The sequence below is a fragment of the Novosphingobium guangzhouense genome, from assembly GCF_002896965.1.
Classification (GTDB): Bacteria; Pseudomonadota; Alphaproteobacteria; order Sphingomonadales; family Sphingomonadaceae; genus Novosphingobium; species Novosphingobium guangzhouense.
On the sequence record NZ_LYMM01000024.1, the window covers coordinates 1 to 56,496 of the forward strand.

The window sequence follows — 56,496 nt, forward strand, 5'->3', positions numbered from 1 at the left end:
GCTTCGCCGGCTCTCGCCCCACATGTCCTTGAACTGGCTTGCAGAATACAAATCTGCTAAGGGAACATTCCGCTGAGGCAACCGAACCATCGGTCGGGAACATCTCTCAGTGAGGCAATACGAATCCTCATCCTGTTTGTCGCGCTACAGCTTTCCCGCAGCGGTCTCGAGCTACAGCGGATATGATATGCATGGTAACGCGATTTGTTTGCGAGCGCGGCCCAATGGCGGAATGGAGCTTATATGACGGAAATCGCAAATGATGTTGTCGATCTGATCGTCGAGCATCTGGGAATATATGCGGATCAAGTCACCTTAAATGCCAGATTTTTTGAAGATCTGGGCGCTGACAGTCTTGATGTAGTAGAAATAGTGATGGCACTTGAAGACACATTCAAAATCACGATCCCTGATAGTCATGTCGAAAGAATCCGTACGGTCAAGGACGCCATCGACTATGTCGAAAACGCGAAAAAGGATCCGAAAGCACGAGGGGCGAAATGGTAAAATCGGAACTGGTTGACGCACTGCACAAAAACCATCCAGAGATAACCCTGGAGGAATGCGGGAAAATTGTAGACCTTTTCTTTGGAGAGATTGTCGGTCGGCTGGCCGACGGCGGACGCGTAGAGTTAAGAGGGTTCGGGGCCTTTTCTACTCGACGTCGCGAGGCCAAAAATGGCCGCAACCCCCGTACCGGCGCGTCGGTTGCTGTTCCCGCAAAGCGTGCCATTCATTTCAAGCCAGGGCGGAGCATGCACGGCAGGCTAAATAAAGCTAATGCTACCTTGGCAGAAGTTTGATAGACGCGATATTTAGTGAACATATAGTGGTGGCACTGCGCTGGCGGAGTCCTTCCGCGCACGGGGACAATCTCTCTTTTCACGATTGTGTCATTCGAAGAGTGCATCAACAAACCGCGAAATGGCTCGTTGTCACTTTCGATCTGATGCCGGTAGCTGGAATTTGATAGCATTACGCCTGCAAGGAACGCGCCCATAGCCATGGACATGCCCGCAGCGTCCATGAGCAGCGCGGCGCCGAGACTACCAGAAGAGCGCCGGCGGTGAGCACTTCACGCGTTCTTGCCCGGGCCAGAAGAGCGAAGAACGGATCGAGCGCCCACCGTGAGACAGCTACGAGCACCACCAGCGAGGTAAGCGCGGTTAAAAGGTCGGCCCATTGGAACAGCTTGTGTGAAGCCGGGGAGAGAAACGCGACCGAAGCTGATTATTTCGGGGCTGCTTCATTTGACGGGCAGGCGGTCTCGCCTGGCCTCAATGCACGCATCACGATCAGTTTTTTAGCAGGAATATCAAGAATGATTTCAGCCCTTTCGAGCAAGCCTTGACCCAAAAGACCATCTTGCGTGCCTGGCAAAGGGTCAGAGTTGTCCACTGGTGCTCCTTCAACAGTCGATCCTGCGAAGGTAATTCTATTACCCAGCGTGCGCCTAGTCATAAGATTCGCACCTTCAATTCGGTGAGAGCTGCCTTCTGCTTGTTGGTTATCATTTGGGAAAACGAGATTCCATGCTGCGTCAGACAATGTGACCACGCCATTTAACCCTAAGTCAATTTGCAGACGTACCGGATGACCGTTGATCTCCGCTTCGATTTGATCTCCCGAAACAACAGGAATTTCGCGACTGTGAGCCTTAGTTCGAATAACCACATGATTATGAGTGTTGGATTCTTAGACGCTTGCGCCTGAGCGAACGTTTTGATAAATCATCAGGGCTTCATGACATCTGCGAAGGTTTCCCGTTGGGAGATCTATCGCGTGCCCAAGGTTAATTTTCGCCTCGACGGGTCGCTGCACTCAACATTGATGCGACGCGCGCGTGGCGCGAACCTCTCTCTGTCAGGATTTATCCGACAGACGCTGGAACAGGCGGTCGACGAGCGCAAGCGCTACGTCTTCTCCTCGCAAGACGAAATCCTCGCCACCGCCATCCAGATCCTCTCGATCCTGGCGACCTCCGTGGGCCAGCAGTCGCCAAAGGCCCTCGAGCAAGGCATGGCCCAGGCTCGGTCCATACTCCTGGAGCGCGGCCTCCTCGGGGAGGTGGATCGCTCATGAGCATTTTCCGGAACGATACGCTGGGATCGTGGACGCGGGGCGGGCAAGCGATCGTCCACAATGTCCGCATGACCACCCAGGTCTTCTACCAGACCATGCTGGCCGGGTTGATCATCTGGACCATCGGCACGCTCTGGTATGCCTTCGAAAAATCGACGGAATATGAGCGCTTCGTGCTGGTCAAGCTTGCGGAGGCGATGATCAAGGTCGACGCAGCGGGCGGCACCAATGATCCGGTCCAGTTTCGCACGCCGGCAGGTCAATCCTACTGGACGTCCGCGGACTGGCTGGTCGCTTCGCCCCTGGCAAAGAAGACGCTGCACCAGTTCGAGATCTATCTTCTGCACGGCGCTCTTCTATCGGGGCTGTTTACCCTCGTCATGCTCGGATGGGCCTGGTTCTACTTCACGCGGACGGGCAGAGGCCTTGGCTCCAACGAATATCTGCGCGGCGCCCGCTTCGGTACCATCAGGCAAGTGAAGCGCGCACTGTGGCGGCAACGCAAGGGACCGTTGATCGTAGGCAATGTCCCGGTCCCGGAAGCCTTCGAGCCCGAACATATCCTTCTGTGCGGCGCGCCGGGTACAGGCAAAACCAACCTCATCAACGGCATGCTTGACGGCATTCGCAAGTCGGGAAGGCGTGCGATCGTCTATGACACGGCGGGCACTTTCGTTGAGAAATTCTATCGCCAGGGCACGGACATGCTGCTCAATCCGCTCGACCAGCGCACGGCCCGCTGGTCGCCCTGGGTCGATGTGCCGCGCGACTATCATTATGACCAGATCGCCGAGTCGACGATCCCCGACAAGCATGGCGATCCTTTCTGGGCCAAGGCCGCGCGGGGCACTCTTGTCGCGGTCATGCGCAAGCTCGCGCGGCAGAAACACACCTATGTCTCGCTGCTGCTCGACCGGCTGCTGCGCTCCAAACTCAAGGATCTTGCCGCCTTCGTATCTGGGACGGATGCAGCAGCCTTCATCAGCACGGAAGGCGAAAGGACGTCGGCGGGCATCCAAGCGGAACTCGCTTCAGTCATGCGCAGCTTCGGCTATCTCGACGACACCGAGGACGGCTTTTCGATCCGCGACTGGGTGGAGAAGGGGCAGCACGGGAGCTGGCTCTTCATAACCGTCAAGGCAGATCAGTTGCCCTCGTTGCGGCCGCTGATCACCGTCTGGCTCGATATCGCGATCAGCGCGATCATGAGCCTCACCCCCGATCGCGATCGACGCCTCTATTGCGTGATCGACGAATTGCCGACGCTTCAGAAGCTACCGTCACTCTCCGACTTCCTTGCCCGGGCCCGCAAATATGGCGGCTGCGGCATATTGGGGTTCCAGTCCTATCCCCAGCTTGAAGCCACTTACGGCATTCAGGATGCGGCCGCGATCACCGGCTATTGTTCCACATGGGGAGCGCTACGGGCCAACGATACCGCGACGGCCAAACATGTGTCGGAGAATCTGGGTCAGGTCGAGCAGGTCGAGGCCAATGAGGGCATGTCCTATGGCGTCAACGACATGCGTGATGGCGTCAACCTCTCGCGGATGCAGGTGACGCGGCCGCTGGTCATGCCGACCGAGGTCACCAACCTGCCCAATCTTGTCGGATTTCTGCGCTTCGGCCGCAATTTGCCGGTTGTCCGCTTCGACAGCCGTTTCAACGAAATCCCTTCACTCGGCCCCGCCTTTCTCGAGCGGACGGCCCCCCCCATCCAGATCGACAATGCGAAGAAACTGGTCCGGATCGCTCACGCCGAAGCGCGCGTGCGGGAGGCGATCGAGCGGGAAGCGGCGCAAACACCGCCGCCCCACGCGAAACCGCCGAACACTTCCCCAGGCGAGCCGCCGAGCGGTGAGCAACCGCCCCAATCACCGCCGAGGCAACCGGACCTCTTCCAGCCGCCTGAGCCGCACGTCGATGCGCAGCGCGTTGAAGACATTCTGTTGAATGAGGAGGACGCTGACCTGCCGGTTCCGCCCCGGCTCGCCTGGACGATCCTCGCCGGCAAGCAGGGCGAAATCCGCTCCGACCTGGTGCAACATGAGCGGGACGATGGTCCGCGCGAACCGTCGCGGCCAGCATGATCCAGCCGCAACGTCTCCACGGCAAGCCCGCCAATATCGCCCGATATTATACGGTTGGCGACTATTACACCAAGGGCGGCAACGAACCGTCCGAATGGGGTGGCAAACTTGCTGCCGACCTCGGCCTTTCCGGTCCCGTCGACGCCAGACAGTTTCGTGACCTGCTTGCCGGCAACGTCGGCGATCAGCAACTGGGGCGACACCGCGCGGACGGGCAAATCCAGCATCATCCTGGCTGGGACTTTGCCGTCAATGCCCCGAAATCCGTGTCCATCATGGCGCTGGTGGCAGCGGATGAGCGAGTGCTCGCCGCGCATGAACATGCTGTCACAGCTGCCATCACCTATCTGGAGGAACAGGCACAACTTCGCCGCCGCGAGGAAGGCAAGATCGTTCATGAGACCACGGGGCGCATTCTCGTCGCGCGCTTCACCGAGCATGGCAGCCGGGAACTCGACCCGCATCTCCATACCCATCTGGTCGTCCTCAACATGACCAATCGCCAGGATGGCGACCCGATGGCAAGCCTGGAAAGCCGCGTCATGTATGGTGAGCAGCGCGTGGCCGGGCAGATTTATCGCAATGCGCTCGCCTTCCGCCTTCGCGAGGCTGGTTATGAGGTCGAGTTTGATCCTCGCACCGGCTTGTTCGAGATACAGGGCGTGCCCAAGGAACTCATCGAGCGCTTCTCGCAGCGCGCAGAGGCGATTGAGGAGCATGCCCGGGAACATGGCCTGGTCGGCCAAAAGGCCCAGCGTGCCTCCTTCTATGCAACCCGCAAGGCCAAGGCGAAGATCGGCGCGCAAGAACTTACTGTGCAATGGCATGAGCGGACTGGCGACCAACTCGAAACGCTTGGAAAAATTGCTGCCGTTGCACGCGAACGGGAGGGACAACAATTTACTCCTACCGAACGTACGGCTTCACGCGCTGCCCTTTTCGGCCTGCGGCAATTGGAAACCGCCGAAGCCGTCAACAATCTTGGCGATATCCTGCGCACGGGACTCGCAGCCCATGTCGGAGAAATGCGACTGGAGGATCTGCGCCCCCGGATCGAGACGCATGAACTCGTGCAAAAACTGTTGCCGACCCACGAGCAAACGGGCGACAGAGTACTCACGCATGGACGCACCACCCGCAAGTCGTGGCGGCTGGAACTGGCACTTACCCAACATATTGCACTTGGCCTCGACGACGCCCGGCCGATCGCGTCGGGCGACCGGCTCCTGGCCGTACTGGAAAAGACGACGCTCAATGCTGAGCAGCAGCGGGCCCTGGTCGAGACCGCTATGTCGCGGGATCGCGTCACCGGGATCCATGGCGTTGCCGGATCGGGCAAGTCGACACTGGTGCGGGTATTGGGCGAAGCGGCGGAACCAGGAACGACGCTGATAGCATTGGCGCCCACATCATCGGCGGCTGCGGAACTGGGGCAAAAGGCCAATATCGAGGCGCACACGGTCGCCAGCTTCGTAGCGCGTGGCAGCCATGGCATAACGGACCGCCATGTGCTCGTGCTCGACGAGGCCGGTCAGCTTGGCAACCGCCAGGCCAGAAGGCTGCTCGAGATCAGCCGGATAACCGGAGCAAGGCTCCTGTTCCTTGGCGACGAGAATCAGACCGGCGCCATCGAACAGGGCAAGCCCTTCTGGCTGATGCGCCGGCTGGGATTGCCGGTGGTCGAGCTGACCGAGGCGGTTCGCCAGGAAACCCGTACGATCAAGGAAGCGGTCGCTCAGGCGAGGGCCGGCAATTTCGAGCAGTCGCTAAAGAATCTCGACAGCGTAACGACCGTCACCGACAATGAGGCCATGGCCGCGATGGTGGTCAACGCCTGGGTGAGGCTCAAGCCCGATTCCCGTGCGGGCACCAACATCCTCGTGCTCGACAATGCCACGCGCCTCATCGTCAACAGCAAGATCCGCGAAGCGCTCAGGAACGAGAATGAGTTGGCAGCCGAAGACAGCAGGCTCTCGATCCTTGCTCCGGCAGGCTTCACCGATATCGAAAAACATATGGGCCGCTTCTACGGAGCAGGGCAAGTGGTGCGCTTCGACCGCGACATCGCCGGTCTCGGCGTTGCCCGGCACACGGACTATCGCGTCGTAGGACTCGGACGGGAGCCCAACGGCCGGCAGGTCGTGCGCCTTGTCGATGAACAGGGGCGCATCATCCGCTGGGATCCGCAGACGACACGGGCCCGGCACATCAATGTCTTCAACCCCGAAGAGCGTGATCTGGCCGAGGGGGATCGTATCCAATGGCGTCTGGTCAATCGGGATCTCGATCTGCGCAACGCCGAGCGCGGCACGGTCGAAAAGCTGGACGGTGACCTTGCTACGATCCGTTGGGATCGGGACGGCCGTGTACAGCAGGTCGACCTGTCAGAGCACAAGACCTGGGACCATGGCTATGCCGAGACAGTATATTCCTCACAGTCGAAGACTTATCCGCGAGTCTTCCTGCTGGCGCCCGTGGAATCGCCGCTGGTCAATGCCCAGAACTTCTACACTGCCATTACGCGCGCCATGTACGGCGTCAGGCTCTGGACAAACAACGTCAAGGAACTTGTCGCCAAGCTGGAGCGCCAGTCGGGTGAGAAGACCTCCTCCACCGAGGGCCTTGGACGCATGGACCAGGACCGCGTCGGCCCGTTCACGAACCGGCAGGGCGCGCGCCTGGCGACGCTGAAGGCCGAACAGGAAAAGGACCGAACGTCGCGTCGGGATCGCGCCCTTGAAAGGCAATTGTCTCGCCGGGATCGCGGGCCGCGAGGGACAGCAGAGCATATCGCGGAAGGCGCCCGAAGCGTCGCTCAGGTCCTCGACCGGTTTCTCGAGGGCATTCTCGATCGTGCTCGCACCCGGATCGAGCCCTCGACAACGCATGCTGAACGGCAGTCGCCATCCCCCGCACCTCAATCCGAACCCTCCCACGGTCCCGAACGATAGAGGCTCATCCCATGCTCCTCATCCTGCTCGCTGTCGCGTTGGTGCTCCTGGCCCTTGTCCTGCGCCGCTTTCACGTGCCCTTGCGGCATCGATGGCGTCGCAGGCAGGCAAGGGTCATGGCGCAGCAACTGCGCGGCCGTGGTCGCCTGCAACCGCCCCAACTCCTCTATGCGAGGCTAAGAAGCATGGATCCGCTCGCCTTTGAGGAGTTGCTGCTCGAAAGTTTCGAGCGTCGTGGTTTCAGGGTCATCAGAAACCATCGCTACACCGGCGATGGCGGCATCGATGGAAAGGTGATGATCGACGGCTCTCTCTGGCTCATCCAGGCGAAGCGCTATGCGACGGCCATCCGGCCCGAACATGTCAGCGCCTTCGATGCGCTGTGCCGGGCCAAAAACTGTCGCGGCCTTTTCATCCATACCGGCCGAACAGGGCCGCAGAGCCGGGAGTTCATCGGCAACAGCAGCCACGTCGAAATCATATCCGGGCGAAGGCTGCTTGCCCTGTTGACAGGCGGCCCGATAGCAGTGCCTGAAGCCCCAGCCCGTGCCATGCTTCCCGTGAAATCTCATCGAGCAGAGCCGGGGCGGGCAGGGTGATGTGGCGCCTTCTCTCGAGCACGACATGGGCAGTCACTGCCTTGCTGGCAGCATCGCCGGAACGGGCCATGGCAGCGCCCGAAAAAGTTCAGGAGGAACAGCGTATAGCTTCCTGCATCCGTCAGGCGTCGATGGGGCATGCGTGGCTGGAGAAGACGCTTTGGGGCTTGCGAGATCAGGAAGCAGGCTGGATCGGTGCTGAAGTCCGTAACAGCAATGGCTCGCATGATCTTGGCCCCTTGCAGATCAACAGCTGGTGGGTGCCACGCATAGCCGCGCAAGTCGGGCACTCCGAACTCCAGGTGCGACACTGGCTGCGCTTCGATCCCTGCTTCAATGCCGAGGCTGCGCGATGGATCTTTCTCTCCGGCCTACGTGCAGCGAAAGATTACTGGGCGGCAATTGGCCTTTATCACAGTCCGACAACATGGAGGCAGCGCAGATATTCAGGTTCGGTGGCACGTCGGATGAAGGTGCGCTTTGGCGAGAGCGTCTTTCACAAGCCGATGCGGACACGAAATTGACCCTGGAAACATTGGCCAGCTACATCGCTTCGAACGCGAGCGTGACACAATAGCTATAGTAGCGGGCTGCGGCGCCCGAGGGTGCCATATCGCGGTAGCGTGCGAGCAGAAGATAGCGGCCGGCATCAGGCGGGGTAACGGTGAACTTGCCCGACGCATCGGTGTGGAGTTCGGCCGCCACTTTCTTTCCATCATAGAACCCGGCTTCGCGGAACAACGTCACGTCGGTTTTGGCCAGCCCCTTGCCGCCGTACAGGACCTTAACCGTGAAGGGCTGAGCTGTCGTGATCGATGTCGCATTGCCAAGCAGATCGAATTTCGAACGCTGTGCCCCGCGTATAAGAGGCAGCAGCGCCGGCATCCTCCAGCCTTTCACTCTAGCACCACGGCCCGCTCCGGTTGCGAGGCACAAACGATGACGGTTCTGCAGTTTATTCAGATTGCTACTTCTAGAAGATGGCGATGTCGGCAGTTGTAGGCCCCTGCAAACATCGCTGCCGACATTGGAGATGAACTCGAGTGTCGGTCCCGGTTTAATCCCTCCCCCGCAACCAACACCAATACAACTCTCTCAAAATCACCACCCAACGGCACACAATGCCCCTGGATACACCCCACAACACAATCTGACGTGCGCGCGGGGGGCAAAGTGCTCGCCAAAGAAACGCCGCGCCACTTCGCCTTTGTCGCCACAAAACGATCGCGGGGCGCAAGGCACTGCTCAAACGAGAAACTGTTCGGCGGCTTGGTCGATGTGACGTGACCCCTGGAGAGATCGACGTGTCCGGCACCGCGCGCAGGCACTCGCGGGTTACACCGTCGACGATGTTGAGCACCCGGAAACGACGCCTCGTTGCCAGCTGATCATGGACGAAGTCCAGGCTCCACCGTTGATTGGGTAGCGCCAGCACGGGAGCCGGTGCCCGTGCGCCGATGGCACGCCGACGGTTTCTCCTGCGTCGGACCGCCAGCTTCTCCTCACTATAGAGCCGCTGCGTGTTCTTGCGGTTGATCACCACGCCCTCACGTCGCAGCAGAATGTGCAGCCAAAGATAGCCAAACCGGCGGCGCTGCTGCGCAAGCTCACGTAGCTTCGCCCGAAGGTCGGCATCATCTTCCCGCTGTGACCGGTAACGCATGCTCTTCCGGTCAGCGCTGATAACACGGCACGCCCGCCGCTCGCTCATCCCCAGAACCGCCTGGAGACGAGAGACCGCCTCTCGCTTGGCAGCGGGCGTTACCAATTTTTTGCGAGAAGATCCTTCAGGCCAGCGTTATCCAGCATCGCCTCGGCCAGCAGTCGCTTCAGCTTGGCGTTCTCGTCCTCAAGCGACCGTAACCGCTTGGCCTTCGAGACCTCCAGACCGCCATACTTGGCCTTCCAGTTGTAGATCGTCGCTTCCGATACCCCGTGGCGACGAGCCAGGTCGGCCGTCTTCGCGCCAGCCTCCTGCTCCTTCAGCACGCCGATGATCTGCTCTTCTGTGAACCTTGCTCGCTTCATTCGTCCGTCCTTCCATCAGGCCAGACTCTAATCAACCTTGGAGGAAAATCTGGAGGTCACGTCACCATCTATTTCCACGAGACGAATTGATGCAAATTTTCAGGCCTAACTTACCAAAGCCAGCTTACCGTACCTGCCAATTTCAGCCTCAACTTCCGCAATGAGGCTTTCTAGCGCAGGATTTCTCGGCACGGCAACGCCGGTCTTCTCGAAATCGCAGGCCACCCGCGTATCCGGCCCCGGCGCAAGGCCGACCGAGGGCAGGAAGGCCCAGTGCGACTGGTGAACGTAATCGCGGAATGTATCGGCATCCTCGGCATAGCCGATCAGGCGCACGGTTAGGCCCCCGGTCAGCGAGACGTTTGCGTCCGACTCGCCGCGTACCCTGCCCCAACTCCCTTACTGGATCGCAGCGGTGCGGAAGCTACGGCCCAGTTCCGCCTGCTTGCTCGGGAGGTTGATCGTGCCGCTAGGCTCACCGCGCGCAACCAATGCTGCGGCAGGGCCCTTGAGCACTTCAACCAGCGTGATCTGCCGCACTACCGAGGTATCGAGATCGAACGCGTCGGTGAGGCGCTGGATGCCGTTCTGCTGCAACGTCTTGGCGTCAATCTCGGCGATTGGCTAAGGAATTTCCGAAACCGCGAAGTTACCGCGATAGGCTTGGCGCACGCCGGTCACGGTGATCGATTAAGAACGTTCCTCGTCCTCTGCGGCAACTTCTTCGGCAGAGGCACCGCCAGACGGAGCAAGTGCCATGGCGAACGGCAGAGTGCCAGCGAGTAGCCAGCGGTTCTCGGTAAAACGACGCATGCGATCCCCACGTTGAATGTGTCCCGAGACAGTGCGGGGCCCCGTTTCGGGCGGCCTTCTGTCAGTACGAATGACGGTGAACAATGATATGTTGCATCATCTCCTGCAATAAGGCATGAGGCCGCGAAATTCGCAAAAATCCTTGCTTTCCCAGCAATATTCGAGAAACACAATGACTGAAACGGCGCTGCCGATCCTGATCGAGAACCTCGCTGTCACTTATTGTGACCACCGGGTTCTGGATGGCCTTTCGCTTTCCGTCGCAGCAGGTAGCGTCATCGCCCTGCTCGGCGGCAACGGGGCGGGCAAGTCGACCACGCTGTCGACCTTGCTCGGCTTTGTGAAGGCGCAAAGCGGCATCGTCTCGGTCTGCGGTATCGATCCGGGGTCAGCGTCTGACGAGGCTCGACGCCAGATCGCCTACCTGCCCGAGAACGTCGCGCTTTACGAACACCTGACCGCCGTGGAGAACGCGCAGTACCTGCTGGCGCTCTCCGGCGGGAAGCAGGGCCGCGCGGCTATCGTCGAGGCCTTCGCCGCCGCCGGTCTGCAGGAGCGCGCCTGGGACCAGCGGCTCGGCGCCTTCTCCAAGGGCATGCGCCAGAAGGTGGCCATCGCGGTCGCGCTGCTGCGCGAAGTGCCGGTGCTGCTGCTCGATGAGCCGACTTCCGGCCTTGATCCGCGCGCGACGGCGGACTTCAACGCGCTGGTCCTTGCGGTGCGCGCACGCGGCACCGCCGTGCTGATGGTGACGCATGATCTGCTGAGCGCCGCCGACATCGCCGATCGCATCTGCTTCCTCGAAGCCGGGCGCATCGTCGAGGACGTGGCCGCGCAAGGCGAGGACCGCTTCGATGTGCGCGCGCTGCACGCCCGGTTTGCCGTCTCCACGCAAAGGCATGCGGCATGAGCGCCGCCACCCTGATAGCGCGCGACGAACTGCGGCTGATGCGCCGCAACCGCGTTGCCGTGATCGCCTGCGTGCTGCTGGTACTGCTCACCCTCGTCGCCGTGGCCAGCTCCTGGTCACACCAGCGCGGGATCGAGGACTTGCGCGCCCGCCACCAGCACGAAGCCGAACAGGCCTTCGACGCGCAGCCCGATCGCCATCCGCACCGCATGGTCCACTACGGCACCTTCATCTTCCGCCCGCTGAGCGCGCTCGCCGCTTTCGATCCGGGCGTCGATGCCTTCACCGGCAATTCGATGTTCCTTGAAGGGCACCGTCAGAACACCGCCAACTTCGGCGACGTCAACCAGAGCTCGCTGCTGGTCCGCTTCGGCCAGTTGACGCCCGCTTTCGTGCTGCAGACGGTAGCCCCGCTGCTGCTGATCTTTCTTGGCTACGGCGCAATCGCCCGCGAAACCGAGCGCGGCACCTTGCGCGTGCTGATGATGCAGGGCGCGACGCGTGGGGCGATCGTTCGTGGCAAGCTGCGCGCGCTGTGTACGGTCGCGCTGCTGGTGGCGCTGCCGGCGATCCTGGGCCTTGTCGTGCTGGCAGGCACATCCGGCGCGGCGATCCTGCCGATGGCCGCGATCGTGCTGGGCTATGCGGCATGGCTGCTCCTGTGGGTCACGGTCATCGTGCTCGTGTCCGCGCTGGTCGGCCGCAGCCGCGACGCGCTGCTGGCGCTGGTGGCGATCTGGGCGGTGAGCGTCATCCTGCTCCCGCGCGTGGCGCCCGATGTTGCCAGCGCGGCGGTGCCACTGCAGAACCGCCTGCAGACCGAAGTAGCGATCGCGCGCGACTTGCGCCGCCTTGGCGATGCCCACAATCCGGATGACCCGCATTTCGCCGCGTTCAAGCGATCGGTGCTCCAGCGCTATGGCGTAGCCCGGGTGGAAGACCTGCCGGTCAACTACAAGGGCCTGCTCGGCATGGAGGGCGAGCGTATCACCTCGGCCCTGTTCGACCGCTACAGCGGCGACAGCTACGCGGCACAAGGCTCGCAGAACGCCATTGTCGGGGCGGTGGGCGTCATCAGCCCGGCGATCGCCTTGCGTTCGCTGTCGATGGCCGCGGCGGGCACCGACTTCGCAGCGCATCGCGGCTTTCTCGAACAGGCGGAAGCCTATCGCTACGATCTGGTCCAGCGGCTGAACCGGCTGCAGGCCGATGCCGTCAGCTACGCCAACGATACAGCGAGCGACGCGGACGCCGACCGCCGCAAACGTATTGCCGCCGGAAACTGGGAAACAATGCCCGACTTCACCTATCGCGCGCCTGACGGCGCGACACTCGCGGCCCGCGCCCTGCCGGGGCTGATCGTGGTCGCCGGATGGCTCGTGCTTGCCAGAACCTTGCTAGCCTTCGTCACTAGCCGTTTGGGGCGCCGTTTGGGAGGGGGCCGATGACCTTGTGGATGCATGAAGCCCGCCTGCTACTGCGCCAGCGCCTCGCCATGATCGCGCTCGGCCTGCTGGCGGTGCTGACGGTGGCCGCGCTGGTCGCGGGGATGGCCGAAGTCGCCCGCCAGCGCGCCGCCATCGCCGCCATTCCCGCCGCGCAGGCCGAGGACATCGGCGCAATCGCCGCCTGGGTAGACAAGGAGAAGGACGCAGGCAGCGCCGCCTACTACAGCTTCCACCCAACCTGGGACGCGCCTTCGCCGCTCGCCTTCGCGGCGCTGGGGATGCGCGACGTCTCCCCCTACATCCTCCGCGTGCGGGCACTGGGCCTGGAAGCACAGATCTACGATGGCGATACCTTCAACCCGGAACTGGCGCTGCCCGGCCGTTTCGATTTCGCTTTCGTGTTGGTGTTCCTAGCTCCGCTGTTCGTCATCGCCTTGTGTCACGACCTGACATCGGGCGAGCACGAGGCCGGGCGCTGGCGCACACTGGCGGCACTGCCGCACGGCGGGGCTGCGCTATGGCGACGTCGCACCCTGTTACGCCTGGCGCTGCTGTGGGCTGCGATCAGCGTGCCTTTCGCGGTAGCCGCCGCCATCTCGGGAGTCGCGGCTGGCGCCATCCTGGTAATTCTGGGCTTGGTCCTTGGCTACCTGCTGTTCTGGTCGGGCCTGAGCGCCCTGATCAGCCGACTGGGCTGGAGCAGCGTTGCCAATGCAGCAAGCCTTGCGGCGCTATGGCTCGTGCTCGTGCTGATACTGCCAACGCTCGGCCATGTTGTTATCAACCGCGCGATCCCGGTGAATCAGGGTGCCGAGATCGCCCTTGCCCAGCGCGAGGCGGTCAATCACGCCTGGGATATCCCTCGCGAGGACACGATGCGGGCCTTCTATGCCCACCACCCGCAATGGGCGGATTCCGCGCCTCTGGGCACCGCGTTCCATTACAAGTGGTACTTCGCCTTCCATCAGGTCGGCGATGAGAGCGTGGCGGATAGGGTGCGCGCCTATCGGCAGGGCCTCGAAGCCCGCGACCATGCCGCCCGCAGCCTCGGCTGGGTGCTGCCCTCGGTCGGCGTGCAGGCGTTGCTGACCAGGATGGCGCGGACCGACCTTACAGCGCAACTCGCCTATCGCGACCACATCCGCGACTATCATCGCCTTCTGCGCGAGTTCTACTATGGCTACATGTTCCGCGACCGCCCTTTCGGCAAGGCTGACTTCAATCGGGCCCCACGCTTCGACGCGGCGACCTAATCGGCAGCGCGGCGGCAGCCATGTCGCCGCGCCATCCAAGCCGAGTAATGGTTGCCCCTCGGACCATTATCGGCACGCAAATCTCGTCATACGAAATGTGCGCGCCCCAGTGGCCCCGGAATGGCGACTTCCCAAGATATCAGGCTGAAAGCCGCCATTCTCCTTACGGCCAGTCTTGGGCATCCAGAATGGGAAAGCTGCCGGTCCGCACTTGGGAGCGTCAAATTGGGTGCTGAACGGCCGGGAAGGGCCGGTTTTATCGGTGGCGAGGACCGGGTCGTAGGACAGAACTAGCTTCTTCGAGGTGCTTCGCGAACGGCGGTTATTGAGAGAACCGTCATCCCAGCAGCCGCTCAATCCGCTTGTCGGGGCGCAGCCACACGCCAAGGATCACGACGTAAATCACCAACGAGAGCGGTCGTGCGAGGAATGCCGCCGGGATCGCGATCGCATAAAGCATCAGGCTGATCTTGCCTTTGACATCCCGCCCAAGTGCGCGGGCCAGCGTGGATTGCCTGCCGTTGCACACCACGATCGCATGCTCGGTTAACATGTAGCCCACCGCTGCCATGCCCAGCACTACGCCATAAGCCGCCGTCGCCATCGCAGAGAACGCGCTTTCGTCCAGCCAGCGGATCACGAAGGGCACCAGCGACAGCCAGAACAACAGGAACAGGTTCGCCCAAAGCACGCGCCCGTCAATCCGACCCGCCGCATGCATCAGATGATGGTGGTTGTTCCAATACAACCCGACATTGATGAATGACAGAACGTAAGCGACCAAGATTGGCGCGGATTGTGCCAGCGCCGACAGCGTGCCGTTCGCGGGCACCTTCAGTTCCAGGACCATGATGGTGATGATGATCGCCACGACGCCGTCAGTGAAAGCTTCCAAGCGGCTGGAGGTCATGCCGGGCTTGCCATCCTGCACGTCAGACATCGCCCAGTCCTTCCAGTTCCACGTCCTCGCATCCCAGTGTCACGAAGCGGTCCAGCAGCCACGTCGCAGCAGGGCCCGGAGGCGTATCCCGCCGCCATATTCCCGAGAAGCGATACGTCCCGCCCACATGATCCGGCATCGCGAGCCGCACGAGCGTTCCGGCGAAGAGATCGGCCTCGATCATTGGCAAGGGCATGTTGCCCCAGCCGATACCCTGCCGCAGCAGCGCGTGCTTCGCGCCAAGATCGGCTAGCCGCCAGGTCTTGGGACTGAACACCGAATAGTCGCTGCCCTCGGTAAAGCGGGAGCGGTCGGTCAGCACCAGCTGCGTATAGTCCCGCCCGGCGCCGGGTTCGATCTTCATCATCCGGCCGAGCGGATGGTCGGGCGCCGCCACCGGCACCATCGCCACCGACCCTGCCGAGCGGCTGTCGATCCCCTCCACCCCGGCGGACAGCGGACCGGAAAGGCCGACTACCGCCTCCCGGTCCAGCACCAGCGCCGTGATCGCGCCCAGAGCCTCGACATGGAGGCGAAGCTGTACCGTCGGGAAGGTCGCGGCGAACTCGCGCAGCACCTGCCCGACCCGGTCAGCGGGCAGCATGACGTCGAGCGCAAGGTTCACTTCCGCCTCCAGCCCGTCGAGCATGCCTTTCACCTTGGCGCGCAGCTCATCGACGCCCTGCGAGATCGCCTTGGCCTCTGCCAGCACTGCGCGTCCCTGCACCGTCAGCTGAGGGCGGCGCGTGCCCTCGCGCTCGAACAGCATGACGCCCAGTTGCGCCTCCAGATTGGCGATACCGTAACTGATGACCGAGACCGCGCGGTTCAGCTTGCGTCCCGCGCCCGCGAAACTGCCGACCTCGACAACGGTCAGAAAGATTGTCAGCTGATCGAGCGTAGGGGTTCCGGGATTACTCACTTTTCTATTTCCTCGAAATGATCGATGGATTTTATCTATCTGAACGGAAAAGATCGCAACCCATACAAAGGGCTCAACGAAGCGGCACTCTCAACCCGCCGCTTCCACCGGAGACCCAAGATGATCGAACTTCGTCCTTTCGACAGCCTCGGCGGCGCCAACCACGGCTGGCTCGACGCCAAGCACCATTTCTCCTTCGCCGACTATCACGATCCGGCCCGCATGCACTGGGGCAACCTGCGCGTGTGGAACGACGACACGATCGCGCCGAAGACCGGCTTCCCGCCGCACCCGCACCGCGACATGGAGATCATCACTTATGTCCGTGAAGGCGCCATCACGCACGAGGACAGCCTGGGCAACAAGGGCCGCACCGAAGCGGGTGACGTCCAGGTCATGAGCGCGGGCACCGGCGTGCGCCATTCCGAATACAACCTTGAAGACGTAACCACGAAGATCTTCCAGATCTGGATCCTGCCCACCCGCAACGGTGAACAGCCCAGCTGGGGCGCTCGTCCCTTCCCCAAGGGCGATCGCGCCGGACATTTCGAGACGCTCGCTTCCGGGTACGAAGGTGACGGCGACGCGCTGCCGATCCGCACTGACGCGCGCATCGTCGCCGCGACGCTGAAGGCAGGCGAGACGGCGGAATACCCGATCGGCGCCGACCGCAAGGCTTACCTTGTCCCGGCGACCGGCGCGGTCAAGATCGATGACGTGCAGGTCAACGCCCGCGACGGTGCGGCGATCCGCGACCTTGATGTGATCCGGGTGACCGCGATCGAGGACAGCGAAATCGTCCTCGTCGACGCCGCCTGAAGATACCCCTCGCGACAGGCCTTCGAAGGGCCTGCCCGCCAGCCTGAGCCGGACCGCCCCCCCAAACGGGTGTAATACCTACGGTTGATTCCGCCCGTCGGCGGTCCGGCTCATAAGCCTCTCACAAGCTCTCAACACACCGATCACCGGCCGCATCTTTTCGATTTTGTCGAAAGTTCGGAACGATTTTATGCGCCTATCTGGAACGACCGTCTCGCTCCAGAATGCATCTCGACGGGCAAGGACGCCCAGCAACAGGAGGACCTACCAATGACGCTCACCGCAACCGCCACGGCCACTGCGACTCCGGGAAAGTCGCTGATTTCGCCCGACAATCACGCCCTTGTCCTGATCGACTTCCAGTCGCAGATGAGCTTTGCAACCAAGTCGATCGCGCCCGAACTGCTGCGCAACAACGCTGCGCTGATCTCGCGCGGTGCCAAGTCGTTCAACGTTCCCACCATCCTCACCACCGTCGCCGAGAAGAGCTTCTCCGGCCCGATGTTCGACGAGATCACTGATGCCTTTCCGGGGCAGGAACTGCTCGACCGCACCAGCATGAACACCTGGGAAGACGAAGCCGTGATCTGCGAGATCAACCGCATCGGCAAGCAGCGCATCGTCTTCGCCGGACTGTGGACTTCGGTGTGCATCGTCGGGCCGGTGGCATCGGCGATCGACCAGGGCTTTGAAGCCTACGTCATCACCGACGCTTGCGGCGACATCTCGGAAGAGGCGCATGAGCGCGCCGTGCAGCGCATGATCCAGCTGGGCGCAGTGCCGATGACCTCGTTGCAGTACCTGCTCGAATTGCAGCGCGACTGGGCGCGCACCGAAACTTATGACAGCACCACTGGCATCGCGAAGGTCTGGGGCGGCGCTTACGGCCTCGGCATCAAGTACGCCAAGACCATGTTCGGCGCCTCCGAAGGCGGTCACTGATCTCAGCTCGGAACCGGCGGCTCATCTCACCCTCAGACCCTCATCGGGCCTGCCGGTTCCACCTTTATGCGCACCTTGTGGTACCTTTGAGTGCCGTTGTGCACCTTTCATGGAGTTATTCGACATGGCCTATGTAACTACTTCTGATGGCGTGGAAATCTTCTACAAGGACTGGGGTCCGAAGGATGCGCAGCCGATCGTCTTCCACCACGGCTGGCCGCTCTCGTCGGACGACTGGGATGCGCAGATGCTTTACTTTCTGTCGAAGGGCTTCCGCGTTGTCGCCCATGACCGCCGGGGCCACGGCCGCTCCGCGCAGGTCAGCGAGGGGCATGACATGGACCACTACGCTGCCGACGCCGCTGCGGTGATGGAGCATCTTGACCTTCGCAACGCCGTCCACATCGGTCATTCGACAGGCGGGGGTGAAGTGGCCGCATACGTCGCCCGCTACGGCATCCCGCAGGGCCGCGTCGCCAAGGCCGTGCTGGTCAGCGCCGTGCCGCCGATCATGCTCAAGACCGAAGCCTATCCGGGCGGCCTGCCGATCGAGGTCTTCGACGGTCTGCGCGCCGGCCTTGCCGCCAACCGCGCGCAGTTCTTCCGCGATGTCGCTGCCGGCCCCTTCTACGGCTTCAACCGCGAAGGCGCCGACGTGAAAAGCGCCGTCATCGACAACTGGTGGCGTCAAGGCATGATGGGCAGCGCCAAGGCCCATTACGAAGGCATCAAGGCTTTCTCCGAAACCGACCAGACCGAAGACCTGAAAGCGATCACCGTCCCCACCCTCGTCCTGCATGGCGATGACGATCAGGTCGTGCCTTACAAGAACGCCGGTGTGCTGCAGGCCGAAATTCTGCCGAACGCGACGCTCAAGATCTACGAGGGCTTCTCGCACGGGATGCTGACGGTGAACGCCGAAACCCTCAATCCCGATCTGCTCGCCTTCGTGCAGGGCTGATCGAACACCGCCGAGGAGACTCCCGATGAAAGCCTACCTTCTCTCCATCGCCGCCGGGTTGCTGGTGGGTGTGGTCTACAGTCTCCTCGGCGTCCGTTCGCCCGCGCCGCCGATGATCGCGCTGGCTGGCCTGCTGGGCATCCTGCTCGGCGAACAGATCATCCCGCTGGCGAGCCGGTTCGTGACGAAAGAAAACGTCGCGCAGTTCGTCATGACCGAGTGCCGCGATCATGTCCTGGGCCGTCTGCCGGGCGACGATACCGGCAAGCACGACGCATGATCTCGCGCCGCCATACACTTATCGGAGCGGCCGCCGCGTCGCTCCTGCCCACCACTCTCGCGGCCCGAGCGGGTCGAACCAAGGACAAGACAATGACCGACACGATCATCATCAACGCCAAGGTGACCACCCTCGACCGTGAGAACCCGGAAGGACAGGCCGTGGCGATCCGTGACGGCAAGTTCCTTGCCGTGGGCAGCGAGGCCGAAGTGCGCGCCGCCGCGCCCGAAGCCACGGTGATCGACGCAAAGGGCCACCGCCTGATCCCCGGCCTGATCGACAGCCACATGCACATCATCCGCGGCGGCCTCAACTTCAACATGGAACTGCGCTGGGACGGCGTGACCAGCCTGTCCGAAGCGATGGCGATGCTCAAGAAGCAGGTCGACAACACCCCCGCCCCGCAGTGGGTGCGCGTGGTCGGCGGCTTTACCGAGCACCAGTTTGCCGAAAAGCGCCTGCCGACCATCGAGGAACTGAACGCAGTTGCGCCCGATACGCCGGTGTTCATCCTGCACCTCTACGACCGCGCGCTGCTGAACGCCGCGGCCCTTCGCGTCGTCGGCTATACCAAGGACACGCCGAACCCGCCGGGGGGTGAGATCGTGCGCGACGCGGCAGGCAATCCCACCGGCCTTCTGCTCGCCCAGCCCAATGCAACGATCCTCTATTCGACGCTGGCCAAGGGGCCGAAGCTGCCGCCCGAATACCAGCTCAATTCCACCCGCCATTTCATGCGCGAGGTCAACGCGCTGGGCGTCACCGGCGTGATCGACGCGGGCGGCGGCTTCCAGAACTATCCCGACGATTACGACATCATCGAGAAGCTGCACCAGGACGATCAACTGACCGTCCGCATCAGCTACAACCTGTTCACGCAGAAGCCGAAGGAAGAACTCGCCGACTTCGCCGGGTGGGCCAGGCAGGTCACGCCAGGACAGGGCGACGACACCTATCGCCACAACGGCGCCGGCGAGATGCTGGTCTATTCCGCCGCAGACTTCGAGGACTTCCGCCAGCCTCGCCCGGACATGGCGCCAAGCATGGAAGGCGATCTCGAACCCGTCATCCGCCTGCTTGCCGAGAACCGCTGGCCATGGCGTCTGCACGCGACTTACGACGAGACGATCGGCCGCGCTCTCGACGTCTACGAGAAGGTCAACGCCGACATCCCGCTGCAAGGCATCAACTGGTTCTTCGACCACGCCGAAACCATCAGCGACCGCAACATCGACCGTATTGCGGCGCTGGGCGGCGGCATCGCGGTGCAGCACCGCATGGCCTATCAGGGCGAATACTTCGTCGAACGCTATGGCGCCAAAGCCGCCGAGCGCACCCCGCCGATTGCACGCATGATCGCCGCCGGCATCCCGGTGGGCGCAGGCACCGACGCCACCCGCGTCGCCAGCTACAACCCGTGGGTCTCGCTCTCGTGGTTGGTGACGGGGCGCACGGTGGGGGGGCTCTCGCTCTATCGCGGCGACAACCGCGTCAGCCGCGAAAAGGCGCTGCGCATGTGGACGCATGAGAACACCTGGTTCTCCACCGAAGTCGGCAAGAAGGGACAGATCAAGGCGGGCCAGCTGGCCGATCTTGCGCTGCTCTCGGACGATTACTTCGCCGTGCCGGACAACGAGATCGTTCACATCCGCTCGATCCTGACGATGCTGGGCGGCAAGGTGGTCCACGGCGACGGCGACTTCGCCCCGCTAGCCCCCAAACTGCCGCGCCCGATGCCGGACTGGTCGCCGGTCGCCACCTTCGGCGGCTATTACCAGACGCCCGAAGCCAAACAGAAGCTGGCATCGGCCTGCGGCTGCGCGAGCAGCTGCGGCGTCCATGGCCATGACCACGCCGCTGCGCTGGGGGCCAACATCCCCGCCGCCGATGTCCAGACGTTCTGGGGATCGCTCGGCTGCGGCTGCTGGGCCGTCTAAGCCGAGGCATTAGCTTTCTAGAATATCGAACACACCAGACGATTTTATTCGGATCGTTAGGAGTTCGATCACGCCTTAGACCGTTCTGGACAGGCCGCTGAAGCATAGGCGGACTGGTTCCAGACGACGCTGAAACTCGCCCCAGAAGGAGCCCCCCCGATGAAGCGCTTTACCTTCCTGATCGCCGCTGCCGTCCTCGCCTCGGTTCCGGCTTACGCGGCCGAAACCGCCGACTATTCGGTCGGTCCGCAGTACGATACGACTCACGTCTACGTCCCGCAGGACCAGTTCGATACCTTCGTCTCCAGCTTCGTCGCCACCTTTGGTGGGGCCACCAGCAAGCAGGGCGAATTTCAGGTGACGCCGACCAAAAGCCTCACCAAGTCGCAGCTGGTACTGACGCCCTCGGGCACCGTCTCGGTGTTCGGCTTCAAGACGCCGATCCCCTATCCGTTCGGCGACGAGCGCACCGGCTACCTTGTCACCGACATCGATGCGGCGGTGGCCTCTGCCGTGAAGCATGGCGCGGTGCGCCGTATCGCGACTTTCCCCGATCCCATCGGCCGCGATTCCGTGGTGCAGTGGCCGGGCGGCGTGAACATGCAGATCTACTGGCACACCGCCAAGCCCAGCTACGCGCCGCTTGCCAGCGTGCCGGAGAACCGCGTCTACCTGACGCCCGATGCCGCCGACGCCTTCGTCAAGAGCTGGACCGGCTACGCCCACGGCAGGATTACCGCCGACGACAAGGCCGCCTCCGGCGCCGAGATCGGCGAGCCCGGCAAGACCGTGCGCCGCGTCTCGATAGAGAGCGGCTACGGCAGGATGGTGGTCTTCGTCTCAGACGGCCAGCTGCCCTGGCCTTATGGCCGCGACATGACCGGCTATGCCGTCACCGACCTTTCCGCCACGCTGGCGAAGGCAACGGCGGCAGGCGTCGAAACCCTCGTCGCGCCGTTCGACGTCGGCAAGCGGCAGACCGCCATCGTGCGCTTCCCCGGCGGCTACGTCGCCGAAATCCACCAGGGAGCGTAAGCGATGGCCAGCCTGCCCCAGAACAGAGCGGCGATGAACCGCACGCCTTCATTCGTCGGGGCGGTGCTGGACTTCACCCCCACCGCCTTTCTCGCCCGGCTCGCACTGGTGAGCGCCTATCTCGTGGGCGGCATCGACAAGCTGGGCGACTGGCCCGCCGCTCTGGCAGAGCAGGCCCACTTCGGCCTGACCCCGCCCGCGCTTTGGGCCACACTGACAATCGCCGTCGAACTGACCGGCTCCGTGCTGATCCTCTCGGGCCGTCTCGTCTGGCTGGGCGCGGGGATGCTGGGCGTGTTTACATTCTTCGCCGCGCTGGTGGCGAACGCCTTCTGGACAATGCCTGAGGGGCCGGAGCGCTTCGGCGCGATGAACGCGTTCTTCGAGCACATGGGCCTCGTCGGCGGCTTCGTGCTGGTTGCAGTGTTGGCCCATAAGGGCCGACGTGATGCCTAGTCTTCGCTGCCTCGCCTGGCTCGCGGCGACGGCGGCGGCGGCGGCAGCACTGCTGCCCCATGTGGCCCTCGCCGCGCCGAAGGAGGCATGGGAAGCCCCGACCCTCACGATCACGCGCTACGACGAGGACTGGTCCGACCTCGAAAGCGCCGAAAAGCGCGATCATCACTGGACCGGCCCATTCAAGTACATCCCACTCGGTCAGATCGGGGGCAACGATGCCTGGCTCTCCACTGGCGTAGAACTGCGCGCCCGGAACGAGAATTACGAAAACAACCTCTGGGCAAGCGCCGAGGCACCGAACGATAGCTATGTCTGGTTGCGTGCACTGCCTTATGCGGACCTCCACGTTGGAAAGCTGCGCGCCTTCGCGCAGCCGATCCTCGCCACCTCGGTAAGTGTCGCGCCCTCGCCGGGTCCGATAGACGGCACCGGCGTCGATCTGCTGCAGGGCTTCGTCGAGGCGGATCTTGGCCCCGTGGCGCTTCGCGCCGGGCGACAGATGCTCTCGCTCGGCACCGAGCGGCTGGTGGGTACGCGGTACGGCCCCAACGTGCCGCTGGCCTTCGACGGTTTGCGCGCCAACCTGACGGTGGGGGCCGCCAACGTCAGCCTGCTGGCCATGCGCCCGGTCCAGCCCGCAAAGGGCAGCTTTAACGACCGTACCTCCTCGCAAAAAGCCCTGTGGGGCGCCTATGCCGCGATGCCTGAAGTGGACCTCTACTACCTCGGCTACCGCAACGACGCCGCTCGCTGGCTTGGGCGCGAGGGGGGCGAAACGCGCCACACCCTCGGCGCGCGCTGGCACGCAAAGCGTGGCGACTGGCACTGGAATGTCGAGGGCGCCTACCAGTTCGGCCACTTTGCCGATGGCAAGATCTCCGCGTGGACGCTCGGCACCGAGTTCGGCCGTGCCTTCCCTGACCTGCCGCTTTCGCCCGACCTGACCTTGCGCGCCAACGTGGTCAGCGGCGATCACGGCTCTGCCAACAACCGCATCGGCACCTTCAACGCGCTGTTCCCCAAGGGCAAGTATTTCGGCGAGCTCTCGCCGGTCGGCCCGTACAACATCATGAACCTGCATCCGGCGATCGGGCTGCAACTCGCCCCGACCGTCTCGGCAGGCGTGGCGGCGGCGGCCTACTGGCGCCAGTCACTGGAAGACGGGATCTACGACATCCCCGGCAACCTCATCCGCGCCGCCGGAAATAGCCGCGCCCGTTTCATCGGCAAGGAAGTGGAAGCCACCTTCGCCTGGCAGGCGACGGCGGAGCTGGAGCTTTCTCTGTCGGTCTCTGCCTTCGCGCCGGGCGCGTTCATCCGCGAAACGGGCAGCGCCAGGACCATCCGCATGATCGGCTGCGAAAGCAATTTCCGGTTCTGATGGTCTTTTCCAGATCATCGAACGAAACGACGCACTTTATTCCAATAACCCGGCGGGCGTTCGCCCGGTAGACCATCCTTACCACTCAGGAGATCGCCCACCATGTCTACGTCCGCACCCAAGCCTGCCCTGCTTCCCTGCCTGCTCCTGCTGCTGTCCGCCACGACCGGCCTCGTCGATGCGGCCTCTGTGCTGGGCCTTGGCAAAGTCTTCACCGCCAACATGACCGGCAACGTCGTGTTCCTCGGCTTTGCTGCTGCGGGCACGCCGGGGTTCAAGGTTATCCCGTCATTGCTGGCACTCGTAGCATTCATGGCAGGGGCGTGGGGCGCCGGGCATCTCGCTCGCGCGCATGTCGAGCGGGCGCTCGGCCGCTGGCTGATGTGGGCGGCCGTCGCTGAGGCCGCGTTGCTGTGGATCGCCGCGCTGATCGCGCTCGACATCGACGTCGCCGCGCAGGCTCCCCAAGCGGGGGTGATGGCCGTGATCGTGCTGACCGGCTTTGCGATGGGCCTGCGCAACGCCACCGTGCGCCAGTTGAAAGTGCCGGACCTGACAACCACCGTGCTCACCCTTACCATCACCGGCATCGCCGCCGATCAGGTGGGCGGGCGCACGCCCAACTTCGCCCGCCGCTTCGGCGCGGTGCTCTCGATCTTCGCCGGAGCCGCAGTGGGCGCGCTGCTCCTGTTTCACGGTGGACTGGCGCTGCCCCTGACCCTCGCCGGCGCAATCGTGCTGGGCGGCACACTCGTTTTCCTGCGCGATCCCGCCGCTGCAATGCCGCACCGGCCCTGAAGGCGCCCCAAACGAAAGGTTGACTTGTCGCCCGCGCAGCGCCGTGCGATGCGCGGGCGATGCGTCCCGCCCACGCCCTTCGAACCATTTTTCGCGCCGCCGCTCTTGTCTGCACAAGCCTCGCCGCGCCTGCTTTGCTGGCTTCGCCTGCCACCGAAATTCCTGGCTATGCCAGCCGCTACTGGTCGCTGGCGGATGGCGCTCCGCCGGATATCCGTGCCATCGCCCGCACCCGCGACGGGTTCCTGTGGCTCGGCTCCGGCGATGGGCTTTACCGTTTCGACGGGCTGAACTTCCTGCGCGTGGAGCCGGAGGACTTCGATAACTTCCGCGCCCGGCAGGTCACCGCGCTCGCCGCTGCGCCCGACGGCAGCCTATGGGTGGGCTATGCCTTCGGCGGCCTGGCCCGGCTCAAGGCCGGCCGCCTGCGCGGCGCCAACCCGGAAAAGCCGCGCGGACGCATCACCGATATCATTGCCGCGCCGGACGGTTCGATCTGGGTGTCGGTGTGGAGCGGCTTCGGATCGCAGCTGCGCCATTTCGTGAACGGCCGCTGGGACGTGATCGACGTAGACGGGCCGCTGATGCGCATGTTTCGCCAGCGCAGCGGCGCGATCTGGATCGCCTCCAACCCCGACTTGCGCCGCTTGCCCCCTGGCGGCCGTAAACTGGAGACGGTGCCCGCGCTCATGAACCTTGGCCCCGCCTTCCGCGAGGATCGCACCGGCCAGTTGTGGTTCTTTTCGAGCGACGGCCTCCAGCGCCTGACGCCGAACGGCTTCGTGCCGACCGGCGTCGGTTTTGGCGAACCGCTGGGCGGCGGCGACGGCTGGCGCGAGATGCTGTTCGACGATGACGACCTGCTGTGGATCGCAGGCAATGCTTCCGGCCTGGCCACGGTGCCGCGCGGCGCGCTGAACATGGAGCACGCGCAAAGCTACCCCGTCGGCATCTTCACGCTGATGCGCGATGCCGAAGGCACCATCTGGGGCGGCGCGCCCGATGGCTTGCACCGCTTCGTGCGTACGCCGGTGGTGCGCTACGCCGCGATCAAGGGGGTGCGCACCGGCATCGCCACCGGCCCTGACGGCTCGCTCTACATCGGCGGGGACGAGGGGCTTTACCGCATCGTGGACGGCAAGGCGCAGCTGATCCTCCGCTCAGGCCTGCTGGCGGAGATCTGCTCGGTTGCGGGGGTGGGCGCCTATGTGCTCACGTACAAGAATGAATACCTCGTGCGCGGATCGACGGCCACGCGGATCATCGGCCCACTGGAAAAGGAGCGCCAGTTCGGGCAGGCCTGTGCCTCCGACCCTCAGGGGCGGTTGTGGGAATCGGTATCGGCATCCGGCATGTTCCGGCTGGACGGCACCCGCTGGACCAAGGACGAAAGCCTGCCGCCCGCGACAACCTTCATTGCGCCGGGTCCAAATACCTTCATCGTCAACCAGCCGCTGCGCCTGCTCGCGCGGGTGCATGACGGGAAGACGACCCCCATCTGGCCCGAGGGCGACGGTGCCGGCAGCAAGGGCGGCGTCGGCTTCGTGCGCTTGCTCAAGCAGATGGACGGCGAAACCTGGATCGGCGGCGAGGCGGGCCTTGCCCGTTACGACGGCCGCCGGGTGCAGCAACTGAGCGCGCGGACCTATCCCTGGCTGGCAGGCGTCATGGGCATCGTGCGCGTCGCCGGGCATTACTGGCTGATTTCCTCAGGCGGCATCATCCGCGTCGCCGAGGCGGACTTCGACGCCGCTTTCGCAAAACCCGGAACCCCGATCCCGCTTGCCCGCTTCGGTCAGAGCGGCGTGATCCGTGCGCGCACCGAATCCTATTCCGCCAACGATGCTGCCGTCGATGCACAGGGGCGGCTGTGGTTTGTGACGAGCACCGGTGTGGTGCAGGTCGATCCCTCGCGCATCGCTGCGCCGGCGCGCGACATGCCGATCCATGTCACCGGCCTTGAGGTGGACGGTCACGCCTATCCGCTCGGCAGCGTGCGTCTGCCTGCGGGCACCACGCGCGTCAGCCTCTCCTACGTTGGCCTGGGCCTCGCCGATGCGGAGAATAACCGCTATCGCTACCGGCTCGACGGCGTGGACGAGAGCTGGGTGGAGGCGCACGGTCGTCGCCGCGTCGACTACGCCGGCCTCGGTCCAGGCACTTACCGCTTCCATGTCACCGCCGCCACCGGCGACGGCCCATGGGCGAAGCGCGAAGCGACCGCCACGTTCGTCATCGCGCCGCGTTTCTGGCAGACGGCCTGGTTCCGGCTCGCGATGCTGGCGGGCGTGATGCTGGGAATATACGCCCTGTTCCGCTGGCGCATGCGCGCCGCCATGCAATCCCTGCGCGACCGCATCGAAGAGCGCGTCGCCGAGCGCGAGCGCATCGCGCAGGATCTGCATGATACACTGCTGCAGGGCTTCCAGGGCCTGATGCTGCGTTTCCAGACGGGGCTGCATCTTACCACGCCGGGCACCCCCGCACACACTGCCATCGAGGAAGCGCTGGAGCGTGCCGACGATGTCCTCCTCCATGGCCGCGAGCGCGTGCGCGGCCTTCGCGAAGATGCGGAGCCCAAATGCATCGCGGAAACCCTGCGCGCCTGCGCCGCGCGCGTGGTGGGAGACGCCCTGCCGTGGGAAGTGCGGGTGGACGGCCCCGAGCGTCTGGTCGGGGCGCCGGTCGCCGAGGAACTGGAGCTGGCCGTTGGCGAAGCACTGGCCAATGCTGTCAAACACGCGCAGGCCAGCGTGGTGCGGGTGGAAATCCACCACGGCCGCGACCGCCTCTCGCTGCGTGTGATGGACAACGGCGCCGGCCTCCCCGAAGACGTTCGCGCGGCGGGTGGCCGCGAGGGGCACTTCGGCTTGACCGGCATGCGCGAGCGGATCGAGCGGCTGGGCGGCTCTTTCTCGATCGCCAATGCCGCGGGGCAGGGCACCTCGATCCGGCTCAGTTTGCCGGCGAAGATCGCGTATCGCTGATCGTTTCGGCCCGCGCCGCCAGCTACGGCGCGACTGAAACACCGGCATTCATCCCCGCGCGGACGGGAAACTGGGCGCGATCATGTTCTAAAGTTCGATCAGCCCGTTGCGCACGGCGATCGCCACGGCATGCGTGCGGTCCATCGCGCCAAGCCGCGCGAAGATCGCCTTCATATAGCCCTTCACGGTATCCTCGGAGAGCGAGAGCCGCGCGGCGATCTGCTTGTTGGAGTTGCCCGCCGCCGCCAGTTCCAGCACATCGCTTTCGCGCGCGGTCAACCGCTTGGCCTCGCGGTCGGCGGCGCCGAAAACCTGCCGGTCGAAATGCGTCCCGCCCCGGTGGATCGAGCGGATCGCATCGAGCAATTCGGTCCGCAGGCTGTTCTTGAGCAGGTAGCCCGAGGCCCCGGCCTTGATCGCCTGCGTGGCGCGGCCGTCACCCGAATAGGTCGTGAGCACGAGGATTCGCGCCTCGGGAAACTCGCTGAGGATGCGGGTCATCGCCTCCACCCCATCTACATTGGGCATTTGCAGGTCGAGCAGCAGGATATCGGGGCGCTTTTCACGGTAGATGCGGATCGCCGCTTCGCCATCCTCCCCCACTGCGATCAATTCAAGGTCCGGCTGCGTCGCAAAGACGGCTATGATCCCGTCGCGAAGCAACGGGTGATCATCGACCACGGCGATGCGGATCGGAGACTCAAACTCGCTGGTTTCCATGGCCCGCATCTAGTCCGGCAGGGCATGTCGGGGAAAGCCCCCCGAAAGAGGGGATTGCAGGTTGTGTTCACTTTGCACCATTTCCGTTTCTGCCGAGACTTGGCAGCGGGAGTAATGCAATGATCCATCCCACCAGCGAACCGTTACGCACCGACGACGGGGCACGTAAGGGCACTGTCCTGTTCGTCGGCCACGGTGGAGCGGAATTTTCGCAGTTGCACGCCCTCTTCAGCGAGGAAGGCTACATCGTAGAGGCATTCGCCTGTGCCGAAGGGCTACTGGATGCGCCGCTGCCCGAAGGGCCCTGCTGCGTCATTGTCGAGGTGCAAGGGCCCGCTAACGGCAAGATCCCCGCCGGGGGCCTTGGCCTGATCGAACGCCTGAAGAGCCGGGGCGAACCGATACCGGTCATCTTCGTAGCGGACGATGCCGACGTCCCCTTGTCCGTGCGTGCGATCAAGGCCGGCGCGGTCGATTTCCTGCTGTGCCCTTATGATGAAACCGATCTGCTGAACGCGGTGGAATACGCGCTGGAACTCGACATCGAACGCCGTCTGATCGCCCGTCGCAACCGCGCCATGACCCAGCGCTATGGCACCCTCACGCGGCGCGAACGGCAAGTCATGGACGGTGTCGTGCGCGGGCTGATGAACAAGCAGATCGCGTGGGAACTGGCGATCAGCGAAATCACCGTGAAGCTCCACCGCTCAAGCCTGATGCGCAAGATGGAACTTCGTTCGGTGCCCGATCTGGTTCGCGCATCAATATCGATTACCGATGTTAAATGTTTCCCCGCCGTTCTCGCAGGGCATCAATTGGGAGCGACCAGTTTGGGATGAACCCACCATTCCGGCGACGTATGAGGAACGACCATATTGGGTCGCTTTTTAGAATATCACGCTCCGCCTTGAGCTTGGCCAATTCCCGGCGCAGACGCTGAATCTCCCGCTGCACGACTTTGGCCTGCCGTTCCTGCTTGCCACATGCGTCTTGCGTGGCCCGTTGATGTGGCTGCTTTCAATGCTGGGCAACGTCATGTCGCCATCGGGCGCGGTGATAGGATGGCGACATCTTGTGAGATGCCGCCGCCTTCATGTTGCTGACCGCCGTGCGGGGCAGGATCGCGGCCCTGCGCGCGCCTGAAGCGACCGTTCGCAGAAATCTTCGTCATCCTGGAATGGAACGCCCCTGACGGCGCAGGGTAATGAACTGTGCGGTCAGGCCCAGCACCAGCATCACGACAAGCGCAGCTTGCGATCCCAGCAGCAAGGGTGATTTCAGGTCGGTCACCAAGGGGTGGCCGTCCGGAACGCGCCGCAGGATTTCGGTGACCGTCGGCACCATCAGCAGGAATGTGGTGAGGCTCAGAAAGGCGGTTTCCAGATAGCGCCGCGCCCGCCCGAGGATCGTGATGCCCCCCACGCCATAGCCCGCGATCAGCAGCAGGATCGTCGCTGAACCGATCCCGTAGCTGACGGGTTGGTGTGCAATCAGGAATACCGTTCCCGCTCCGATCAGCATGAAGACAAGATAGGCGATGCCCGCGACTGAACGGGGCATGATCTGGCCGTGCCGCGCGAACATATAGGCCGCCAGCGGTATGGCGGGCAGGCTGCCAAGTGTGTGCACCCAGCCTAAAGGTGTTATTCCAAACATCGTCTGTGTCTTTCGTTTAAGAGACGATCGATCCTGATGCTCAGGATGCGAAGCTGGTGGAACAGGACAATGAGCGCCACTGCGCGATTTCAGCCCCCATGCCGGCAATCTTGGCTTCAACCAGATCCAGCGCATCTTGCCCCAGAAACAGGCGCGTCGGCGGCGTGGGGGCGTCAACCAGTGCCAGCAGGGCCTGAGCTGCCCGCGCCGGATCACCCGGCTGTTGCCCGCTCTTGGCCTGGCGCGCCGCCCGGATGGGGTCCATGACCGCGTCATAGTCGGCGATGCTGCGCGGTGTCCGGTCCATCGATCGCCCGGCCCAGTCGGTCCGGAACTGGCCGGGTGCCAGCGCGGTCATATGGATGCCGAACGGCGCAACTTCCTTGCCCAGCGCTTCGGAAATGCCTTCCAGCGCGAACTTGCTGCCGCAATAGAAGCTGATGCCGGGCATCGTGATGAACCCGCCCATGGACGTGACGTTGACGATATGGCCGCGCCGCCGGTCGCGCATGCCGGGCAACAGTGCCTTCATCATTGCCACGGGACCAAATACGTTGGCTGCGAACTGGCGTTGCAGGTCGTCCATCGACGATTCTTCCAAAGCCCCTTCGTGGCCATAGCCCGCGTTGTTGACGAGCACGTCGATCGGTCCAGCCCGCTGCTCTGCGTCCGCTACGGCATCTGCGATCGCGTCCAGATGAGTCACGTCCAGCAGCACCGGATGGGCACGACCGGGGGCGAGCGAGGCGAAGGGTTCGGCGTCTTCGGGTTTACGCACGGTTCCGGCCACAACATGGCCGGCGGCCAGCGCACCTTCGGCAAAAGCCCGGCCGAGGCCCGAACTGACGCCGGTGATCAGGAAAGTCTTGGGAATGAGCGTCGACATGGCCTACTCCATGATATGAACAACATTTATATCATGATATAGATAAGAGTATGACGGTCATCAAGCCCTCCTCCTCCGGTTCGCGTGGCGAGCCGGTGCGCAACCGTGTCATCGATGCTGCCGAACGCCTTTTGCGTGATGGCAAGGCCGAATTTTCGATGCGGGATCTGGCGACAGAGGCCGGCGTCAGTTTCGCCACGCCTTTCAATCAGTTCGGCAGCAAGGCCGCGATCATGCACGCTCTTTCGGCACGACGGATCGCAACTGCCACCCGGCGGTTCGCGGAGAAGCCGCGGCTTGACGATGCCGGCCAGCGGGTGCTGCTGGCTGTCGGCACGGTGGTTGAACTGATGCTGGAAGAGCCGCACGTAAACCGGGCGGTGATGGGATGGCTGGGAACGCCGGGGCCAACCCATGGCGAAGTGCTGGCGCAATCCACCGCCCTTTGGACGCTGGCGATCGGGGCGGGCGAAGGACTGATCGCGCAGCAGCAGGGCCGGTCGCACCCCGCGCTGGCGAGGCATCTGGCTTTCGGCTTTCGTGGCGTGCTGTCCTTCTGGACTGCTGGCGAACTGCCTGATGACGAACTGGCGCCCAATGCCCGCGACGTGGCGAGCGCCCTGCTGATGTTGCGGAGCGACAGGTCGCGCTGACCCGCTGCGTGCGTGCTCAGGTCGCCTCGGCCTCACGAGACAGCAGGATACGTTTGCGCTTCACGCCCCAGCGATAGCCTGAAAGTGTCCCGTCATTGCGGATGACCCGGTGGCAAGGGATGGCGATGGCGATGGGATTGGCCGCGCAGGCACCTGCAACGGCGCGTGCTGCGCCTGGCGACCCGATGCACCGGGCGATCTGTGCGTAAGTAGCTGTTTCGCCGCGGGGAATGTCACGCAGCGCTTGCCAGACGCGCTGTTGGAACGCCGTGCCGCGCACGTCCAGCGGCAGATCGAGCCCCAGGTTTGGCGCTTCCACGAACCCGATTACTTTGGCGATCATCTGCTCGTACCCGGCATCGGCCCCGACCAGTGTGGCCCTGGGGAAACGATCCTCAAGATCGCGGACCAGTCCTTCCGGATCATCGCCCAGCAGGATGGAAGCCACGCCCTTGTCGCTGGTGGCGACAAGGATCGCCCCCAAAGAACATTGGGCCACGGCAAAATGCAGCACTTCATTGGCGCCGCCGCTCTTGTAGGCGCCCGGCGTCATGCCGAGCATTGCCGAGGATTGTTCGTAGAACCGTCCGTTGGAACTGAACCCGGCGTCGTACATAGCCGTGGTAACGCTGCTTCCTTCGGCCAGCCGGTCGCGCACCTTCCGGGCCAGATGGGCACTGGTATAGGCTTTCGGAGTCAGTCCGGTCTGTGCCTTGAACAGCCGATGGAAATAGCCCGAACTGAGTTCGACCGATGCCGCCAGCGTTTCCAGCGAAAGCGGTTCTTCCGATCCCTCGATCAGACGGCAGGCCTGCTCCACGAGCGCGGCGTTCGCGGCGTTGCTGGACGATCCTTCGGGGTTGCAGCGCCTGCAAGGCCGGAATCCGGTGGCTCGCGCGCTTTCGAGCGTATCGTGCAGGGTCACGTTCCGAGGGTTTGCGGTGCGTGACGGGCAGGACGGCCGGCAATAGATGCCCGTGGTAGCCACCGAATACCAGAGGTGACCATCGGCTTGCTTGTCCCGTGCCACGATTTGCAGCCAGCGCGGGTCATTTTCCGTATCGGGGGTATGTGTGTCTGCGTTCGTCATGGGATCGTTCTGTCAGCAGACCAACCGTGCCGCGCTCTGTTTCTTGCTTTCGAATTCGATAGAGGCAAATTCGATACAGGATGCCGCCGCCCGCGTCCAATCGGCGCGGGATGTGCCGCCTATCCGGCGCGGCTCCGGTGATCGGAATGCGGCTGATCCGCGCTAAGGTCGCTGCGCATCTGCCCGTGGGCCAGCACGGCGAACAGGCCGGTGCCGCCGATGATGTTGCCGATCAGCGCCGGCAGGGTGAATTCGACCCACGCTTCGGCAAAACTGATGTTGCCGCTCAGCCAGAGGAAGCTGGCTTGCGACGATCCTGTCACGACATGCGCGAAGCCGCCCAGCGCGATGACGTAAGTAAGCGCGAAGATCACCCAGAACTCGCTGCCGCGGGCATTGGGAAGGACCCAGGCGATGGCGGCCATGATGAACCCGGCGGGAATCCCCAGTGTCAGCGTGCGCGTCCAGTGCTGAAGCTCCAGCTTGCCGAGGATATCGAGCGCGATCATGCGCTGTTCGTGCGTGATGATGATTTCCCCGGCCATGAGCGCACTGACCAGCGTTACCCCCACAAGGTTGCCGACCAGCACGCATCCCCAAAGTCTGGCCAGCCGTCCGAACTTGTCCAAAGAGGGCGATGCGGCGACGGGCAGCACCGCCGTTACCGTGCTTTCGGTGAACAACTGCAGGCGCCCCATGACGACGATCACGTAACCAATGGGGTAGCCCAGGAAATAGATCAGCGGTGCCCAGTCGGTATCAGGCAGGTGGCTGCGCAGGAACAGTTCGCACAGCAGCGACAGCGCAATCGCCAGCCCCGCAGCGATGCCTGACAGGGAAAGTGCCAGAGCGGGCCGCTTCAGTTCCTCTTCGCCCTGCAGCCGGACGACTTCATGGACGATTTTGGACGAGCCGGCCCGCCGGTCCTCGACGTCCTGCACTTCGGCAGCGTCAAGCGCTTCGTCGGGTTCCTCGTCCACTGCGGGATCACGCGCGGAGGTCGGGGTTTCCGTCACAGGATATGGCCGATGGGTCGCATGTCTTGCACAAGCATTCCGCGCGCCGAAAGATCCCGCTGATGCCCCTGCCGCGCATGAACTTACATTGGGCGATCAGGCATCGGGCGATCAGGCCATGAACCGCCGATCGCCTGGATCAGCGAAACTGCCGCGACCTGCCTGTTCGTCACAGCCTGTACGCGGGCCTGCGCCGCGCCAAGGGCAGTGGCCTGCGCGGTGACGACCGCAAGATAATCCGTCTCTCCTTCAAGATAGCGCCGCATGGCGATGGCTTCGGCTTCGGAAGCGGATTTTGCGGCCGCGGCCCGATCCTGCGCGACTTCGGCAAGCACACGAACGCCGACAAGGCCGTCTTCCGTCTGCTGGAACGCGGTCAGCACTGTCTGGCGATAGCTGGCGACTGCCTGATCGTAAGCGGCGCGCGCCTGTTCCACCCGTGCGGATGTTGCGCCAAAATCGAAAACGGTCTGGGCGACCCCGGCGCCAAGCGACCACAGGCTTGTGGGCGCATCGAACAGGGCGCCAAGCGAACTGCCCGCCGTGCTGGCCGAACCTGTCAACGAAATGCCGGGGAAGAACCCGGCGCGCTGGATGCCGATCGCGGCGTTGGCTGCAGCAACCCTGCGTTCGGCAGCCGCAACGTCCGGTCGGCGTTGCACAAGTGCGCCGGGAAGCGTGGCGGGCACCGCGGGCACGCCTTCGCGCCAGCTTTCAGGCGCGATCGCGAAAGAGGACGGGTTGCCACCGACCAGCAGGGCGATGGCGTGCTCATACGTCGCGCGTTGGCGCACAAGATCGGCGGCCTGCGCCTGTGCATCGCGCAACTGGGTTTCGGCCTGAAGCACGTCCGATCGCATCACCACCCCTTCACGCAGCCGGTTGCGGGTGATGGCAAGAGCGCGTTCGTAAGCCGTGACGGTGCAGTCAAGCAGAGCCTTTTGCGCGTCGAGCCCGCGCAATTGCAGGTAGCTGCCGGCCAGTTCGCCCTGCGCCGCAAGAGTGGCGTTCGCAAGATCGGCCTTGCTTGCTTCGGCATTCGCCCTGCCTTGCGACACGGCGTTTCCAAGCTGGCCCCACAAATCGGGTTGCCAGGTCGCCTCAAGGGCGAGCGAGTAGGTCGTGCCGCGCTGGGCCAGTCCGCTGCCGCCAAGGCCCACACCGCTGCTGGCGCCGTCGAAGCTTTCCGACCGAGCCGCCTTGCCGCTGGCGCGCAGTGACGGGAACAGCCCGGCGCGGCTTTCGCGCACGGCAGCGGTAGCTTGCCGATAAGCGGCGGCCGAGGCGGCGAGGCTCTGGTTCGATACCGCGACCTGCCGCTCCAGGGCGTCAAGCACGGGATCGTCGAACAGCAGCCACCATTCGCCCTTGGCAACGCCGTCTGTAGGGGCGGCGGTAGCCCATCCGGGCTGCTCCTTGAAGGTCGCGGGCAGGGCGGTGATGGGGCGCTGATAGTCGGGCGCCATGCTGCAGGCGCCAAGCAATGCGGGCAGCAGCAGGGGCACCATGGCGAAGGAGAGCTTGCGGATCATGCGGGAAGGGGTTCCTGTGCGGGCGTGGATGGCGCCTCGGAAGGGCGGCTGCGGAACCGGTCCAGCAGCACGTAGAGGACAGGGGTGGTGAACAGCGTCACCATCTGGCTGACGACAAGCCCGCCGAAGATCGCCACGCCCAGCGGCTGGCGCAGTTCCGCGCCGGTGCCGAAGCCGATCGCCAGCGGCAGCGCGCCCAGCGCGGCGGCAAGCGTGGTCATCAGGATCGGCCGGAAGCGTAGCAGCGCTGCCTCGCGGATGGCCTCGGCGGCGCAGAGGCCCCGCGTGCGCTCTGCCTCCAGCGCGAAGTCGATGATGAGGATGGCGTTCTTCTTGACGATACCGATCAGCAGGATGACGCCGATCGCGGCGATCAGGTCGAACTGCATGCCCAGCACCAGCAGCGCCGCCACTGCCCCCAGCGCTGCGGAGGGCAGGGTGGACAGCACGGTCAGCGGATGGATCCAGCTTTCATAAAGCATGCCCAGCACGATGTAGATGACAAGGATCGCCAGTGCGACCAGCAGCGGCAGCGATCCGATCGAGGACTGGAACTGGCTGGCAGTGCCCGCGAACCGGCCTTTCACACCGGGCCCGGCGATGGCCTTCATCTCGGCTTCGACCAGCCGCGATGCTTGTCCCAGCGAGACGCCGGGCGCAAGGTTGAACGATATCGTGGCTGACGAGGCCCCGTCCTGGTGGTTGGTCTGCGAAGTGGTGGCGGTTTCGCTCCAGTGGGCAAGGGTGGAGAGCGGCACCATCGTTGCGGGCGCGGTGTTGATCGCCTGCCCGCCCGCCGCATCGCGGATCGCGCCGCCTTGCGCCCTTGCCTGCGCCAGATCGCCCTTGGGCACATGAATGCGTTCAAGCGCATCGGGAGAGGCCGCCATCGCCGGTGGCAGGCCCATGACGACGTGGTACTGGTCCACGCCGCTGTAGATCACCGAGACCTGTCGCTGGCCGAAGGCGTCGTAAAGCGTCTGATCGATGGCGTTCGCGGTCACGCCGAGCCGTGCGGCGGTATCCCTTGCGATCTCCACGTGGACTCCGGCGGCGCTGGCGCTCAGGTCGTTGTCGACATCGACGACCGTTTCGGGATGCCGCTTGAGCGCGGCGGCGAGGCGCGATGCGGCACTGGCAAGCTGTGCCTCGCCAGGGGCGGTCAGGGTGTACTGGTAAGCGGCGTTGGAGACGCGGCCTCCCGCGCGCAAGTCCTGGACGGGGTTCAGGAAGGTGGTGGTCCCCGCGATTTTGCCGAGCGGCGCACGCAGGCGGGCGACGATGTCCTGCGCCGAGGCACGCGTACCTGACTTCAAAGTCACGAACAGGAAGCCGCCGCCTGCCCGCTGCCCTCCGGTGAAGGCGACGACGTTGGCAACGCCGGGGTCGGCCTTGATGGTGGCGGCGATCGTGTGCAGCCGGCGGTCGAGCGCGTCGAACGACATCGCCTGATCGGCCCGCACCGCGCCCATGATCGATCCTGTGTCCTGATCGGGGAACAGGCCCTTGGGGATCGCCGCCAGGAGGGCAAATTGCAGAACCAGCGCACCCGCCAGCAGCGCCATCGTCATCCGGCGATGCGCCAGTGCCCGGTCGAGAAGGCGCGTGTAGCCCGTCTGCACCCAAGCGAGGAGGCGGTCCAGCCGGGTCTCCCTGCGTTTGCCCGTCTCCGCCCGCAGGATCAGCGAGGCGAGCATCGGCGTGGCGGTCAGCGAGAGGACGAGGCTGATCAGCACCGCGATCGTCATCGTCACCGCGAACTCGTTGAACAACCGCCCCGGCAGCCCGCCCATGAACAGCAGCGGGATGAACACCGCGACAAGGCTGAGCGAGATCGACAGCACCGTGAAGGCCACTTCGCCCGCCCCGCGCAAAGCAGCCTCGCGAACCGGTATGCCGTCCTCGATGTGGCGCTGGATGTTCTCCAGCACGACGATGGCATCGTCCACCACGAAGCCCGTGGCGATCGTCAGCGCCATCAGCGACAGGTTGTTGAGGCTGAAGCCCAGCAGGTACATCATCGCCAGCGTGCCAAGCAGCGATGCGATCGTTGCGACGGCAGGGACCACCGTGGCGCGCCAGCTTTGCAGGAACACGCCGACGACCGCGATGACCAGCAGCACGGCGATGATCAGGGTTATTTCCACTTCGTGCAGCGACGCGCGGATCGTGCCGGACAGGTCGGCGGCGACGTCGAGTTTCACGTCGGCGGGAATGGCGGCGCGCAAACCGGGCATCCGGGCGTTCACCGCATCGATGGTTGATACGATGTTCGCCCCCGGCTGGCGGCTGACGAGGATATCCACCGCGCGCCTGCCGTTGAAGTATCCGGCGGTGCGGATGTCCTCTGCCCCTTCGTGGACGCGCGCCACGTCGGACAGGCGCACCGCTGCGCCCGATCGCCAGGCGACGATCAGATCGCCATAATCGCTGGCCTTCAGGCCGGGACTGCGGGTGTAGAGCAGCCATGACGTGCGATCGTTCTCCAGAACCCCCTTCGGCCGGTTGGCGGCGCTGGATTGCAGGGCGGTTCGCACGTCCTCCAGCGGGATGCCGAAGCGGCTGAGCGCATCGACATCCAGGTCCACGCGCACGGCGGGCAGGGATGCGCCCGCGAACTGCACGTCGCCGACCCCTGGCACCTGCAGCAGCCGTTGCTGTACGGCGGTGGAGACGGCATCGTAGATCTGCGCGGGGCTGCGCGTGTCCGATGTCAGCGACAGGATCAGGATCGGCGCTTCCGACGGGTTGATCTTGCGATAGGTGGGGTTCGCCTTGAGCGTCGCGGGCAAGTCTCCCCGCGCCGCGTTTATGGCGGCCTGCACTTCGCGCGCGGCGCCGTCTATGTCGCGCGCAAGGTCGAATTGCAGCGTGATCTGGGTGATGCCCACGTTGGAACGCGAGGTCATCTCGGTCAGCCCGGCGATCGCCTGAAACTTCTTCTCCAGCGGGGCGGCGACACTGGAGCCCATCGTCTGCGGGCTTGCGCCGGGCAGCACGGCAGTGACGTTCACTGTCGGAAAGTCGATCTGCGGCAGCGGCGCCACGGGCAGGCGCAGAAAGGCGATGACGCCCGCCAGCACCATGCCCAGCGTCAATAGCATCGTGCCCACCGGCCGCCGGATGAAGGGCGCGGCGATGTTCATGCGGCCTCCTTCTGCCGGTTGCCGCACCGGGCCTTGATCCGTTCGAAGGCAAGGAAGATCACCGGCGTTGTGAACAGCGTCAGCGCCTGGCTCACCAGCAGCCCGCCCGCGATCGACAGGCCCAGCGGCAGGCGCAGTTCGCTGCCCGTGCCTTGCCCGAAGATCATCGGCAGGGCGGCCATCAGCGCCGCGAACGTGGTCATCATGATCGGACGGAAGCGCAGGCGCGCGGCCTCGCGGATGGCGGTGTCGGCGTCCTTGCCTTCGCTGCGCTGCGCATCGAGCGCGAAGTCGATCATCATGATCGCGTTCTTCTTGACGATGCCGATCAGCAGCACGATCCCGATGATGCCGATCACGCCCAGATCCTGTCCTGCCAGCATCAGCGCCAGCAGCGCGCCCACCCCGGCAGACGGCAAGGTGGAAAGAATCGTCAGCGGATGGACGTAGCTTTCGTAAAGCACGCCCAGCACGATGTAGACCACGGCCACGGCGGCAAGGATCAGCCAGCCCTGGTTGGCGAGCGAGGCGCGGAAGGCATCGGCCGAACCAACGAAGCCGAGCGAGATCGCGGCAGGCATGCCGATGCGCTGGCGCGCGGCCTCAATGCGCGACACGGCGCCGCCAAGGGACTTGCCGGGGGCAAGATCGAAGCCCACCGTCACCGCCGGGAACTGGCCGATGCGATTGATCGTGAGCCGTGCGGGATGCGCCTCGAAGCGGGCGACGGTTGAGAGCGGGATCTGTCCGCCGCCGCCGGTCGGCAGGTAGAGGCCCGCCAGCATGTCGGGCCGGGTCGCGGTGCCGGGCGCGCTTTCCAGGATCACGCGGTACTGGTTGGCCTGCGTGAAGACGGTCGACACGATGCGCTGGCCGAAAGCGTCGTAAAGCGCGGCATCGACGGCGGCGGCGCTGATGCCCAGCCGCGCGGCGGCATCGCGGTCCACCGCCACCGTCACACCGTTGCCGTTCGCCTGCACGTCGCAGGACAGGCTGGACAGCGTCCCGCCCGCATCCTGCCGCAGCGCCGCTATCAGGCGCGCGGACCAATCATCCAGCACCGCCTGTTCCGCCCCCTGCAACACGAAGCGATAGGCGGTGGGGCCGGTCTCGGTATCGATGGTCAGATCTTCCACCGCACGCACATGGAAAGCCAGTCCCGGTACTGCCGCCACCCGCTGACGCAGGCTCTGGATCACCGCGTCCTGCCCTTCGCGTTCGCTCCGGGGCTTGAGGTTGACCTGCATGCGCCCCTGATTGAGCGAGGGGTTCTGGCTGTCCACGCCGATCCCGGAACTTACGCTGGCGACGGCCGGATCTTCGAGAATGGCCTGCGATACGCGTTGCTGCAGGGCGGCCATGCCCCTGAACGAAATGCCCTGATCAGCAGTGAAGATCGCCTGCAACTGGCCGCTGTCCTGCTGCGGGAACAGGCCCTTCGGGATCGCCAGAAAAAGCAGCCCGGTCAACGCGACGGAGGCCGCGAAGATGCCCAGTGTCAGATGCTGTTGGCGCAATACGCGGCCCAACAGGTGTTCGTAGCCTCCTGCCATGCGTTCGAACAGGCGATGGGTCCACGCGGCAAAGCGCAAACGGTTCTCGCCCTCGGGCTTGAGCCAGCGGGCCGAAAGCATCGGCGTGAGCGTCAGCGCGACGACGGCGGAAATCAGGATCGTCACCGCCAGCGTGATCGCGAATTCGCGAAACAGGCGGCCCACCACATCGCCCATGAACAGCAGCGGGATCAGCACCGCGATCAAGGATACCGTCAGCGAAACGATCGTGAAGCCTATCTCCGCCGAGCCTTTCAGCGCTGCCTCGAAGGGGCCAAGCCCGTCCTCGCGGTGACGCTGGATGTTCTCGATGACCACGATCGCATCGTCCACCACGAAGCCGCTGGCGATGGTCAGCGCCATCAGCGTCAGGTTGTTGAGGCTGAAGCCCAGCATCTGCATCGCCGCGAACGTGCCGACGATGGAAATCGGCACCGATACGCTGGCGACCAGCGTAGCACGGATGTCGCCCAGGAACAGGAAGATGGCCGCCATCACCAGCACGACCGCCAGCACCAGTTCGACCTGAACGTCATGAACCGAGGCGCGGATACCCAGGGTGCGGTCGGCCAGCAGGCGGACGTGAACATCGGCAGGCAGCGCGGCCTGCAGGTCGGGCAGGGCCTTGCGTATGGCATCGGTCACGGCGACGACGTTGCCGCCCGGCTGGCGACGGATGTCGAGGACGATCGCGGGCCGCCCGTCCATCGCGCCGGCCACCCGCAGGTTTTCCTGCCCATCCACCACGCGCGCCACGTCGCCGATGCGCACCGCCGCGCCATTGTCGAAGCGGACGATCTGCTTGCGATAGGCGGCGGCGTCCTGCAACTGGTCGTTGGCGTCGATGATCCAGGACCGGGTCTTGCCATCGAGGCTACCCTTGGCGGCGTTGACATTGGCGTTGGTTATGGCCGAGCGCAGTTGTTCCAGCGAAAGCCCGCGCGCTGCCAGTGCGGCTACATCGGCTTGCACGCGCAACGCGGGGCGCTGTCCGCCCGCCAGCGTCACTTGCCCGACACCCGGCATCTGCGCGATCTTCGCGGCCACGCGGCGGTCCACCAGATCCTGCACTTGCGCCATCGAACGGGTTTTCGATGTGAATGCCAGCGTCATCACCGGGGCATCGGCGGGGTTGACCTTGGCATAGACCGGCGGTGCGGGCAGGTCGGCGGGCAGCAGTGCATTGGCGGCGTTGATCGCGGCCTGCACTTCCTGTTCCGCGACATCGAGCGTTTCTGCCAGTCCGAACTGGAGGGTGATGACGGAAGCTCCGGCAGAGGAGACCGACTTCATGCGCTGCAGGCCCGCCATCTGGCCGAACTGGCGTTCAAGCGGGGCCGTCACCGTCGCGCCCATCACGTCCGGCCCGGCGCCGGGGTAGCTGGCGGTGACCTGGATGGTCGGATAATCGACCTCGGGCAGCGCGGAAAGCGGCAGAGCGCGGTAACCGACAAGGCCCGCCAGCAGGATCGCGATCATGAACAGGGTCGTCGCGACCGGGCGCTCGATGAACAGGCGTGACGGATTGGCGCGATTGGTGTCCATTGCTGATGCCGTCACTTCGCACGCGCGTCCGGGTCGGCCTGCGGCGAAACCCGGATGCCGTCGTCAAGCGTATCGGCGCCGGTGCTGACCACGCGTTCGCCCGCCCTCACGCCGGAGAGCACAGCCACGCGGTTGCCCACTGACGGACCGGTGCGGACTTTGCGCAACCGGGCGAAGCCATCGCCGCTGACGGTGAACACGAAGTCCCCATCCTCGCCATGACGCACGGCGCTCACCGGGACGGTCACCGCTCCGTGCAGGATTGCGGTGGTGGCGATGACGTTGACGAACTGGTTGGGAAACAGCCTGCCGTCGGCATTCGCGAACCGGGCCTTGGCAGTGACGGTGCCAGTGGTGCCGTCCGCCTGGTTGTCCAGCGCAAGCAGGCGCCCCCTGGCAAGCACTTCGCTGCCGGATTGGGCGCGGACCTCGACAGCCACGTCGCCCTTGCCGGAAAGCGCGGAAACGCGATCCTGCGGCACCGCGAAGGACACATCAACCGGATCGTCCACCGTCACCACGAAGACGCCATCGGCATCGCCGGGGCTGACATAGGCGCCGATATCTGCCCGGCGCAGACCTACCCGTCCCGCAACAGGCGCGACAAGATCGGTGTAGCGCAGATTGAGCCGCGCGCTCTCCAGCGCCGCGCGGTCGGCGGCCACGGTGCCCTCAAGCTGGCGGACGGTGGAGAGCTGTGTATCCACCTGCTGGCGGGCGACGGAATTGTCGGCCAGCAAGCGCTGGTAGCGCCCCAGATCGAGCCGTGCGTTCTGCAACTGCGCCCGGTCGCGGGCAAGCGTGCCCTGCGCCTGATCGATGGCGATGCGGTAGGGGCGCGGGTCTATCTGCGCCAGGCGCTGGCCCTTGCGCACCGCTTGTCCCTCGCGCACGTCGATGGAGAAGATGGTGCCGGACAACTGCGCGCGGACCGTTGCAGACACGATCGGCTGTACGGTCCCGACAACGGCGATGGTCTGCGGCACATTCTGCCGCTCTGCGCGCGTAAGCCCCACTTGTGGTAGTGTTGTGTGCGCTTTGGGTGCCGGTTGGTGCAGCGCATATGCAGCGCCAAGAGCAAGTACGCCAAGCGCCGCGCTCCAGAACAACAGCCGGCGACGTGGGTGGGGATCGGACATGGAGGGAACTCTGCTGGATGCTGGATGCCGGATGAAGGGCGGCGCGATCGCGGGGGCACTGGGAATCGCGCCGCCCTTCGGGGTGGCAGGCCGCCAGGGCGGCGGCCTGCCGGGGGGGCGTTAAGGCGCGGCTACCAGCCGCCCGCGACGGACTGGATGATCACCCCGGTAGAGACATGAGCCAGCACGATGTTCGGCCCGGCATAATACCAGCGATAATTGGGCGGCGCAGGTCGCAGGCCGTAGATCGCGGGGGTCACGATCACGTAGCTGCGCATCGGCAGCGGCACTACGGCTCCGACCACGAAATTCCGCCCGAAATAGGCCCGCGGCACTGCGTAATAGCCATATCCCGGCGCGAAGTAGTACCCGGCCCGAGGGCCGGTGTAGGCTACAAACAGGGTATTGCCGCGCCACCAGCCGGGTCGACTGCGGTCTATGATCACCGTCGTGCGGCCGTGGGGGCGCGGCGGCGGCGGGTTATGGCCATGGCCATGCGGCGGCTGGCCTTGGGGTGGGTGCCCATGGGAGGGAGGAGCGCCGTGGTGATGATCGTGGTCGTGCGACTGGGCGCTGCCCGGCGAGGGGAGGGCCATGATCAGGCCCATTGCCAGCATGATGAAAGGGTGGTGGATTGGTATCGAACGGGGGGAAGACGGCATCGTCGGGCTCCTTTGCAAGCCCGTTCTGGCAGGGCTTTGCAACGGCCGGTCGCGCTCAATGTAAACGTGCGTGTCAGGACGCCTTGCGGTGCAGGGGCAGTTCCAGCACGGCGCGCAGCCCGCCCTCAGCGCGATTTTCTAGCCGAAGATCGCCGCCTGCGCGGTGCGCCAGTGCCTGTACGATCGAAAGGCCGAGGCCGACCCCGCCGGTATGCCGGGCCCGTGATTCCTCAAGGCGAGAGAATGGTTCGAGGATATCGTTCAATCGCGCAGCGGGGACGCCCGGACCGTCGTCTTCGACAATGACAAGCACGTGTCCATCGGCCCGGACCCAGCGCACTTGCGCGCCGCTCCCTCCGTCACGGGCCCCTCCATAACGGGCAGCGTTGTCGAGAAGGTTCGCCATCATTCGCTGGAACGCGATACCTCCCGCCGCGATCTGGACGGGCTCTCCAGCAACCAGCGTCACCCGCGTCCCGGCATCCCGCTGCAGCGCGACGGCGCGTTCCAGTTCGGTCGTCAGATCTATCACGCTGTCTGCGGTGCTTTCAGCGGCATCGGGGCGGGCGAATGTCAGCGCGTCGTTCATCAGTTCGCGCATTTCGCGCAGATCTTCGGATGCGAGTGCACGTTGCTCCGGATCGTCGATGAAATCGCTGCGCAGTTCCAGCCGGGTCAGATAAGTGCGAAAATCGTGCGCCACGGCTGCGATGATGCGGGTGCGTTCCTCCATCATTCCATGAAGGCGGCCCCGCAGGTCATGGAAGGCGCGGCCCAGTTCCGCGAATTCGCGGGGCCCCCTCAACAGCATCGCCTTCGGATCATCGCGCCGCACCGCGTGCACAAGTCGGTCCATCGGCCGCGTCGTCTGCGCTGCCAGCCATGAAATGACGAGCAGATCGAGAAGCAGCACGATCGCTGCGAAGCTGGCGATGTTGGAGAGGAAACGGCCGACTGGCGCGGGCGTCGTGCGTTCGATTTCCAGCGCGTGGCCATTGGGCAGGGCAACGAATACACGAATAGGGCTGGAGGAGTAGCGGGGCTGGTCATCAAGCGCTTCGGAAATGTCCTGACCGCGCGCTTCGACGCGGAACGGGCGACCGGCCAGTGCATTGCGGTAGGCGGACGCGACATCGCGGGAATGCCCTTCGGGGAATTGCTCCTGAAGAACCGTCTGGGGCAGGCCGGGCAGCAGGCGCACATTGGTGCGGTCATCATGAAGCGCGTGGATGAGGTCCGGGTAAGTTTCGGGCGCAGCGCGCTCGAACACGGTGACGATCGCGGCGATGCGCGTCGCATCAGGCACCATCCAGATGCGATCCCCGTTCGAGGCCAGCCCGCGAACCACGAAAGTCACCGAGCCGAGCATGAGCAGGGCGTGGATCATCACGATCACGCCAATCCGCTGGCGCAGGCCGCCGAAACGCCAACGCTTCAGCATCGCACCACGGCCGGCGCGAAAAGATATCCATCGCCACGTACCGTGCGGATCACCGCCAGCCCATCGGCGTCGCCCTGATCGGTCAGCTTGCGGCGGAGGCGGCCGATCTGCACGTCGATCACGCGGTCGATCGGGTTGGCCCCGCGGCCGCGCGTGGCATCGATGAGGAACTCGCGGGAGAGCACGCGCTGGGGGTGCAGGACAAGCACGTATAGCAGGTCGAATTCGCTGGTGGTCAGTTCCAGGGGGCGTCCGCGCGGATCAAGCAGATCGCGCGAACCTGACCGCAGAAGCCAGCCGTCGAAGCGATAGTTTTCGCCTGCACCGGGAGCCTTCACGCCGGCGATATCGCGCGTACGCCGGATGATTGAGCGCAGCCGGGCAAGAAGCTCCCGCGAATTGAACGGCTTGGCGAGATAATCGTCGGCGCCCATTTCAAGGCCGACGATGCGGTCCACCGGGTCGTCCTTTGCGGTGACGATCAGGATCGGCAGGCGGGGTGATTGTTCGCGCAGCGCGCGGCAGATCATCAGGCCGTCCTCGCCCGGCAGCATGAGGTCGAGGATCAGGCAGTCCAGCCGGTCGATCACGCCCGAGGCATGCAGGCCCGCCGAGCTCTCGAAAGCGAGCACGTCGAAACCCTCGCGCTCAAGCAGCTTGACGACGAGTGAGCGGATTCCTGGGTCATCCTCGATGATTGCGACTGTACCCGCGCTGGGGGTGGCACCTGCAACTGGCTTTACAAGATCCTGCATGGGTCTCTCAATACAGCACAAATCGGCCGGACAGAACGACTTGTCGCTCTGTCCGGCCGAATCGAGTGCGCAGATGCGGCTCAGTTGCCGCGCTTGTACTTGGCCAGGGCTGCCTGGAGTTCGGCGGGAGTCACTTTGCCGTCGCTGTTGGCGTCGATCATCTTGAAGCCGCGCTCACGGCGTCCGGCGGCGGTCCATTCGGCAAGGCTGATTGCGCCGTCCCCATCGGTGTCCACCTTGGCGAATGCGGCGGCCTTGTCCTGAGGCGTTGGTGTGCTCTGGGCGCCGGCCGCAACCGGCAGAGCGGCAAAGATAGCAAGGCACAAGGTAATTGTGATCTTCTTCATGATGCTTGGCTTTCGAGATGGAGGGGGTGTCTGCTTCCCCATCTCTAGCACTCGATCATTCTGACGTTCGCGGCTTGTGTGTTTCTTCGTGTCAGTTGATGAACGACCAGCGGGAGACGCTCGGTAGCGCCAGCCGCAACGCCTTAGTCACCCGTGCGGATCAGGCTGAGTCCCATGCCGTCGTCCTGCAGTCGCAGGCCGGGTTTGCTGACGACGATGTCCTTGAAATTCGCGAAGCGGGGCGGCTTGAGGAGATAACCCGCAGCGCCAAGATCAACCGAACGCCGCTGGTCTGGTTCGAAGTCCGATCCGCTGCACATGATGACCATGATGTTGCGCAGGGTATCGTCTCCGCGGATTTCTTCCAGCAGACTGAAGCCGTCCATGTCGGGCATGTTGATGTCCAGCAGGATCAGGTCCACGTCATTGCCCGGCGCGGACAGAATACGATGTGCCTCGCGTCCGTCGCGCACGCTGCGCAAGTGGCAATGCAGTTTCGGGCGTCGGAACAGGGCGAGTTCGGTCAGTTCAAGATCGGCCTCGCGGTCATCCACGATCAGGACGTTGGCAATCTCTGGCATCTCGGCATCCACTAAAGTTCCTGGTTGCTGTGCATCCGGCAGGGTGAAGTGAAAGGCGGCACCCGAGCCGGGCGAAGATACGCATCCAATCTGGCCGCCGTAGAGCGAGACGATCCGCCGGCATATCGACAGCCCAAGTCCGCTGGCGTCATTGCGGTGTACCAGTCGGCGGAACGGCTCGAAGATTTGCTCATGCTGGCTTTCGGGGATGCCGGCACCATCGTCGCTGACGAAGAACGTGCCTTTGCCGGCGGCGATCTCGTATCCGATCGTCACCGTGACGCCGGGCTCGTTGTGGAGGATCGCATTGGCGACGAGGTTCTGGAACAATTGCCGCAGATGGACGGAATCGGCGATGAGTACCGGCAAAGGTCCATGGACCAGCGTGGCGTTGCGCTCCGCGATGATACGCGCAAGATTTTCGCGCACTTCGGCGATGATCTCGGTCAACGTGCACAGCGAATATTCGGCCTGCGCGGGCTCATCAAGCCGGGTGTATCGCGCCACGGAATCAATCAAGGAGCCCATCCGCTCCGCGGATTCCCCTATGTATCGCAGATAAGTGGCCTCCTTGGTTTCAGGTGCCCCGGTATCCTGCGCCGGGCCGCGCAAAAGTTCGGAAAATGCGATCAGCGTTCTGACCGGCTCACGCAGATCGTGAGCGAGGGCGCGGGTGAACACGCCCAGGCTTGCGTGCTGGTCGCTGATGCGGGCCTGCTGGTCCTGCAAGGTACGCACCATGCCTTGCAAGCGCATATAAAGGTCCGCATTTTCCAGCGCCACCGATGTCGTGTCCGCCAGCGCCTGGAGAATGGCCACTTCCTCGGCCGAGGGCGCATGATGGCTGGACCAGTAATTGCCGATCGCGCCGATCGGGGAATTACGGCGGATCGGCACCATCGCCATGCTTTTCACGAATGTCGGTCGATAGGCTTCGACGGGGACGCGCGGGTCCTTGTAGATATCATCGATAACGATGCTTTGCGCGTTCAGCATGACCCATCCGCTGACGCAGATGTTCATCGGAAAGCGCTTGCCTTTCCACAAGGGGGCAATGGCATTCTCTTCGGCATAGAAGCACTGGTCACCATCGCGCAGAACGAATGTTGCACCATCCGCGCCGGTGAGATTCCGCGCGGCATCGCGGACGATTGCCGTTACGACATCGACATCGCGAGCGCGGGAAAGATCCTGGACAACGCCGACCAGCTTTTCCATGGCCGCGACGTAAACTGGGGAGGTGCGGATCGGATTGGCGCCCATCGCTTTGCTCTTGTTCCCACGAGAATGTCCGTGGAACCGTATCGTCGGAATATTTCCTGCGCTTTAACGAGAGATACGTAGATATGCCGATGGGCACAGCGCTTCGCCACTTGATCCTCAACCTTCGCGGAACGCGCGCGCCAACTGATCGGCCAATGGCTTCAGAATGTAGCTGAGCATCGTCCTTTCATTTGTCTGGATGAAGGTCTCTACGGGCATACCCGGCCGCAGTTGCAATCCCCCCAGCCTGGCAAGCTGGCCCTTATCCAGCGCGATCGTGACTCGGTAAAAGGCACTATGCGTCGTCTTGTCATCCGTCCGATCAGCTGACACGTGCGTGACCGTTCCGGTCAGTTCCGGCGTCGTTCGGGTGGAGAAAGCGCTGAAGCGCAGCACTGCTTTCTGACCCATGCGGACCTGATCAATATCCACCGGCGAGATGGTAGTTTCGACCACCAGGCGATCGTCGTCCGGCACCAGTTCAAGGATCGTCTGGCCCGCCGGCACGACCCCCCCCACCGTTCGAAACGCCAGCTTGTCAATGGTGCCGGATTGCGGAGCCCGGATGACAGCCCGGTCGAAATTGTCATCTGCTGCCACCTGCGCACGCCGCAGCTCGCTGATGCGGGAGAGGACGTCCATCAGTTCAGCGGCCGAACTGCTGCGGGCTTCGGCTTCGATGGAACCCATCTGCAACCGTAGTTCGCCGATCCGTGCAGCCCCGGAAACGGCCGATTCACGGGCGGCGCTTGTATCGGCGGCCAGCCCTGATGCGGATCTTTCCAACGCATTCAGTCGATCAAGGGTCGTGTATCGCTTTTCATAAAGCTTGCGCGTCGCGTCCAGTTCATCCTGGATTAGATCGGCCTGATCAGCATAGCTCCTGGCTCTGGCTCGGGAACTGGCAACGTCCGCTTCGGATTGGCTGATCCGTTGCGCCAACTGCGCTACCATCCCGCGCCGCGCATCCCTTCGCAGCACGAATGTCCGGCGTTCCTGGTTCATCAGCGCCGCAATGTCCGGATCGTTCGCGCGGCGCTTAAGCTCTTCAGGGAAGGCCACGTCCTTGCTGTTGTCGCGTTCCGCTGTCAGTCGTGCCGCCCGCGCCAGAAGCTGGTCGACGTTCTCCCCGGTATAAGTGGCTGCGGCGCCGCTGACGTTGGAATCAAACCGTATCAGTGCCTGTCCCTTGGAAACATGGTCCCCGTCGCGCACCATGATATCCGCCACGACGCCACCGGTCGGGTGGCCGATTTCCTTGACATGGCTGGATACCGTGACTTCACCCGGACCGATGACCGCACCGGCCATCGGCAGGAATGCGGCAAGCCCACCCAACCCGAACACCAGAATGCCGGACAGCCACAGGCCCATGCGCACTTCGCTGCGCAGACTGCGCGCCGGTTCGTAATCCGCCGTGCCTGATGCAACGGGCAGGGCATTCGGTTCGATGACTATTTCGCTGGCCACGGCTTCTACTCTGCTTGAGGTTGGGGCGCGCGCGTGGGCGCAGGACTGAAGTTGATACGCTTCATTATTTCGGCCCGTTCGCCCATCTGCAGGACCTGGCCGTCGGCCATGATCATGATGTGATCGACTTGCGCGAACACCGTTGGCCTGTGGCCGACGATGACCACTATTGCGCCTCGCTGCTTGGCAGCGGCAATGGCAAGGAGCAGTGCGTCTTCCCCGGCCGCGTCAAGATTGGAGTTCGGTTCGTCCAGCACGATCAGAAATGGATCGCCGTATAGCGCGCGGGCAAGGGCGATCCTTTGCTTTTGTCCACCGGACAGTCCCCCGCCAGACGGTCCCCCGATCGGATATTCATAACCTCCAGGCAGGGCGACGATCATGTCGTGGACGTCGGCGGCACGAGCTGCCGCAATGATGGCATCGGGGGTTGCCTGAGGATCAAACCGGGCGATGTTCTGAGCGACAGTGCCCTCGAAAAGTTCGATCGCCTGCGGTACGTAGCCGATATCGCGCCCGATCTGTGCCGGGTCCCATTGGTCGAGCGATGCGCCGTCAAGGCGCACTGCCCCCCTCAGCAGAGGCCACGCGCCCGTGAGTGCACGCATCAGTGAAGACTTGCCGGATCCGCTGTGGCCGATCACCGCGAGAGCTTCGCCGGCAGTCAGACGGAACGATACATTTGCTGCCGTTATTTTCTGTCGGCCGGGAGGGCCGCAAACCACGCCCTGAACTTCCAGACTGACGTGCGGGCGCGGCAACGGCATCGGAAGCTCCACAGGAGGAACCCGATCAAGCAGGGCTGTAAGCCGCCTCCAGGCCTGACTTGCTTCCGTCATCGCCTTCCACTGGCCGATCGTCTGCTCGACCGGCATCAGAGCGCGGGCGCTGAGGATGGAGCCGGCGATGATCACGCCCCCTGTGGCATCGTTGTTGATCACCAGAAACGCACCGACCGCCAAGACGAAGGATTGCAGGAACAGGCGAAATGCCTTGCTCATCACTTGCGTGCGGCCGGAAATGTCAGCAAGTTCATCGTGTGCGGCAATCAGTTTGAAGCTGATCGCGTCCCAGCTGGCGCGCCGTCTGGCCCCCATTCCAAGAACCCGCAAAACCTCGCTGTTGCGGCGAACATCCTCGGCCATACTGAAGCGTGCGGCAGTGACCGCTGCCGCGTGCGATGCGGGTTCTCGCGTGCGGCGGTCACCCAGTATCATGAGGGCAATCATGATCATCACGCCCGCAACGGTGGCCAGCCCCAGGGCCCAGTGAAACACTGTAAGGATGGCCAGAAACATCAAGACATACGGCAGATCGAGCAGCGCCAGCGGCCCCGGCCCGGTGATGTAGCTGCGCACTACATCAAGATCCCTTACCGGCGCCGAACCGGACGGCATCGGGCCGACTTCATGTTCGTACCGGCTGATGATGTCGTAAAGTCTGTCGCACAGCCGCTGGTCGGTCTGCGCGCCGGAGTGCAAAAGCACGCGGGATCGGATGACGTCGATCGCTCCCTGGAATATGTAGGCGACCGTGACCATCAGCAAGAGGCCGGCCAGGGTCGCTCCGCTGCGACTGGCCAAGACGTCATCGTAGACCAGAAGCATGAAGAACGATCCTGACAACAGCAGGACGTTGAATATCGCGCTGAAGGTCACGATTGGCCATATCGCTGGCAGTATCGAGCGTAGAAGGTCGCGAACTTCACCGAACAGATCGTCGTGTTTCAATTGCATCGATGATGTCCTGTGGGATGGTTTGCGGCCTGTTTTGGCAACGTATTTTGTTGTTTGGCGGGATTCATTGCTGGTTCGGCTCCGCAGCCATGTTGTGCCCCGGCTCGCTGTCGTTTTCGACAGATACAGGCGTTGGCTTGAAGCGGCCGTCGTAAGCCACGGCGTCGATTGGCCGGATAAGCGGACCGATGGGCAGCCCCGCCCAACCGGTGGCCTCGTATGCCGATGGATCAAACGCCGGAGTGCCGGGCGCAAACGCGTCGGCGCGCAGCAGGCCCATCGCACCCAGAAGCAGGGCATGCTGGACGAATAGCTGTGCTTCGGATTGCGCCTGGGTCTGGCGGGAAAGAAGCAGGTCGCGTGCCGTGTCAAGCACGTCTAGCGAGGTGACCTGACCGGCGAGTTGCTGCTGCGTTGCGCCGTCGAGGGCGCTTTGTGCGGCTGCTACGGCACGGTTATATGCAGGCAGGGCGCGTCGGGCCGCGGCCAACTGGTCCCAGTAGCTGGCAATATTTTCCCTGACGTCGCGTGCAGTCTGTTCCAGTTGTTGATTGGCTGCATCCGCAAGCTGCCGAGCCTCGTTGATGCGGGCAGATAGCAGGCCGCCGGAATAGAGGGGTACGGTCATGCCGACCTGTACCTGGGCAGTCAGTTCACGTGGATCGTCGCTGGTGATGGTCAAAGGAGAGCGTGCAACGCTTGCTTGCAAGCCGACATAAGGGCGGGCGTTCCCCCGTGCTTGAGCGATCCGGCCTTGCGCGGCCGCAAGGTCGAAGCGAGCCGACTGCAACAACGGGCTATTTACACTGCCTGCCGCCTGGGCATCATCTATACTTGCAGGGAGCGGTGGCAGTTGGGGAAGCGGGGCCAGCGCATCGGGATAGCGTCCTACAATATTGCGAAAACTGTTGCGGCTGGCGAGCAGGCTGCCTTGCGCGATTTCAAGCTGAGCCTGACCGCTGAAAATGCGGCTGCGTGTCTGCTGCAAATCAGTTTCGGTGGCGTAACGCGCTGAATAACGAGCATTTATCTGGTCAAGTTGCTCGGTAAGCTGATCAAGATTAGCGTGTGCAATGACAACAAGCTTCTCGTCGCGAAGGACGGCCGCATAAGCAATAATGACGTTCGCAAGCATGTCCTGCTCAGAGGCGCGCATGTCGGCTACCGACGCACCATAGCCTGCATCCGCGATCCTCCGCACCGCAGTCAGGCGGCCAAAGGTGAACAGCGGCTGGTCGAGCGAAGCGGACAATTGCGGCGTGAAGCCAGACTGCCTGAGTACCGTTTTGCCGTTTTGCACAACGTTTCGCCATGCATGTAAGTAACCAGCATCTGCGGTAAGTGTTGGGCCGTATTGTGCTTTTGCCTGTTGTACTCTCTCTTTCGCCGCCCGGGTGTTGGCACGTGCGGCTTCGACTCCCGGATTATGCCGATAAGCATCGGCGATTGCATCACCCAACGTTTCTGCGGCCGCCGGCGATGTGACGGGCACTGTGATCAGCGCAATTATCAAATTCCAGCGCTGCCGATAACGAAAACGTGGCATGGCGGATCCGTTCATGTCGCGTGCCCCGTCGTGCCGTTTGCTGGTGAAGAAGGCGCTACCTTTGCCATCCGGTCGAACGCATAGGTTCGGCTCTGCGGTCGGGTCTCTTAAGGTGTGGGGATCACGAGGCACGGGAAAGGTCGCCTTGAAAAGTGATCCAGCGGCGATTGCGATCAGACAGGCATTGCGTGTCCACCGGGCGATTGAAGCGGGCGCAGTCCCAAAGTACGATCTCAACGCCAGTGCGTTTGTCACTCACATATAGAAACGCGACCGTGCCAATGAGCGGTCTTGCCGGTGCGCCATTTGTCTGTGATCGGCGATCCCAGCCTACGACTTTGCAATAGGTCTGCCCGATGCATTCGTTCAGACCTTGCATGGCCAGCCCGGTTCCGTCGCCGCCACCATCGACAAGGATGAAGTGTTCACCAGGGTTCTTAGTTAATGTGGCTGCAGCGGTCGTCAGTTCGACTGTCGGCAATGTGCCTGCAGCGACCGTGACGGTGCCATCGGCAGTATTGTGAGCAAGCGACAAGGCAGCGAGTTTAAGCTGATATGGTTCGTCGCCGACATAGTGCGCGCCGAATGCTGCCTTTCGCCCCCAGCTACCGCGCCACCGGAAGAACAGGTGATCGCCAACTTTGGCAATTTTGTCTAAAGTGGCGCTCCAGTAGGGGTGTACCTGCTCGGTATGATAATGCGTGGCCAGCCCGACAGTCGGATCGATTTCTCCTGCCAGGAAATCCGCGGCAGTCTTTTGCGCGCGGCGCCAGGCTGCTGGCGATGGCATTCTGCCGAGAGCGCCGTCGCAAGTGAAAGTGAACTGACATCCTGTGGCGCGCTCTGAGCCCTGGTAAACGACCTTACATATCGAATGTGGGAAAGCAGGGTGGTGCAAACGATTCAAGACAACTTGGGCAACGGCGGCCTGCCCGTGCCGATCATCCCCTGCTTCGTAAATGAGTGCGCTGGCAAGGCAATCCAGAGCACGAAGATATCCGTTACTCTCCTTGTCGACTCGCAGCGGGATTGGGCGGTCATTCCCCAGCGCTACGAACGGCGTCACACTATTTGCCATCAGCGCATCACGAACGACCACCTGCACTGGCTCGTTTAGATTGCGTGCTGCCGCATCAGTCACAGTTGGCGGTGGAACGAAGTGGTGTTCCACGGTGCCCTTCGCGTTGAGCAGGAAACAAGCGGCCAGTCCCGCAGCAGCGAAAGCAGGGAGCATGGCAAGCCTGATGGAAACAGCGCGCCTGAGTGCCGTGATTTTGAGATCCGCCTCACGAAGCGGCGCTGCATTTGGCCGATTCGGGGCAGTTGCAGAGAGGCGGCGGACGATGAATGACCCGCCAGCCGGGTGCGCAGTCGAGATGCTCATCGCGACACCGTGACCGAAATCATGCCGTAGAATTGAGAATAGGGCTCGAAAGGAGCCACTCCATTCACGAACCTACGTGCGAATCCGAGGGTTGCATCGGCAGACAGCCAACGATTGAAGCGGAGCCGTGGTCCCCCGGTCGCCTCGATGCGCCGGGCAGAGTAAGGCTGCTTTGCATAGTCTTCCAGAGTGAATTTCACGGCGCCAAGCCAAGATAGGCTGCGGCGCATTTCATACTCCGTCTCGATACGCGCCGTAGTGAGTGTGACGGCGCCGACGAAATCGTAAGGGCTGGTGGTATTACTCTGTTCGACAAGCGCACGGATCGCCAGCAAACGAGATGGGAAATATCGCAGATGGCCGGACACCGCGATGCCCTTGATCGCGCCTAAAGTGGGTTCCCTAAAGTCGTACTGGCGATAGCCGATACCCAGCTGCGCGTAGAATATGCGGTTTAGTTCGTACTTTACGCCGGCAGTGGCACTCCAGCTGTTTGCATCCCGATCTTCAATGAGTGGCGAGCTATTGTAATTGAATTGATCATATTCGAGATTTGTAAAGAATGATGTGCGGCCGCTCATTTCATAAGATGCCAGTGCGTGCAGGCCGTGGCGTTTTACGTTTCGGAAATCCTGAGATAGTCTGGCCTGGCCCGCAATCCTGACATCTTCGTAAGACTGGCGTGCCGCTAGGATTTGTGCGTCCAATGACAAGCGATTTAGCCGTATGTGGCCAGTTACGGAGCCATGAAGGACCCGGCGGATGAGTGGTTCGCCTGCGGGCAAATCGTACTCCGCCGTCCCGCGCAGCACTGCTTCTCGGCGATAGCCTAAATTGGTGCTGACGAAGTTCGCGTCCCCAGTTCCGAGGGTGTATGTACCTTCGAAACGATATTCTGTTGAATCCTGATCATTGAAGCGGGCGTAATTGGTCGCACGGGCGCTGGCTTCAGCGGCGATATTGCTCTGCCGGCCTTTACGCTTGATCCGAAGCCGAGGCTCCGCCACGAACGATATGTCAGAGCGTTCAAGGCTGGACCGCGTGAAGATGTTGTTGTCGCTTTTTGCGCCGAAGGTCACAGAAGGCAGTACGTCAAATCCGTGGAGATCATAACCGATGGGGGCGTATTCCGGGATGACACGTCGCCCAGCGACGTCGTCAGGCTCCTGAATGGCCGGACCGATCGTTTGTGCCGCCGCAAATTGACACCACGCTGCCGACAGATAGAGCGCGGCGATGCGTGTGGTCGCGCGGAGCATGTGGCAGACCAGTTGCGCGCTCATCGATTAGAACCGTCGTTCGAGCACGCGGATGGTGTCCCCCGGTTGGACTGGGGTGATACCGTCCAGCCGGTAAAGGACTTCGCTAACCCCATCCTTATGGCGAATATAAACGCGCTTTTCGTCGGCACGGTAAGTGAAGCCTTCAGCTTTCGCGACCGCGCTGAAGACTGTCAGCCCTTCGGCGAACTGGTATTCGCCGGGCTTGTTCACTTCGCCAAGGATATAGTAGGGGCGCAGGTTCAGCACGTCGATCGCGACGCTGGGGTTGTCCAGATACCCTTTGCTCAGGCCAGCCGCGATACGATCGGCCAGCGCGGGGGCGGTCAGTCCTTTCGCCGGCACCGCTCCGATAAGCGGGAATGCGATCGCGCCTGACCCATCGACGAGGTATTCTCCGGTCAGCTTGTCTTCGCCATAAACGGTTATGCGCAATTTATCCCCGGCCCCAAGGGTATAGTGCGTCTCTGGGCCTGAGAGCGTCAGTTCGGGCAATGCACTGTTCCCGGCACAGGCGGTCATGGCCAGGTTGAGCAGTAGAACTGAGAAAATTCCCGTGATTTTCGGCATGATGTCTTCCGAATTCGTCGTGTCCAGGTCGTGCATGCAGCTTGGCTTTCAATTGGCCTTTTCTGCAAAGCAAGACCCGTTCGATGCCGATCTAATTCCTGATTAATTGCCCCGATTGGGATCATTTTGTTCGCGCGCTTACAGGAGCAGAAGCCAACGATCCGTCAAAGAACGAGAGGGAGAATGCTCCCTCTCGTCCGTAATTCTAAAGCGCCTCTGCGGCATCAATTGTAGAAATTATAGTCTCCGAGCACGAGTTGGTTTCCATTCATCGAGCCGATGGCGATGACGTAGTCCAGGCCGGTATTCGTGCTGTGGATCGAGTAGAATTGAGCGTGGATGTCACCACCCGGACTGCTGCTGTTGTAGCCATAGCTGAGGAAGGTAATCGTCGAGCCGGCGCCAAACCCGTCAAGATAGAGGAAGTCGTTGTTACCGGCTTCGTAAACTCCTGCCCCATAGAAGTCGTAGATGAAGTCCTGGGCTTTCCCGGTCATCGACGTCGCGCTGGAAAGCGCTGGGTCCATGTCGGACAGGCGGATGACGAAGGCGTCACTGCCCCCTCCACCATAAAGGACGTCCACGCCCTTGCCGCCTGCAATGGCATCTTTGCCATCGGTGCCCGAGATATAATTGACGTTTTCATCCCCTAAAAAAAACGGCATGAATTCCTCCTGAGTATAAATACGGATAATCGCCGAACATATCAGTCAACCTGTGATTTAATTCCGCCAGATTCGCGCATCGACTCTTGCGAAATTTGTATCAACGAATATTTACGGCATTTCCATTATAAGTCTAAACCAATTTGTTAAACAACAATTCCTGCTAAAGAAATTGGATGGATTCGGGTTTTAAATTATCCATATCGGATATTGTTGAGATTTTCC

General features: G+C 63.2%; 51 protein-coding genes and 2 pseudogenes. 23 read left to right on the forward strand and 30 right to left on the reverse strand.

Annotation, left to right across the window (positions count from 1 at the left end; genetic code table 11):
• Nucleotides 1-243 precede the first annotated feature (243 nt).
• The gene (locus A8V01_RS06745) at nt 244-507 is read left to right on the forward strand and encodes an acyl carrier protein (protein WP_103095165.1); all 264 of its coding nucleotides are present in this window, start codon (nt 244-246) and stop codon (nt 505-507) included.
• Nucleotides 501-803 carry an HU family DNA-binding protein gene (locus A8V01_RS06750; RefSeq protein ID WP_103095166.1) on the forward strand — a complete coding sequence of 101 codons (303 nt, stop codon included), beginning with the start codon at nt 501-503 and terminating at the stop codon, nt 801-803. Before A8V01_RS06745 ends, A8V01_RS06750 begins: the two co-directional genes overlap by 7 nt.
• Here A8V01_RS06750 and A8V01_RS28900 read toward each other — a convergent pair.
• Both A8V01_RS28900 and A8V01_RS28095 read right to left on the reverse strand, forming a co-directional pair.
• The gene (locus tag A8V01_RS28900) at nt 734-1,027 is read right to left on the reverse strand and encodes a cation:proton antiporter (protein ID WP_207081022.1); all 294 of its coding nucleotides are present in this window, start codon (nt 1,025-1,027) and stop codon (nt 734-736) included. The genes A8V01_RS06750 and A8V01_RS28900 overlap by 70 nt on opposite strands.
• Nucleotides 1,028-1,230: 203 nt before the next feature.
• Nucleotides 1,231-1,674 (reverse strand): aspartyl protease family protein, encoded by a 444-nt coding sequence (locus A8V01_RS28095; protein ID WP_146037209.1) that lies wholly within the window; start codon nt 1,672-1,674, stop codon nt 1,231-1,233.
• A gap of 69 nt (nt 1,675-1,743) precedes the next feature.
• Between A8V01_RS28095 and A8V01_RS06760 the strand changes: the two genes are divergently transcribed.
• The 3 genes from A8V01_RS06760 to mobF are packed head-to-tail and all read left to right on the forward strand — an operon-like array spanning nt 1,744 to nt 7,123.
• Nucleotides 1,744-2,082, forward strand: coding sequence for a CopG family transcriptional regulator (locus A8V01_RS06760; protein WP_370584608.1), 339 nt, complete (start codon nt 1,744-1,746; stop codon nt 2,080-2,082).
• Nucleotides 2,079-4,172: a type IV secretion system DNA-binding domain-containing protein gene (locus A8V01_RS06765; RefSeq protein ID WP_103095167.1), complete on the forward strand. Its 2,094-nt coding sequence runs from the start codon at nt 2,079-2,081 to the stop codon at nt 4,170-4,172. Before A8V01_RS06760 ends, A8V01_RS06765 begins: the two co-directional genes overlap by 4 nt.
• Nucleotides 4,169-7,123 (forward strand): MobF family relaxase, encoded by a 2,955-nt coding sequence (gene mobF / locus A8V01_RS06770; RefSeq protein ID WP_103095168.1) that lies wholly within the window; start codon nt 4,169-4,171, stop codon nt 7,121-7,123. The genes A8V01_RS06765 and mobF overlap by 4 nt, the downstream gene beginning before the upstream one ends.
• Here the strand turns inward: mobF and A8V01_RS29140 are convergent.
• On the reverse strand, nt 7,090-7,275 hold the full coding sequence (locus tag A8V01_RS29140; protein WP_245892359.1) for a hypothetical protein: 186 nt from the start codon (nt 7,273-7,275) through the stop codon (nt 7,090-7,092). The genes mobF and A8V01_RS29140 overlap by 34 nt on opposite strands.
• Nucleotides 7,276-7,308: 33 nt before the next feature.
• Between A8V01_RS29140 and A8V01_RS06775 the strand changes: the two genes are divergently transcribed.
• On the forward strand, nt 7,309-7,722 hold the full coding sequence (locus A8V01_RS06775) for a restriction endonuclease (RefSeq protein WP_245892360.1): 414 nt from the start codon (nt 7,309-7,311) through the stop codon (nt 7,720-7,722).
• Between the two features lie 68 nt (nt 7,723-7,790).
• Nucleotides 7,791-8,246, forward strand: a complete 456-nt coding sequence (locus tag A8V01_RS06780; protein WP_242526571.1) for a lytic transglycosylase domain-containing protein — start codon at nt 7,791-7,793, stop codon at nt 8,244-8,246.
• Between the two features lie 19 nt (nt 8,247-8,265).
• On the opposite strand, the gene A8V01_RS06785 is transcribed toward A8V01_RS06780, so the two are convergent.
• The 4 genes and pseudogenes from A8V01_RS06785 to A8V01_RS29530 all read right to left on the reverse strand — a co-directional run bounded on the left by A8V01_RS06785 (nt 8,266) and on the right by A8V01_RS29530 (nt 10,563).
• Nucleotides 8,266-8,607: a DUF4198 domain-containing protein gene (locus A8V01_RS06785; protein WP_103095170.1), complete on the reverse strand. Its 342-nt coding sequence runs from the start codon at nt 8,605-8,607 to the stop codon at nt 8,266-8,268.
• A gap of 409 nt (nt 8,608-9,016) precedes the next feature.
• Nucleotides 9,017-9,750, reverse strand: a pseudogene (locus A8V01_RS06790) (transposase); the annotation flags it as partial.
• A 186-nt stretch (nt 9,751-9,936) separates the two neighbouring features.
• A pseudogene (locus A8V01_RS29710) lies at nt 9,937-10,437 on the reverse strand (TonB-dependent siderophore receptor); the annotation flags it as partial.
• A 3-nt stretch (nt 10,438-10,440) separates the two neighbouring features.
• Nucleotides 10,441-10,563, reverse strand: a complete 123-nt coding sequence (locus tag A8V01_RS29530; protein WP_281256478.1) for a hypothetical protein — start codon at nt 10,561-10,563, stop codon at nt 10,441-10,443.
• Between the two features lie 172 nt (nt 10,564-10,735).
• Between A8V01_RS29530 and A8V01_RS06800 the strand changes: the two genes are divergently transcribed.
• From A8V01_RS06800 to A8V01_RS06810, 3 genes are read left to right on the forward strand one after another with little or no spacing between them, the layout of a single operon-like run.
• Nucleotides 10,736-11,473, forward strand: coding sequence for an ABC transporter ATP-binding protein (locus A8V01_RS06800; protein ID WP_103095171.1), 738 nt, complete (start codon nt 10,736-10,738; stop codon nt 11,471-11,473).
• Nucleotides 11,470-12,921, forward strand: coding sequence for an ABC transporter permease (locus tag A8V01_RS06805; RefSeq protein WP_103095172.1), 1,452 nt, complete (start codon nt 11,470-11,472; stop codon nt 12,919-12,921). Before A8V01_RS06800 ends, A8V01_RS06805 begins: the two co-directional genes overlap by 4 nt.
• Complete coding sequence (locus tag A8V01_RS06810) at nt 12,918-14,174, forward strand: DUF3526 domain-containing protein (protein ID WP_103095173.1); 1,257 nt, start codon at nt 12,918-12,920, stop codon at nt 14,172-14,174. Before A8V01_RS06805 ends, A8V01_RS06810 begins: the two co-directional genes overlap by 4 nt.
• A 337-nt stretch (nt 14,175-14,511) precedes the next feature.
• On the opposite strand, the gene A8V01_RS06815 is transcribed toward A8V01_RS06810, so the two are convergent.
• A complete protein-coding gene (locus tag A8V01_RS06815) occupies nt 14,512-15,114 on the reverse strand; it encodes a TMEM175 family protein (protein WP_245892363.1) in 603 nt (200 codons plus the stop codon).
• A complete protein-coding gene (locus tag A8V01_RS06820; protein WP_103095174.1) occupies nt 15,107-16,036 on the reverse strand; it encodes a LysR family transcriptional regulator in 930 nt (309 codons plus the stop codon). The genes A8V01_RS06815 and A8V01_RS06820 overlap by 8 nt, the downstream gene beginning before the upstream one ends.
• A 120-nt stretch (nt 16,037-16,156) precedes the next feature.
• Here A8V01_RS06820 and A8V01_RS06825 point away from each other — a divergent pair, with 120 nt between their 5' ends.
• From A8V01_RS06825 to A8V01_RS06870, 10 genes are all read left to right on the forward strand, one after another.
• The gene (locus A8V01_RS06825) at nt 16,157-16,855 is read left to right on the forward strand and encodes a pirin family protein (RefSeq protein ID WP_103095235.1); all 699 of its coding nucleotides are present in this window, start codon (nt 16,157-16,159) and stop codon (nt 16,853-16,855) included.
• Nucleotides 16,856-17,125: 270 nt separating this feature from the next.
• Nucleotides 17,126-17,797 carry a hydrolase gene (locus tag A8V01_RS06830; protein WP_103095175.1) on the forward strand — a complete coding sequence of 224 codons (672 nt, stop codon included), beginning with the start codon at nt 17,126-17,128 and terminating at the stop codon, nt 17,795-17,797.
• 124 nt (nt 17,798-17,921) lie between these two features.
• Nucleotides 17,922-18,758, forward strand: a complete 837-nt coding sequence (locus A8V01_RS06835) for an alpha/beta fold hydrolase (protein ID WP_103095236.1) — start codon at nt 17,922-17,924, stop codon at nt 18,756-18,758.
• A 25-nt stretch (nt 18,759-18,783) separates the two neighbouring features.
• Nucleotides 18,784-19,038, forward strand: a complete 255-nt coding sequence (locus A8V01_RS06840; protein ID WP_103095176.1) for a DUF1427 family protein — start codon at nt 18,784-18,786, stop codon at nt 19,036-19,038.
• 92 nt (nt 19,039-19,130) lie between these two features.
• Nucleotides 19,131-20,975: an amidohydrolase gene (locus A8V01_RS06845; protein WP_103095237.1), complete on the forward strand. Its 1,845-nt coding sequence runs from the start codon at nt 19,131-19,133 to the stop codon at nt 20,973-20,975.
• Between the two features lie 159 nt (nt 20,976-21,134).
• Nucleotides 21,135-22,010: a VOC family protein gene (locus A8V01_RS06850; protein ID WP_103095177.1), complete on the forward strand. Its 876-nt coding sequence runs from the start codon at nt 21,135-21,137 to the stop codon at nt 22,008-22,010.
• Between the two features lie 3 nt (nt 22,011-22,013).
• Complete coding sequence (locus A8V01_RS06855) at nt 22,014-22,466, forward strand: DoxX family protein (RefSeq protein WP_103095178.1); 453 nt, start codon at nt 22,014-22,016, stop codon at nt 22,464-22,466.
• Nucleotides 22,459-23,850 carry an alginate export family protein gene (locus A8V01_RS06860; RefSeq protein WP_103095179.1) on the forward strand — a complete coding sequence of 464 codons (1,392 nt, stop codon included), beginning with the start codon at nt 22,459-22,461 and terminating at the stop codon, nt 23,848-23,850. The genes A8V01_RS06855 and A8V01_RS06860 overlap by 8 nt, the downstream gene beginning before the upstream one ends.
• Before the next feature lie 102 nt (nt 23,851-23,952).
• On the forward strand, nt 23,953-24,648 hold the full coding sequence (locus A8V01_RS06865; protein ID WP_103095180.1) for a YoaK family protein: 696 nt from the start codon (nt 23,953-23,955) through the stop codon (nt 24,646-24,648).
• A gap of 59 nt (nt 24,649-24,707) precedes the next feature.
• Nucleotides 24,708-27,635 carry a sensor histidine kinase gene (locus A8V01_RS06870; RefSeq protein WP_103095181.1) on the forward strand — a complete coding sequence of 976 codons (2,928 nt, stop codon included), beginning with the start codon at nt 24,708-24,710 and terminating at the stop codon, nt 27,633-27,635.
• Between the two features lie 87 nt (nt 27,636-27,722).
• Here the strand turns inward: A8V01_RS06870 and A8V01_RS06875 are convergent, their stop codons facing one another.
• The gene (locus tag A8V01_RS06875; protein WP_103095182.1) at nt 27,723-28,355 is read right to left on the reverse strand and encodes a response regulator transcription factor; all 633 of its coding nucleotides are present in this window, start codon (nt 28,353-28,355) and stop codon (nt 27,723-27,725) included.
• 119 nt (nt 28,356-28,474) lie between these two features.
• Between A8V01_RS06875 and A8V01_RS06880 the strand changes: the two genes are divergently transcribed.
• Nucleotides 28,475-29,194, forward strand: a complete 720-nt coding sequence (locus tag A8V01_RS06880; RefSeq protein WP_103095183.1) for a response regulator transcription factor — start codon at nt 28,475-28,477, stop codon at nt 29,192-29,194.
• A gap of 328 nt (nt 29,195-29,522) precedes the next feature.
• On the opposite strand, the gene A8V01_RS06885 is transcribed toward A8V01_RS06880, so the two are convergent.
• Together A8V01_RS06885 and A8V01_RS06890 are read right to left on the reverse strand one after the other, a co-directional pair.
• Nucleotides 29,523-29,915, reverse strand: a complete 393-nt coding sequence (locus tag A8V01_RS06885; RefSeq protein WP_245892364.1) for a hypothetical protein — start codon at nt 29,913-29,915, stop codon at nt 29,523-29,525.
• A 136-nt stretch (nt 29,916-30,051) separates the two neighbouring features.
• On the reverse strand, nt 30,052-30,897 hold the full coding sequence (locus A8V01_RS06890; protein WP_103095185.1) for an oxidoreductase: 846 nt from the start codon (nt 30,895-30,897) through the stop codon (nt 30,052-30,054).
• Between the two features lie 50 nt (nt 30,898-30,947).
• Here A8V01_RS06890 and A8V01_RS06895 point away from each other — a divergent pair, with 50 nt between their 5' ends.
• Nucleotides 30,948-31,550: a TetR/AcrR family transcriptional regulator gene (locus tag A8V01_RS06895; RefSeq protein ID WP_103095186.1), complete on the forward strand. Its 603-nt coding sequence runs from the start codon at nt 30,948-30,950 to the stop codon at nt 31,548-31,550.
• 16 nt (nt 31,551-31,566) lie between these two features.
• On the opposite strand, the gene ada is transcribed toward A8V01_RS06895, so the two are convergent.
• The 6 genes from ada to A8V01_RS06925 form a co-directional block, all read right to left on the reverse strand.
• Nucleotides 31,567-32,640, reverse strand: a complete 1,074-nt coding sequence (gene ada, locus A8V01_RS06900) for a bifunctional DNA-binding transcriptional regulator/O6-methylguanine-DNA methyltransferase Ada (RefSeq protein ID WP_103095187.1) — start codon at nt 32,638-32,640, stop codon at nt 31,567-31,569.
• Between the two features lie 119 nt (nt 32,641-32,759).
• A complete protein-coding gene (locus tag A8V01_RS06905; RefSeq protein ID WP_245892365.1) occupies nt 32,760-33,656 on the reverse strand; it encodes a formate/nitrite transporter family protein in 897 nt (298 codons plus the stop codon).
• Between the two features lie 83 nt (nt 33,657-33,739).
• Nucleotides 33,740-35,188 carry an efflux transporter outer membrane subunit gene (locus tag A8V01_RS06910; protein WP_170065853.1) on the reverse strand — a complete coding sequence of 483 codons (1,449 nt, stop codon included), beginning with the start codon at nt 35,186-35,188 and terminating at the stop codon, nt 33,740-33,742.
• Nucleotides 35,185-38,334 carry an efflux RND transporter permease subunit gene (locus A8V01_RS06915; protein WP_103095188.1) on the reverse strand — a complete coding sequence of 1,050 codons (3,150 nt, stop codon included), beginning with the start codon at nt 38,332-38,334 and terminating at the stop codon, nt 35,185-35,187. The genes A8V01_RS06910 and A8V01_RS06915 overlap by 4 nt, the downstream gene beginning before the upstream one ends.
• The gene (locus A8V01_RS06920; protein ID WP_103095189.1) at nt 38,331-41,432 is read right to left on the reverse strand and encodes an efflux RND transporter permease subunit; all 3,102 of its coding nucleotides are present in this window, start codon (nt 41,430-41,432) and stop codon (nt 38,331-38,333) included. The genes A8V01_RS06915 and A8V01_RS06920 overlap by 4 nt, the downstream gene beginning before the upstream one ends.
• A gap of 11 nt (nt 41,433-41,443) precedes the next feature.
• On the reverse strand, nt 41,444-42,571 hold the full coding sequence (locus tag A8V01_RS06925; protein WP_103095190.1) for an efflux RND transporter periplasmic adaptor subunit: 1,128 nt from the start codon (nt 42,569-42,571) through the stop codon (nt 41,444-41,446).
• Between A8V01_RS06925 and A8V01_RS29535 the strand changes: the two genes are divergently transcribed.
• Nucleotides 42,570-42,695, forward strand: coding sequence for a hypothetical protein (locus tag A8V01_RS29535; RefSeq protein ID WP_281256479.1), 126 nt, complete (start codon nt 42,570-42,572; stop codon nt 42,693-42,695). The two genes, A8V01_RS06925 and A8V01_RS29535, sit on opposite strands and share 2 nt — an antisense overlap.
• 7 nt (nt 42,696-42,702) lie before the next feature.
• Here A8V01_RS29535 and A8V01_RS06930 read toward each other — a convergent pair whose 3' ends face one another.
• The 12 genes from A8V01_RS06930 to A8V01_RS06985 all read right to left on the reverse strand — a co-directional run bounded on the left by A8V01_RS06930 (nt 42,703) and on the right by A8V01_RS06985 (nt 56,271).
• Nucleotides 42,703-43,233 carry an RcnB family protein gene (locus tag A8V01_RS06930; RefSeq protein WP_146037210.1) on the reverse strand — a complete coding sequence of 177 codons (531 nt, stop codon included), beginning with the start codon at nt 43,231-43,233 and terminating at the stop codon, nt 42,703-42,705.
• A 73-nt stretch (nt 43,234-43,306) separates the two neighbouring features.
• Nucleotides 43,307-44,674, reverse strand: a complete 1,368-nt coding sequence (locus A8V01_RS06935; RefSeq protein WP_103095192.1) for a sensor histidine kinase — start codon at nt 44,672-44,674, stop codon at nt 43,307-43,309.
• Nucleotides 44,668-45,429, reverse strand: a complete 762-nt coding sequence (locus A8V01_RS06940; protein ID WP_103095193.1) for a response regulator — start codon at nt 45,427-45,429, stop codon at nt 44,668-44,670. The genes A8V01_RS06935 and A8V01_RS06940 overlap by 7 nt, the downstream gene beginning before the upstream one ends.
• Nucleotides 45,430-45,509: 80 nt before the next feature.
• Nucleotides 45,510-45,776 (reverse strand): EF-hand domain-containing protein, encoded by a 267-nt coding sequence (locus tag A8V01_RS06945; protein WP_103095194.1) that lies wholly within the window; start codon nt 45,774-45,776, stop codon nt 45,510-45,512.
• Nucleotides 45,777-45,919: 143 nt separating this feature from the next.
• Nucleotides 45,920-47,620, reverse strand: a complete 1,701-nt coding sequence (locus A8V01_RS06950) for an ATP-binding protein (protein ID WP_103095195.1) — start codon at nt 47,618-47,620, stop codon at nt 45,920-45,922.
• 117 nt (nt 47,621-47,737) lie between these two features.
• On the reverse strand, nt 47,738-48,994 hold the full coding sequence (locus A8V01_RS06955; RefSeq protein WP_103095240.1) for an HlyD family type I secretion periplasmic adaptor subunit: 1,257 nt from the start codon (nt 48,992-48,994) through the stop codon (nt 47,738-47,740).
• 101 nt (nt 48,995-49,095) lie between these two features.
• Complete coding sequence (locus A8V01_RS06960; RefSeq protein WP_103095196.1) at nt 49,096-50,826, reverse strand: type I secretion system permease/ATPase; 1,731 nt, start codon at nt 50,824-50,826, stop codon at nt 49,096-49,098.
• A gap of 64 nt (nt 50,827-50,890) precedes the next feature.
• Nucleotides 50,891-52,387 carry a TolC family outer membrane protein gene (locus A8V01_RS06965; RefSeq protein ID WP_103095197.1) on the reverse strand — a complete coding sequence of 499 codons (1,497 nt, stop codon included), beginning with the start codon at nt 52,385-52,387 and terminating at the stop codon, nt 50,891-50,893.
• A gap of 106 nt (nt 52,388-52,493) precedes the next feature.
• On the reverse strand, nt 52,494-53,756 hold the full coding sequence (locus tag A8V01_RS06970; protein ID WP_103095198.1) for a cell wall hydrolase: 1,263 nt from the start codon (nt 53,754-53,756) through the stop codon (nt 52,494-52,496).
• Nucleotides 53,753-55,039 carry an outer membrane beta-barrel protein gene (locus A8V01_RS06975; protein ID WP_103095199.1) on the reverse strand — a complete coding sequence of 429 codons (1,287 nt, stop codon included), beginning with the start codon at nt 55,037-55,039 and terminating at the stop codon, nt 53,753-53,755. Before A8V01_RS06975 ends, A8V01_RS06970 begins: the two co-directional genes overlap by 4 nt.
• A 3-nt stretch (nt 55,040-55,042) precedes the next feature.
• Nucleotides 55,043-55,606, reverse strand: coding sequence for a polysaccharide biosynthesis/export family protein (locus tag A8V01_RS06980; RefSeq protein ID WP_103095241.1), 564 nt, complete (start codon nt 55,604-55,606; stop codon nt 55,043-55,045).
• A 224-nt stretch (nt 55,607-55,830) separates the two neighbouring features.
• On the reverse strand, nt 55,831-56,271 hold the full coding sequence (locus tag A8V01_RS06985) for a calcium-binding protein (RefSeq protein WP_103095200.1): 441 nt from the start codon (nt 56,269-56,271) through the stop codon (nt 55,831-55,833).
• Nucleotides 56,272-56,496: the final 225 nt, after the last annotated feature.

What these genes read in the sequence shown, in the direction of transcription:
- A8V01_RS06850 (WP_103095177.1), top strand. Translation starts at nt 21,135, where the DNA reads ATGAAGCGCTTTACCTTCCTGATCGCCGCTGCCGTCCTCGCCTCGGTT.
- A8V01_RS06910 (WP_170065853.1), bottom strand. Translation starts at nt 35,188, where the DNA reads ATGATCCGCAAGCTCTCCTTCGCCATGGTGCCCCTGCTGCTGCCCGCA.
- A8V01_RS06925 (WP_103095190.1), bottom strand. Translation starts at nt 42,571, where the DNA reads ATGTCCGATCCCCACCCACGTCGCCGGCTGTTGTTCTGGAGCGCGGCG.
- A8V01_RS06930 (WP_146037210.1), bottom strand. Translation starts at nt 43,233, where the DNA reads ATGCCGTCTTCCCCCCGTTCGATACCAATCCACCACCCTTTCATCATG.
- A8V01_RS06935 (WP_103095192.1), bottom strand. Translation starts at nt 44,674, where the DNA reads ATGCTGAAGCGTTGGCGTTTCGGCGGCCTGCGCCAGCGGATTGGCGTG.
- A8V01_RS06985 (WP_103095200.1), bottom strand. Translation starts at nt 56,271, where the DNA reads ATGCCGTTTTTTTTAGGGGATGAAAACGTCAATTATATCTCGGGCACC.
- A8V01_RS06950 (WP_103095195.1), bottom strand. Translation starts at nt 47,620, where the DNA reads ATGGGCGCCAATCCGATCCGCACCTCCCCAGTTTACGTCGCGGCCATG.
- A8V01_RS06805 (WP_103095172.1), top strand. Translation starts at nt 11,470, where the DNA reads ATGAGCGCCGCCACCCTGATAGCGCGCGACGAACTGCGGCTGATGCGC.
- A8V01_RS29535 (WP_281256479.1), top strand. Translation starts at nt 42,570, where the DNA reads ATGGAGGGAACTCTGCTGGATGCTGGATGCCGGATGAAGGGCGGCGCG.
- A8V01_RS28900 (WP_207081022.1), bottom strand. Translation starts at nt 1,027, where the DNA reads ATGGACGCTGCGGGCATGTCCATGGCTATGGGCGCGTTCCTTGCAGGC.
- A8V01_RS06860 (WP_103095179.1), top strand. Translation starts at nt 22,459, where the DNA reads ATGCCTAGTCTTCGCTGCCTCGCCTGGCTCGCGGCGACGGCGGCGGCG.
- A8V01_RS06785 (WP_103095170.1), bottom strand. Translation starts at nt 8,607, where the DNA reads ATGCCGGCGCTGCTGCCTCTTATACGCGGGGCACAGCGTTCGAAATTC.
- A8V01_RS06875 (WP_103095182.1), bottom strand. Translation starts at nt 28,355, where the DNA reads ATGGAAACCAGCGAGTTTGAGTCTCCGATCCGCATCGCCGTGGTCGAT.
- A8V01_RS06760 (WP_370584608.1), top strand. Translation starts at nt 1,744, where the DNA reads ATGACATCTGCGAAGGTTTCCCGTTGGGAGATCTATCGCGTGCCCAAG.
- mobF (WP_103095168.1), top strand. Translation starts at nt 4,169, where the DNA reads ATGATCCAGCCGCAACGTCTCCACGGCAAGCCCGCCAATATCGCCCGA.
- A8V01_RS06965 (WP_103095197.1), bottom strand. Translation starts at nt 52,387, where the DNA reads ATGAACGGATCCGCCATGCCACGTTTTCGTTATCGGCAGCGCTGGAAT.
- A8V01_RS06895 (WP_103095186.1), top strand. Translation starts at nt 30,948, where the DNA reads ATGACGGTCATCAAGCCCTCCTCCTCCGGTTCGCGTGGCGAGCCGGTG.
- A8V01_RS06750 (WP_103095166.1), top strand. Translation starts at nt 501, where the DNA reads ATGGTAAAATCGGAACTGGTTGACGCACTGCACAAAAACCATCCAGAG.
- A8V01_RS06920 (WP_103095189.1), bottom strand. Translation starts at nt 41,432, where the DNA reads ATGGACACCAATCGCGCCAATCCGTCACGCCTGTTCATCGAGCGCCCG.
- A8V01_RS06960 (WP_103095196.1), bottom strand. Translation starts at nt 50,826, where the DNA reads ATGCAATTGAAACACGACGATCTGTTCGGTGAAGTTCGCGACCTTCTA.
- A8V01_RS29530 (WP_281256478.1), bottom strand. Translation starts at nt 10,563, where the DNA reads ATGCGTCGTTTTACCGAGAACCGCTGGCTACTCGCTGGCACTCTGCCG.
- A8V01_RS06825 (WP_103095235.1), top strand. Translation starts at nt 16,157, where the DNA reads ATGATCGAACTTCGTCCTTTCGACAGCCTCGGCGGCGCCAACCACGGC.
- A8V01_RS06830 (WP_103095175.1), top strand. Translation starts at nt 17,126, where the DNA reads ATGACGCTCACCGCAACCGCCACGGCCACTGCGACTCCGGGAAAGTCG.
- A8V01_RS06815 (WP_245892363.1), bottom strand. Translation starts at nt 15,114, where the DNA reads ATGTCTGACGTGCAGGATGGCAAGCCCGGCATGACCTCCAGCCGCTTG.
- A8V01_RS06800 (WP_103095171.1), top strand. Translation starts at nt 10,736, where the DNA reads ATGACTGAAACGGCGCTGCCGATCCTGATCGAGAACCTCGCTGTCACT.
- A8V01_RS06810 (WP_103095173.1), top strand. Translation starts at nt 12,918, where the DNA reads ATGACCTTGTGGATGCATGAAGCCCGCCTGCTACTGCGCCAGCGCCTC.
- A8V01_RS06870 (WP_103095181.1), top strand. Translation starts at nt 24,708, where the DNA reads ATGCGTCCCGCCCACGCCCTTCGAACCATTTTTCGCGCCGCCGCTCTT.
- A8V01_RS06845 (WP_103095237.1), top strand. Translation starts at nt 19,131, where the DNA reads ATGACCGACACGATCATCATCAACGCCAAGGTGACCACCCTCGACCGT.
- A8V01_RS06915 (WP_103095188.1), bottom strand. Translation starts at nt 38,334, where the DNA reads ATGAACATCGCCGCGCCCTTCATCCGGCGGCCGGTGGGCACGATGCTA.
- A8V01_RS06765 (WP_103095167.1), top strand. Translation starts at nt 2,079, where the DNA reads ATGAGCATTTTCCGGAACGATACGCTGGGATCGTGGACGCGGGGCGGG.
- A8V01_RS06970 (WP_103095198.1), bottom strand. Translation starts at nt 53,756, where the DNA reads ATGAGCATCTCGACTGCGCACCCGGCTGGCGGGTCATTCATCGTCCGC.
- ada (WP_103095187.1), bottom strand. Translation starts at nt 32,640, where the DNA reads ATGACGAACGCAGACACACATACCCCCGATACGGAAAATGACCCGCGC.
- A8V01_RS06835 (WP_103095236.1), top strand. Translation starts at nt 17,922, where the DNA reads ATGGCCTATGTAACTACTTCTGATGGCGTGGAAATCTTCTACAAGGAC.
- A8V01_RS06975 (WP_103095199.1), bottom strand. Translation starts at nt 55,039, where the DNA reads ATGAGCGCGCAACTGGTCTGCCACATGCTCCGCGCGACCACACGCATC.
- A8V01_RS06775 (WP_245892360.1), top strand. Translation starts at nt 7,309, where the DNA reads ATGGATCCGCTCGCCTTTGAGGAGTTGCTGCTCGAAAGTTTCGAGCGT.
- A8V01_RS06945 (WP_103095194.1), bottom strand. Translation starts at nt 45,776, where the DNA reads ATGAAGAAGATCACAATTACCTTGTGCCTTGCTATCTTTGCCGCTCTG.
- A8V01_RS06855 (WP_103095178.1), top strand. Translation starts at nt 22,014, where the DNA reads ATGGCCAGCCTGCCCCAGAACAGAGCGGCGATGAACCGCACGCCTTCA.
- A8V01_RS06940 (WP_103095193.1), bottom strand. Translation starts at nt 45,429, where the DNA reads ATGCAGGATCTTGTAAAGCCAGTTGCAGGTGCCACCCCCAGCGCGGGT.
- A8V01_RS06885 (WP_245892364.1), bottom strand. Translation starts at nt 29,915, where the DNA reads ATGCCCCGTTCAGTCGCGGGCATCGCCTATCTTGTCTTCATGCTGATC.
- A8V01_RS06780 (WP_242526571.1), top strand. Translation starts at nt 7,791, where the DNA reads ATGGCAGCGCCCGAAAAAGTTCAGGAGGAACAGCGTATAGCTTCCTGC.
- A8V01_RS06745 (WP_103095165.1), top strand. Translation starts at nt 244, where the DNA reads ATGACGGAAATCGCAAATGATGTTGTCGATCTGATCGTCGAGCATCTG.
- A8V01_RS06865 (WP_103095180.1), top strand. Translation starts at nt 23,953, where the DNA reads ATGTCTACGTCCGCACCCAAGCCTGCCCTGCTTCCCTGCCTGCTCCTG.
- A8V01_RS06880 (WP_103095183.1), top strand. Translation starts at nt 28,475, where the DNA reads ATGATCCATCCCACCAGCGAACCGTTACGCACCGACGACGGGGCACGT.
- A8V01_RS06980 (WP_103095241.1), bottom strand. Translation starts at nt 55,606, where the DNA reads ATGCCGAAAATCACGGGAATTTTCTCAGTTCTACTGCTCAACCTGGCC.
- A8V01_RS06955 (WP_103095240.1), bottom strand. Translation starts at nt 48,994, where the DNA reads ATGGGCCTGTGGCTGTCCGGCATTCTGGTGTTCGGGTTGGGTGGGCTT.
- A8V01_RS06890 (WP_103095185.1), bottom strand. Translation starts at nt 30,897, where the DNA reads ATGTCGACGCTCATTCCCAAGACTTTCCTGATCACCGGCGTCAGTTCG.
- A8V01_RS06840 (WP_103095176.1), top strand. Translation starts at nt 18,784, where the DNA reads ATGAAAGCCTACCTTCTCTCCATCGCCGCCGGGTTGCTGGTGGGTGTG.